The sequence below is a fragment of the Sphingomonas sp. IC081 genome (assembly GCF_006874585.1).
GTDB lineage: Bacteria > Pseudomonadota > Alphaproteobacteria > Sphingomonadales > Sphingomonadaceae > Novosphingobium.
This window is the reverse complement of record NZ_CP029762.1, coordinates 230687-288357: the sequence shown is the minus strand read 5'-3', so window position 1 is coordinate 288357 and position 57671 is coordinate 230687. Positions and strand designations below refer to the sequence as shown.

The window sequence follows — 57671 nt, the reverse complement described above, 5'->3', positions numbered from 1 at the left end:
GCCCCCAACGTCAAGCTGGACTCGGTCGGCCTCACCGGATCGCGCGGCAATCCGGGCCTGAAACCCTACCGTGCCTGGCAGTACGACCTCGGGCTCGAATACTATATTTCGCGCACGAACTACGTCTCGATCACCGGCTTCCGCAAGGACATCAAGTCGTTCATCGACACCGCCAGCCACGAGGAAGAGATCGACGGGCAGGTCTATACGATCAAGATGCCGATCAACGGCACCCAGCACGTCACCATCCAGGGCTTCGAGGCGGGCGCGCAGCTTGGGCTGGACTTCCTGCCGGGGCTGCTGGGCAATCTCGGCGTGACGGCCAACTACACCTTCAACACCGACAGCGGCTACGAAGGGAAGGACTACTTCACCGGCGCCTCGCTGCCGTTCCCGGGCGTCTCGCGCAACAGCTACAATGCCTCGGTGTTCTATGACGACGGGCACTTCGCCATTCGCGGGTCGTACAACTGGCGCAGCCGCTACCTGATCAACGCGGTCGATCGCGGCAACAACCCCTCGTTCGGCGAGGCTTTCGGCCAGTTCGACGCTTCGGCCAGCTATATCATCAACCCGCATGTCTCGGTATTCCTGGAAGGTGTGAACCTCACCGATTCCACGCGCATCGAGAACGCCAACAGCGTCTATCGCCGCAACGTGATCGAGACTTATGGCCGCCGCATCTACTTCGGCGTGCGGGCCAAGCTGTGACGTTTCCGGACCAGTCCCGACGCGCGGTGGTCGCGGGGCTGGCGGGAGCCTGTCTCCTGCCGGTCCCGGCCCTCGCACGCGGCGGTGATCGGAGGCTGTTTACCGACGACTTCCGCCACGGCCTCCGCCAGTGGCGGGTCGAGGCGGAGGCCCCGGCACAGGTTTCCGTGGCGGAGGGCGTGCTCGATATCGAGGCGCCCGCCGGGCTGACCCTGTGGTTCCTGCCCCGCCTCGAAGGCCGGATCGCCATCGACTACGAGGCGCAGGCCGTCTCCGCAGGCGGCGCGTTTGACCGGGTGAGCGACCTCAACTGCTTCTGGATGGCGCAGGATCCCGCCGCGCCCGCAGGCGATGCGCTGGCCCTCCCGCGTTCGGGCAAGTTCGAGGACTACGACGACCTCGAAACCTACTACGTCGGCCTTGGCGGCAACGGCAATTCCACCACACGCTTTCGCCGCTATGTCGGCAAGCCCGGCGTGCGGCCGCTGCTGCCGGAAAACGACCGGCGCGGCGCGGCGGACATGCTCACCGCCAACCGATGGCAGCGCATCCGCCTGACCGCCGACGGACCGCACATCGGCTTCTTCCACGACGGCGAGCCGCTGTTCGCCTTCGAAGATCCCCGCCCCCTGACCAGCGGTCACTTCGCGCTGCGCACCACCGCCAGCCATCTGCGGCTGCGCAATTTCACCGTCTCCCGCCTCGTTTGATCTGAGGAATGTCGATGCCTTGCTCTCGTCGTGCGCTGCTGCGTGCCGGTCTCCTTGGCGGCGGCGCGCTTTCCCTCCCGGCTCGCGTACTTGCGGCACCGATGCAAGGGGCGAGTGTCGATCTGCACTGGCTCGACGGTGCGCCGCCCGCATGGGACGCCGGGCAGAGCTTCGGCGTGCCCTGGCCGCGCGGCACGCTGCGTTATGCGGGGCGCCTTGCCGCGCGAACGGGGGATGGCGCGCCGCTGCCGATCCAGAGCTGGCCGCTCGCCTATTGGCCGGACGGTTCGATCAAATGGAGCGGCCATGCGCTCCCATCAGGGCGTCATGCGCCGGAGCAGGTCGAGATCACCGCAGGACGCCCCGCGAACCCGGGCGAAACGGTCTCGGTCGAGCAGCTGGCCGAAGCCGTGATCGTCACGGTCGGCCCCACCCGCTGGCGGGTGCCGAAAACCGGCAGCGCGGTGATCGCCTCTGCCGAGCGCGAGGGCCGGGTGCTGCTCCGCGACGTTGCGCTGGTCGCCCGCGCGCAGGATGCCGCCTCGGGCGAGGAGGCCGATACCCTCTCGCAGCAGCATTTCACCAGCCGCATCGATAGCGTGACCGTCGAGCAAACCGGCCCGGTCCGCGCCGTGCTCAAGGTCGGCGGCGTCCATGCCGGAGCAGCGCGGGCTTGGCTGCCTTTCAGTCTGCGCCTCTATTTTACCAGCGGCAGCGATGCCGTGCGGATCGTCCACAGCGTGATCTGGGACGGCGATGCCGAGCACGAGTTCCTTTCGGGCCTTGGCGTCACCGCACATGTACCCATGCGCGGGGGACTGCATGATCGTCATGTCCGCCTTGCTACCGAAAATAGCCTCTTTGCCGAAGCCGTGCGTCCGCTGACCGGCCTGCGCCGCGATCCCGGCGAGGCATTCCGGCAAGCGCAGATCGACGGCCGCGCCGTGTCCGATCTGGCGGCCTTGCCCGAAAAGTTCGCGCCGCTGCTGGAGAGCATTCCCGCCTGGGGCGATTTCCGGCTGTTCCAGGGCTCGTCCGAGGGTTTTGTGCTGACCAAGCGCACGCGCAAGGGCCGCGCGCCGATCCAGTCGCTCGAAGGCCACCGGGCGCGGGGGCTCGCCTATGTCGGCTCGCCGCAAGGCGGGGCGGCGATCGGCATGGCGGACTTCTGGAAACGCCATCCGGTCCAGCTCGACATAGCCGAAGCGACCAGCGACCAAGCCCAACTCACCGCATGGCTCTGGGCGCCCGATGCCCCGGCGATGGACATGCGCTCCTACCGCGACGTCTTGGGCATGACCGACTATCCGGCACAGAACCGGGGTCTCGACGTGACTTACGAGGATTACGAGCCGGGCTGGGATTCCGCCAGGGGCATCGCCCGCACCAATGAACTCTGGCTCTGGGCGCTACCCGCCACGCCCGATGCGGCGACACTGGAAAGCTACGCTGCCCATGTCGCCCGCCCGCCGCGCCTTCAGGCCAGCCCCGCTCAGATCCGCGCTGCCGGGGTGTTTGGAGACTGGGCCCTGCCCGCCGCCAGCGGCCCGGCGGCCGAGGCTGTGGAACGCCAGAACGACCTGCTGCTCGGCCACTATCAGGGCGAGATCGAACGGCGGCACTGGTACGGTTTCTGGAACCACGGCGACGTCATGCACACCTACGATGCCGACCGGCACCAGTGGCGCTACGACATCGGCGGCTATGCCTGGGACAACAGCGAACTCTCGACCGACCTCTGGCTCTGGTACAGCTACTTGCGCACCGGCCGCGCCGACCTGTTTCGCATGGCCGAGGCGATGACGCGCCATACCGGCGAAGTCGATGTCTACCACGCCGGTCCATGGGCCGGGCTCGGCACCCGCCACGGCGTCCAGCACTGGAGCGACAGCTCGAAGCAGCCGCGCGTCTCCAACGCGGCCTATCGCCGCATCTATTATTACCTCACCGGCGACGAACGCGTGGGCGACCTGATGCGCGCCCTGATCCACTCCGACCGTGCGCTCCAGAAAGTCGACATCGGCCGCAAGGTGGCGGACCGCGCCCCGGAATCGCTGCCGCCCGGCGGCATCGCGGCGGTGACCAAGCCACAGGGGCTGCCCGAAGGCGTGATCCAGCTGCAGTTCGGCACCAGTTGGGGCAACCTGGTCGCCGCCTGGTTCACCGAGTGGGAACGCACCGGCGAGCGCCACTGGCGCGACCGTATCCTGGCCGGCATGGACAGCATCGCCGCCCTGCCGCGCCAGTGGTGGGCAGGCGGCGCCAATTTCGACCTGACCAGCGGCCGCTTCGTCTCCGGCGGCGAGCAGATCAGCGTCAGCCATCTCAATGCGGTGTTCGGCGTGGTCGAGATCATGGCCGAAGTCCTGCCGCTGGTCGATGCGCCGCGCTATCGCGCCGCCTGGATTGACTACTGCGCCTGGTACAATGCGCCCGCCGCGGACTGGAAGCGGCGCTTCGGGGAACCACCGCGCGGCCACAACCTGCGGCAGGCCCATTCACGCCTCACCGCCTATGCCGCCCATGCACTGGGCGATCCGGCGTTGGCACGGCGGGCCTGGACCGAGTTTCACGCGGGCGAACTGCCGGACCGGCTTACGGCACGCTCCGTGGCCGCAGGGCAAGTCGAGATCGCCGGGCTTTCCACCAACAGCGCCGCGCAGTGGGGGCTGGCGGCGATCCAGAACCTCGCCCTGCTGCCCGCCGGCTTGGTCGAAGGATCCGGCTAGGACCGGGAGGGCGCCTCATCCCGCGCCAGCCTGGCGACCGTGGCGGTCACGGTCAGGTTGGCGCTGGCGCTGGCGACCGTGCGGGTCATGTCGAGCAGCCGGTCGAACGGCAGCACGAAGCCCACCACCAGCGCGGTCTGCTCGGCCGAGACGCCAACCGCCGCCAGCACTGCCGCCAGCATGAACAGCGAGGCCGAAGGGATCGGCGCGGTACCGAAAGCGGCCAGCGATCCGGTCAGCAGCACCAGCGCAAGCATGACCGCATCGACATGGACACCCAGCGCCTGAAGACTGAACACGCTGAGCAGGCCGACGTACATCGCGGTGCCGTCCTTGCCGATGCTGGCGCCGATCGGCAGCACGGTGGAGGCGACGCCCGGCTCGATCGCCAGGTCTTCCAGCGCGATGCGCAGCGCCACCGGCAGGGTCGCCGCCGAGGAGGCAGTGGAGAAGGCCACCACCAGCGCATCGAAGGCGGCGCGGAAAAAGCCGCGCACGGAAAGCCGCGCCGCCAGCTTGATCAGCGGCAGGTGCACCAGCACGATCTGCGCGATCACCCCCAGCACCACGCAAAGCGCCAGCATGCCGATGTTGGTGAAGACGGCCACGCCGTTTTCCGCCACCGCACCGGCAATCAGCGCCATGACGCCCAACGGCGTGACTTCCATCACCAGCGTGACGAGGTGGAACAGCACCCGCCCTGCCGCTTGCAGCAAGGCCGCGACCGGCTTGCCCGGCTCGCCCGCCAGCACCGTGCTGAAGCCGAAGGCCATGGCAAAAAAGATGATCGCCAGCATGTCGCCATCGGCGAGTGACTGGACGATGTTGACCGGGACGATGCCCATGAGCTGGTCGTGGACCGACTTGGGCGTGCCCAGCGCATGGGCCTGCGCATTGCCGATGGCCGCTCCCGCCCCCGGTTCGACCAGCAGGCCGACGATCATGCCGATGCTCACCGCGCAGGCCGTGGTCGCCGCGAAGAGCAGCACCGTGCGCGCGCCCACCGCCCCCAGCTTGCGCGGGTCGGCCAGCGCGGTCACCCCCGAGGCGATGCTGACAAAGACGATCGGCACCACCAGCATGCGGATCAGCCGCACGAACAGCTCGCCGATCCAGCCGATCCACGGCGTCGCCGCCGGCCAGAACAGCCCTATCGCTACGCCGCAGGCCAGCCCGATCATCACCCGCCGCCACAGCGGCACGCCTAACCAGCTACGAAACAGGGCTTTCATCAAGACTCCAATGCGTGACCCGCGACCCTTGGCAATTACCGAGGCGCGGCTTCAAGTCCGCCCCAGAAACCACGTTCGGGCCCCAGCAGCATGCCACGTTCGCATGTCACCCCGCCTTGGCGATCCTGCGCGAGCCAGACCGGCCCGTCCAGATCGACGAAGGCACTGTCCGCAGCTATCACCAGCGCGGGCGCAATCGACAGCGAGGAACAGACCATGCAGCCGGTCATCCGTGTGAGCCCGCGCGCTCTGGCGGCTTCGGCCAGTTCCAGCGCGGCGGTCAGCCCGCCGGCCTTGTCGAGCTTGATATTGATCACGCGGTAGCCGTCGGGAAGGGTTTCGAGGTCCTCGGCAACATGCACGGATTCGTCCGCGGCAATCGGAATGGCCGAGAAGAACCCTGCCAGTTCCCCGTCCTCGCCCACCGGCAGCGGCTGTTCGAGCAGGTCGACGCGCAGCTGCGCCATCAGCCCCTGCAGGTTCGCCACCTCGTCGATCGTCCAGCTCTCGTTGGGATCGACGATCAGGCGCGGGCGCGGCGCCATTTCCCGCACGGCGCGCAATTGCGCCGCAGGATCGCTGCGATCGACCTTGACCTTGATGAGCGGCACCCGTGCCAGTTCGCGGGCCGCCGCGCCCATGCGCTCGGGCGTGTCGAGGCCGACGGTCAGCGCCGTCGCCACCGGCGGCAACACCGCCGGCAGCCCCAGCGCGGCGCCGATGCCGGTGCCGGCCTGCTGCATCTCAAGATCCCACATCGCGCAGTCCAGCGCATTGCGGGCGGCGCCGTAAGGCAACAGTCGCAGCAGATCGGCCCGGGTCGCGCCCGCCTCCACCGCTCCGCGCAGCCCCTCGATGGCGGCACGGGTGGAATCCACGCTCTCGCCGTAACGGGGATAGGGCACGCATTCGCCGCGCCCGATCACACCGTTCTCTTCAAGCACGACAGTCACCACCTGGGCCTCGGTCTTGACCCCGCGCGAGATGCGGAACGGGCGCAGGAGCGGGAACGTCTCGGCAAGGACACTGAGGGTGCGGGCCATGGCTCTGCTCAGGCCGCGCGCGCGAACGCCGGATCCAGCACGGCATCGAGGATCGCCTCCACGCCCATGCGGTAAGGGTCGCTGCAAGGCAGGCCGGTCTCGGCCGAGACCTCGGCGCATAGCGCCAGCGCGGCCTCCTCCGCCATCGCCGAGGTGTTGAGCGCGATCCCGGCGATGCGCACGTCGGGGCTGGTCAGCCGCGCCACGGCCAGATTGGCGGCGATGCATTCGGCAAGGCCCGGCAGGGCGCGGCCGGCCAGGCCCCGCATCGAGGTCCGCGCGGGATCGTGGCACATCACCAGCACTTCGGGCTGGGCGCCGTGCAGCAGACCGGTGGAAACCCCGGCGAACGAGGGGTGGAACAACGAGCCCTGCCCCTCGATCAGGTCCCAGCCGCCGTCCTCTCGCGCCGGGGCGATCTGCTCGATCGCGCCCGAGATGAAGTCGGCCACGACGGCATCGAGCGGCACGCCGCTGCCCGCGATCAGGATGCCGGTCTGCCCGGTGGCGCGGAAGTCCGCCGCAATCCCGCGCCGTTCCATCGCCCGGGCGAGGCACAAGGTGGTGTACATCTTGCCGACCGAGCAATCCGTGCCCACGGTCAGCAGGCGGTGGCCGGCACGGGGGCGGCCATTGCCGACCGGAATGCCGGGCCGGGGATCCCGCACGTCATGCAGGCTGCGCCCGGTGCGGGCCGCGGTCTCGACCAGCCGCGGTTCGTCCTTGAGGCGGCTGTGCAGGCCCGAGGCGACGTCGAGCCCGGCTTCCATCGCCGCGATCGAGTCCGCGATCAGGTCCTCGCCCAGCGTGCCGCCGGCATTGGCGATGCCGAGCACCAGCGTGCGAGCGCCCGCGCGCACCGCCTCGGCAAAGTCCATCCGTGCGAGGCCAAGGGTGAGCGGACAATCGTCGTGGCGGAATTCCCCCACGCAAATGTCGGGCCGGAACACCGCAAGGCCCCGCGAGGTCTTGATTCCGATGTCATCGCTGGAGTGGCCAAGGTAGAGAAGATAGGGCGTTGCAATCATGTGGCTTTCGCTCTGCTTTTGCGTCTTGCCCCTCTTCTATCGAATGGCTCGCCAAGCCCCCAATATCCAACGCCACGGACCCTATAGAACCGGGTTATAGTTCTTCGATCACCTCGCTCAGCATCTGCAGGAAATCCGCCGCCGCACGCGAAGGCGGGCGGTCCTGCAGGTAGACGGCGTTGATGTCGAAGGTCAGCGCCGGTTGCAGCGGGCGGCTCGCAAGGCCGGGCTCGCTCCAGGCGGCGGCGGTGAAGTTGTCGACGATTGCCATGCCCACCCCGGCCCGCACCAGCGCCGCCGCCACATAGTAGGTGCGCGCCGAGACCACCTCGTCGAGCACGACATCGAGCCGCCCCAGTTCGCTGGCCAGCATCTGCCCGATCGGCCCGCTCTGCACCGGCGAGATGAACTTGTGGTCGCACAGTTCGTTGAGGTGCAGCCGCGAGGGGGCATTGGGAATATCCTCCTCACGGAACAGCACGACCAGTTCGCCCTCGCCGATCACCTGGTGGGCAACCGGCGCGGCCGGCGGCACCTCGAAGCTGATCGCGATGTCGGTTTCCTGCTCGTAGAGCTTGCGCACCATCTCGTCGTGGTGGAGCGTCTGCAGGTCGAACAGGATGTCCTCGTGCCCGCCCATGAACCGCGCCACCGCATCGGGCAGCGCGCCGAGCCCCAGCGAGGGCAGCGCGGAAATGCGCAGCAGGCTGCCGCGCCCCTGCCGCATGTTGTGGCAGGCGTGGCGCAGCGAGCGCACCCGTTCCTGGATCTCGGTCACTTCGTCGAACAGTGCGCGCGCTTCCTGGGTCGGGATCAGGCGGCCCTTGGCACGCTCGAACAAGGGCATGCCGATCGACTTTTCGGCATGGCGCAGGACCTTTGTGACCGAGGGCTGCGACACGCCGAGCGAACGCGCCGCCGCGCTGACCGTGCCGTGAAGGTAGACGGCGTGGAAGACTTCGATCTGGCGCAGGTTCATCAAACGGGCCTTGCAACTGGGTATGAAGAGGGCGGGGCTACGGGCGCACCGAAGCCTCGCGCAGGTCCGGCACTATAGGCAAGGCCCTGCGGGTGGACAGCCATGCATTGCGGCTATGGTCAGAAAAAGTCGAAGAACTGGACTGACTTGACGAATTGCCTGATGAGTTGAGCACGTTTCGGCGCAGTTCGCCTTGCCTCGGCGGGCGGCGCCATGAGGTCGCGTCAAACAGATTGGAACAGCCCATGCCCCCTTCCCTGCGCGCTGCGCGTCCGTGTCACCTGCTGTTCCGGCTCATGGCCACCGGTTCGCTGCTGGCCATCGGATCGGGAGCAGGAGCGGGAGCCCCCGCCGAATACGACGTCGTCATCCACGGCGGCACGATCTACGATGGCAGTGAGGCCAGGCCCTTTGTCGGCGATGTCGCGCTGGCAGGAGACAAGATCGCCTATGTCGGGCCCAAGGCGCCCGGCAAGGGAGCCCGCACCATCGACGCGAAAGGCATGATCGTCACGCCCGGCTTCATCGATGCCCACACCCATGCCGACGTCTTCATCCGCTCCGCCGATCCGGCCCAGCGCGTCAATGCCGCCTGGCTGGACCAGGGCGTCTCCACGGTGATGATCGGCGTTGACGGCGGCGGCACGCCCGATGTGGCGGAAGATGCCCGCAAGCTGGAAGCATCGGGCATAGGCACCAATGCCGTGCCGTTTGTCGGTTTCGGCGCGGTGCGCCAGCGGGTGCTGGGCGAAGATGCCCGCGCGCCCGACGGCGCCGAACTCGCGCGGATGAAGGCGCTTGTCGCCAAGGCCATGTGCGAGGGCGCGACCGGCCTTTCCGCCGGGCTGTTCTACGCCCCGCAAAGTTTTGCGAAGACCGAGGAAGTGATCGCCGTCGCCCGCGAGGCGGCCGTGCGCGGCGGCCTCTACGACACCCATCAACGCGACGAATCGAGCTATTCCATCGGCCTGCTCGGCTCGGTGGACGAAGTGCTGCGGATCGGGCGCGAGGCCGGGATGCCGGTCCACTTCGCGCATATCAAGGCGCTGGGCGTGGACGTCCAGGGCGAGGCGGCGGCCGTGATCGCGCGGATCGACAAGGCCCGCGCCGCGGGACAGGACGTCACCGCCGACCAGTATCCCTGGCTTGCCTCGGGATCGAGCCTCGATGCCTCGCTCCTGCCGCGCTGGTCGGTCGATGGCGGCGACAAGGCGCTGCTCGCCCGGCTGGACGATCCGGCGGCCGCAGCCCGCATTCGCACCGAGATGGTCGAGAACCTGCGCCGCCGCGGCGGCGCGCCCTCGCTGCTGCTGACCGCGCAGGGGTATCCCTGGACCGGCAAGACGCTGGAACAGATGGCCGCCGAATGGAAGATCGATCCGATCGAGGCCGCCCTGAAGATCATCCGCCAGAGCGCCGAAAAGGGCGGCGGCGGCACCGACGTCGCCTCGTTCAACATGGCCGAAAGCGATGTCGAACTGTTCATGAAGCAGCCGTGGATCGTGACCTCCTCGGACGGTTCCAACGGCCACCCGCGCATGTACGCGACCTTCCCCGAAAAGTACGTGAAGTATGTGAAGCAGCGCAAGACCATCGATCTGGCAACGTTCGTGCGCCAATCCACCGGGCGCGTCGCGGATATCTACAGGCTGGATCATCGCGGCTACCTGAAGGCCGGCAATTTCGCGGACGTGCTGGTGTTCTCCCCCGATCGCTTCGCGCCCCGCGCCGACTACGTCCACCCCCGCGAACTCAGCACCGGCGTCAAGGCACTGTTCGTCAACGGCAAGCTCGCGGTATCCGACAGCCAGGCCACCGGCGCCTCCGCCGGGCGCGTGCTGCTGCGCACCACGCCAAAGGACTGTCCGGCTCGGTAACGGACGCAAATGGGAAACACGCCAAAGCCGGCTCCGGACACGATGGCGTTTCGGTAATCTCGAAGCAGTCCTTACGTTCGGTGCATCAATAGAACCATACAATCCAAGTTGCAGCTAGACTTCGACACCGCTAGCTGTTGCTTATGAATAACACCGGCGGCGCTCTGAAGCAGATAATGTACGTCAGCGTATTCGCATTGGCGGCTTGCGTCTCGACGATGGCAGACGCCGCGAGAAGCAGCGCGCTGCCGGATTTGACCACAGCCCTGCGCGAAGAGCATGTGGAAAGCGCGTCGGTCGCCGTGATCCGCAAGGGGCGGATCGTCTCGACCGGGGCTTGGGGCATGGCAGGGCCGGGCCGCGCGGCGAGCGCCTCCACGCCCTACAATCTCGCGTCGCTGACCAAGCCGCTGACGGCAGAGGTCATCCTGCGGCTGGTGTCGGCCGGCAAGCTGTCGCTCGACGAACCGATGGATCGCTACTGGAGCGATCCCGACCTGTCGCGCGATCCGCGGCGGATGCAGTTGACGGTCCGCATGGCGCTGAGCCACCGCACCGGTTTGCCGAACTGGCGCGATGCAACGGGGCTGGCCTTCGATCACGATCCCGGCACGACCACCAGCTATTCGGGCGAGGGGTATCAATATGCAGCCCGCTACGCCGAGCATCGCACCGGACAGTCGTTCGAGACGCTTGCCGGCCGCTGGCTGTTTACCCCCGCCCACATGCGCGCCTCGGGCTATGTCTCGGCGCAAGGCGCCACGGAGCCGATCGCCGTGCCATACGACGACGCGGGCAAGCCGCTGCCGGTCGAGCCGGTGACGCGATACAACGCTGCCGATCTGGCGCACGCGACGGCGCGCGACTATGCGCACTTCCTCATCGATGCCCGCAACGACCGGGGGCTGGTCGCATCTGTCTCGGCACAGCGCAGCAAATCGCAGGCCGACCTTACGCCCGAGATATGTGCCGGAACGAAAGCGGCCACGTGTCCACCCTGGACCGGCTTCGGCCTCGGCTGGCAGCTCCTCGGCTTTCCCGATGGCACGACGATGCTCCACACCGGCAAGGATGCCGGAGCCTTCACATTTGCCGCGATCGACCGCGTGAGCGGTGACGGGATCGTCATCCTGACCAACAGCGATAACGGCTGGCGGATCATCCTGCCCGTCCTTGAGCGCACCGGCAGCGATCCGAAGCTCATCGCGTTCCTTCGCGGCCAGATGAACTGACGGGACCAAAAAGCATCGGCCACCACCATGGCCGTTGCCGCCGCGCGCGAGGAAGGCGAACTCCGCTTTTGTGAGCTGGCGGCAGGACGATGCGAAACGGCCTGGACCGTAACCGCATGAGCGCCAGCTATCGCCGCCCCCCGGCTTCGAGCCTGCCGGCGCCACGCATGCCGCCGCGGCGGGTCTCTACGCGCACATCAAAAAAGCACCGGCCGGCGATGCTCTCGCCGACCGGTGCTTTGCGACCCCGAAGGCTCGGGAAATCGGTGGTAAAACGGCTGCCGGGCAGAGCCTGCGCTCGGCCCGGCAGGCCCGATCACTTCAGTTCGAAACGCACGCCCAGGCGGAACGAGCGGCCCAGCATGTCGCTGTAGGTGGTGTTCGCAGCCATGCCACTTTCCGGCAGCAGCAGCGGCGAGGCATTGAACAGGTTCGTCACGTTGAGGAAGAACTCCGACTTGCCCAGCAGCGAATCCCCCAGCTTGATGGTGGCATTGGCATCCACGTAGAACGTGCCGGAGACATGGTTGTCGTCGATCGTCGAGACCAGCGTGGTCGAAGCCGGGCAGCTGGAGGTGCACTCGGTATAGCTGGCGCTGTAGCGGCCCGAACTGATGCCGCGCGCGGTGCCGGTCAGGCTGAACGTCGGCGTGTCGTAAGTGGCCGAGAAGCGGTAGATCCAGCTCGGCGGACCGTAGCCGCCGTTGGTTCCCGCGGTATCGAGCGGCGTGGTGATGCCGTCGTTGACCACGTTGTCGATATAATGCGTCGCCAGCGCCCGCAACGAGATCGCCCCGTCGCCGAGCGGGCGACGATAACCAAGCTCGAAGTCGATGCCGCGCGTGGTGATCCGGTTGAAGTTGAACGGGCTGGCCGTGAACAGGTAATCGCGCTGGCCGCTCGGGTCAGGGGTATAACCTGCACAGAAGTCGGTATGGCCCTCGATGCAGCGGTTGTAGATGTCCTGCGAGTAGTACTGGCTGATCGCGTCCTTGAGCTTGATCTGGAACCAGTCGGCCGAGAACGACAGGCCCGGCAGGAAGCGCGGCGTCAGCACGCCGCCGATCACGGTCGAATCCGCCTTTTCGGGCTTCAGGTTGGGATTGCCGGTGGTCGTCTCGAGGAAGGTGTAGACGGTGCCGGTGTTGGGATCGGTCAGCGAATTGGTGCGCGAGGTGCCCGCCGCATAGAGTTCGGACAGGTTGGGCGCACGAATATCGCGCGACTGGGTGACGCGCAGGCGGAAGTCGGGGATCGGCTGCCAGGTGGCGCCCGCCTTCCAGGTGGTCACGTAGCCCGAGGTCGAATAGTCGGTGGCGCGCACGGCGCCGTTGAATTCGAGGCCGAGGCCCAGCGGCACCACGGTTTCAAGGTAGGCTTCCTTGACGTTGTAGCTGCCGAAGGTGGGCAGGAAGTTGCCGACCGACCAGCCGCTCTGGTACTCGGTGGGAACGTAGCCGGAGACTTCCTCGCGCCGGTATTCGCCGCCGATGGCAAGGCTGACGTCGCCCGCCCAGGTGGCGAACGGGGTGACCGAGAGGTTCACGCCCGCGGTGGTCTGCTCCAGCTTCTGGTTGCGATAGGGATCGCCGAGGATATAGTCGGCCATCTCCTGCGTCATCACCCCGGTGCCCAGCCAGTTGACCGGCACGCAGCCGTTGGTCGGGTCGGTGAGCGTCGAACGGCAGACGATGTTGCCCGAGCTGTCGAACACCGCGTCCGACGCCAGCGTCGTCTTTGCGGTATTCATGATGTTGCGCATCTTCTCGTGGGTATGCGTCACGCCGTACTGGCCATAGGCGCTCCACACCGCCGACTTGCCGAACATCTCGAACTCGCCCTCGGCGCCGAGGGCGTAGCGCTGGACGTCACGCTGGTTGTTGGTGACGCGGTAGGGCAGGTCGGACGCCGTGGTGCCGAGCGATACCGAGGTCACGCCCGCCAGCGCATCGCCGCCCAGCGCATTGATCAGATAGGCATTGCTGGCCGAGAGCGTGCGCGCCGAGGAGAGCTGCGGCCCGGCATTGAACATCGAACGCGTCCAGCTGTACGAGGCCTCGCCCCAGACGGAGATCCAGTCCGCCACGTCGTAGCTGACGCGGCCGTAGACGTTGCGGCGGTCATCCTCGGCGCCAAGGCCGATGTTGCGGCCGTTGTCCGCCAGGGCCCAGTCGCCGCCGACCGATACCGACGAGGTCGACAGCGAACCGTAGTCATAGTGGTTCACCGAGCCGCCTTCACCGAAGTAGATACCGCGCAGCGAATTGGCCGTGGTGCCAGAGGACGAGTTGATGATGCCGCCCGGCAACGCGTTGTTGGTGCCGCCCGGCGAGACCGTGATGTAGCGCGGCAATCCGTTGGTGGCGGTATAGTCCGGGTTGGCGATGATGCGATCACCATGCGCGTTCCACTTGCGCGAGGTCTTGAAGATGCCGTCGGTATGGGCGTACTCGCCGCTCAGCAGGACATGGCCGCGCCCGCCGCCGAACGAGAAGCCGCCCGCGGCCTGGAACGAGTAGTTCGCGCCGTCGCCGTACTGGGTGATGCCGGTATCGGCGCTGAGCTTGAGGCCTTCGTACTTCTTGTCGAGCACGAAGTTGACGACGCCGGCCACCGCGTCCGAGCCATAGGCCGCCGAGGCGCCGCCGGTGACGACTTCCACGCTCTTCACCAGCTGCTGCGGGAAGGTGTTGATGTCGACCAGGCCAGTCACGCTCGAACCGACCGAGCGGCGACCGTCAAGCAGGACCAGGGTGCGGATCTCGCCCATGTTGCGCAAGTTGAGCGCGTTGATCCCGGCAAGGCCCGAGCTCAGCGCCAGGCGCGAGTTCGACGGACGGGTGCTGCCCGCAAGCGCCGGAAGCTGGTTGACGAAGTCCGCCAGGTTGTTCGACGGCGACTGGTTCTGGATGTCTTCCTTGGTCATCACCGTCAGCGGGGTCGGCGATTCAAAGCCCTGGCGGGCAATGCGCGAACCGGTGACGATGACGACGTTTTCCTCTTTCGCCTTCTCCGCATCCGGCGCGGCGGTGTCCTGCGCGAAAGCCGGTGCGCACCAGGCGCTTGCCGTCATGCCCAATGCCGCACCCATGGCGAGACGGGACACAGTGACCTTGTTGACTCGTATCAGATCGAACATCGAAACCCCCCTATGACGCCGGACGCCCGGCAGCATGCCAACCCACATGACGGGTCATCGCAATGCCGCTCGGTGCCGGTCAGGCCGTATTCAAACTTCATGCGCGCCGCCCGGTGCGAACGGCGCCGTTATCTTCCCAGTCCCCTCTCCGGACGACCTTGCGCGACAGTCCCTCATGGCCTGTTCGCGCGGCCTGATTGATGGGAAAACACCACCACCGCAGTGGTCGATGACATTTTCAAGTCAGGACGGTACAGGCCCGGACCTGCGGGTCAATAGCCGCGCCTTTCCATGACTTAGCAAAGGTATAGCCGGAGGGCATGGAGACTGAAATCTCCCCGCGGATACGGGCTTTCATGGAGCTGCGGCGGCGGCCGGAGGCCGAATTGGCAGGGGATAACCACAGGCTATGCCCTTCCTGCGCCAAACTATGCGCGCAAACCGGCTGGGCGGGTTAAGGTCCGGACTCCAAAGCAAAAGTCCCGGAAACCCGTGCGAATGATGCAGCGACGCGCCCTGCTGATGGCCTCCGCCGCCCTTGTGGCCCTCTCCTCGATCGGCCTTGCCCGGGCGGCCCCGCAGGTGCGCGGGACACGGCGCAAGGCGGTGCTTGCCGGCGCCCGCGCGCCCATCGACATCCGCGAGGACCGCATGGGCATCGCCCATGTCCAGGCCCGCTCCCGCCACGACGCCTTCTTCGCGCAAGGCTATCTGGTCGCCCGCGACCGCCTGTTCCAGCTCGATTTCGACAATCGGCGCGAGCTTGGGCGGCTGGCCGAAGTGTTCGGCCCGAAATTCGCGGAAGCAGACCGCGCCGCCCGCCATTTCCACTATCGCGGCGACCTTTCCGCCGAACTCGCCGCCCTGCCCGCCGAGGTCGCCGACTGCGCGCGCGGCTATGTCGCCGGGATCAACGCGCGGATCGCCGAGACCGAGGCCGACCCCGCGCTGCTGCCTCCCGAATATGCAATCACCGGAATGCGCCCCTTGCGCTGGTCTATCGAGGACATGCTGCGTACGCGCGGGGCCGGGGCGGGCGATGCCGACGACGAAGTGCGCCGCGCCATGCTGCAGGCGCGGGGACAGCTCGACCTCGACCACTACATGGACCCGCTGCGCCCGGCCTGGTCGTTCACCGTGCCCGAAGGTCTCGACTGCGCGGCGGTCTCGGTTGCCGACCTCGGCTTCCTGCGGAATGTCGGCAAGCCGCTGCCCTTCGAGCAGGCCGAACTCGCGCGCTGGGACCGGGACGTGAGCCGCAGCGACCATGCCGCGCAGGGCAGCAATGCCTGGACCATCGCCGGATCGCGCAGCGCCACCGGACGGCCGATCCTCGCCAACGATCCGCACCTCGCGATCGGCGGGGCAAGCCCGCGCCACATGATCCACCTTAGCGCGCCGGGGCTCGACGTGATCGGCGCCGGTTATCCCGGCCTGCCCGGCATCATGCAGGGCCATACCGACCGCTTCGCGTTCGGGCGCACCAACTTCCACATCGACCAGACCGACCTCTTCGTGCTGCGCACCCGGCCGGAAGATCCCGAACAGTACTGGCATGAGGGCAAATGGAAGCGCTTCGAAACCTACGAGGAGACGATCGCGGTCAAGGGCGAGCCCGCACAGACGGTGACGCTCCGCTATGCCGCGGGGCGCCCGGTGGTGGCGCAGGATCCGCAGCATGGGCGGGCCATCGCGCTCGCCACCACCGCGATGCTGCCCGGCGCCAACATGCAGTTCGCGATCATCGCCCTCAATCTCGCCACCGACTGGGACAGCTTGCGCGAAGCGGCAAGGCTGCACGTCTCACCGACCAACCTCCACTATGCCGACATCGAGGGCAACACCGGCTGGCAGGCGATCGGCTTCACGCCCAGGCGCCCGCGCCATGACGGCCTGTTCCCCGCCCCCGGCGACGGCTCGTTCGACTGGACCGGCATCCTCCCGGTCGAGGACATGCCCAGCCTCTACAATCCCGAGCAGGGCTGGATCGCCTCGGCCAATGCCATGAACCTGCCGGCGGACTATCCCTATCGCGAGCGGATCATCAGCTTTTCCTGGAGCGATCCCTTCCGCCACGACCGGATCGCCGAAGTGTTGCGCGCCGCCGGGCCCCACTCCATCGAGGAGAGCGTCGCGCTCCAGCACGACGTGCAATCGCTGCCCGCGCGGGCGCTGCGCAAGCTGCTGCCACCGCGCCCCTCCCCCGCCGCGGCGCCTGCCGCCGCGCTGCTACAGGGCTGGGACGGCAGGATCGGCGCGGAGAGCGGCGCGGCGCTGCTCTACGAACTCGTCGTGCCTGAACTGTCGGACCGCTTCCGCAAGGCCGTGATCCCCGCCGAGGCGCGCGACCTCCTCACCTCGGTCAACCTTTCGGAGATGCTCCATGCCCTCTCCCTGCCCGACCCACGCCTGGGCGCCGATCCGGCGGCGGCACGCGACGCGCTGGTCGATGCCGCGCTGGCGGCGGGCTGGGCAAAGGCCGAGCAACTGGCCGGGAGCGATCCCGCGCAGTGGCGCTGGGGCGACCTGCACCGCGTCACCCTGCGCCATCCGCTGGCCGACATTCCGGCCATCGCCGCGGCCTATCCTCCGATTTCGGGAGGCCGTTCGGGCGGCGACGGGACAACCGTGATGGCGCGCGGCTTCAATGCGAAACAGGGTTACACCGTGCGCCACGGTGCCAGCTACCTGATGGTCGCCGATGTCGGAGACTGGGACAACACGCGTTTCCTGCTGCTGCCGGGCCAGTCCGCCGATCCCGCCTCGCCGCATTACCGGGACTTCTACCAGCCATGGCTCTCGGGCGAGATGCAGAAGCTGCCCTTCTCCGCCGAAGCCGTGCGCGCCGCGACCATGAGCCGCCTGCAGATCGTTCCGGCCTAAGGGACTGCCCGACCTGAGCGGGGGGGGGAGGAGGAAAGCGCCCCCCGCCTCAGGTCGTAGACTCATAAGCGGCCTAGTAAGCCGCCGCGACCGCCAGCAGCGCCTTGTCCATCGCCGCGGTCGCCTCGCCGTCACGCTCGTCCGGTACGTCGTTGGCGATCGTCGAGAACACCAGCGTCTGCCCCCGCGCCGTGACCAGATAGCCGGACAGCGCGCGCGAGGCGTTGAGCGAGCCGGTCTTGGCAAACAGCTTGCCGCCGAGCGGCGTGTCGCGGAACCGGCCGCGCAAGGTGCCGTCGACGCCGCCCACCGGCAGCGTCTCGCGCCAGGCCATGCCCCAGGGCTGGCGCGCCGCCCAGCCGAGCAGCGTCACCGCCGCACGCGGGGAGATCCGGTTGTAACTCGACATGCCCGAGCCGTCGGCGAAAAAGTACCCCTCCTGCGGCACCCCGGCTTCGGCCATGACCTTGCGCAGCACGGCCTGCCCATCGGCGATCGAACCGCTGCCTGCCACGCGCCCGACCCGGCGCAGCATCAGTTCGGCATGGAGGTTCTGGCTGAGCTTGTTGATGATGCGCATGTCCTCGGCCAGCGGCAACGGCGGCAGCTGCGCCAGCATCGCCGGCGGCGCGGTGGCGGCGGGATCGGCCTGCGGCGCACGGTGGCGCGCCCGCACCTGCCCGCCCACCCGAACCCCGCGCGCTTCGAGCAACTGGCGGAACCGCCAGGCCGTCCAGCGCGCCGGATCGTCGATCCCCAGATGCAGCGTCACCGCTGCGGCCTCCGCCCCGATCGTGCCGGTCAGCACCAGCACGTCGCTCATCGGCAAGCGGGAAACCTCCAGCGTGTTGCCGCTGCCGGGCACCGTCTTCACGCCGTTCTCGACCCTGTAGAATGCCGCAGGACCGACCCCAGCGGCCTGCCCCGCCGCAGCCGGCGTGATGGTGACCGCCACTTCGTTGTCGTCCAGCGTCAGCGCGGAAATGCCGGTGCCGTAGCGCGAGGGGATGTTGTTCCAGCTCATCCCCGGGCTCCAGCGCTCGTCCGCAAACCAGGTATCGTCGCCGATGACGTCGTGTACCTTGCGGGTCCGGGCGGCCACGGCATCGGCCAGCGTCGCCAGGCAATCGCGCGTGCAGTCCTCCGCGCTCGAGAGCCGGGCATCGCCGCGCCCGAACAGCGCCGCATCCGGGGCACCGTGTCCCGACGATTCCAGCGCCACCCCGGTCCCTTGCGCCGCCGCATCGAGCGCGGCCAGACCGGCATAAGCGGTGATGGTGGTGAAGACCTTGGTGTTGGAGGCGGGCATGAACCGTTGGTCCGGCGCGATGGCCAGCAGTTCCCGGCCCTCCAGCGTGGTGACGAGAATGCCGTAGCGGGTTCCCGCAGGCCCTGACGCCAGCGCTTTCTCCACGGCATCGCGCACTTTGGGGTCCTGCGCGGCGACAGGCAAAGAGGACGAGCCCACCGCCGCTTGCGCCGCGACCGGCGATGTCTCGGCCGCAGCGGCGTGAACGGGGGCCGCGAGCGCGGCGAGCGGCAGGAACGGGAACAACAACGATCGCATCAGGAACCTCGGTAGAAACGAACCTGGCCCAGTTCCAGCCAGGCCGTGCCGCCCGGCGTACCGGAAAGCTGGAACCGCAAGGCGCGCAGGGCGGCCAGGTCGAGCTGCGGCGCCTGGCCCTCGGCGCCCGGCGCACCGGCAAAGGCCGAGAACGGCAGGCGCACTTCGGCCGCCCCTTCATGCGCGGAAAACGGCGCCGCGAACCAGTGCCCCGCATCGAGGCCGTAGCTTTCCAGCCGCAGGCGATAGTCCCCCGCCCCCTTCACCGTGAAGGCGATGCCGGTGAACCCGCGCGCATCGGCCAGATCGATGGCACCGCGCGTCAGCGGCAACACCAGTTCGGCAAACGGCCGGGGCGCCGCACCGAACTGCGCGGCCATGAACACCGGGCGCTCGCCCTCCGGTCCGGTTTCGGGATGGACAAAGGTGATATGGCTGTGGTCGGCTCCGGAATCGGTGGCGTCGACCGGCAGGGTGTCGAGATCGGTACGCCCGTCGGCGCGCGTGCCGGTCCAGATCGGCCCGGCCATGCGCACGGTCGGCAGCGGCGTCATGGCCGGGCTGGCGAGTTCGCCGCGCAGCTTGCCCAGCGGGGCTTCGCGCCCCGAGACCCAGACCCGCGCAACCTTCCAGATGTCCTCGATGGTCTCGTCGGGGCGGCCATCGACCAGCACCAGGTCGGCGCGCATGCCCGGCGCGATCGTGCCGTGGTCCTTGGCCTGCCCCATGATCGCCGCGCTGGTGCGGGTCGCGGCGACAAGCACTTCGGCAGGGGTGAAACCGAGGCGGGTATAGAGCACCATCTCGCGGATCGCGGCGGGGCCGTGATAGACGCCGCCGATACCCGAATCCGTGCCGATGCCGATCGGGATGCCGGCGGCGTGCATGGCCTTCAAGTTGCCCTGCAACATCGCCCAGCGCCGCGCATCGTAGGCAGCGACGGCGCCCGCGCCGTCCTCACCCGCTTCCTCGTGCTTGGGCCCGTGCTTGGGCTCGTGTTCGGCCTCGGCGCGCTGCGCGTTCTCGTGGGCCTGCTCGGGCGGAGAGAGGCTCGCCCATTCGGCAGGCGAAAAGGCACGGGTCTGCTGCGGTTCGTAGACCACCATGGTCGACACATAGGCGGTGCCGCGCGCCTTCATCCGCGCGATCAGGTCGGCATCGACCGGCGCGTCGCCGACCCCGTGAACCACGGAATCGCCCCCCGCCGCCGCGGCGATCCTGGCCCCGTCCAGCGTCACCGTATGGGTCACCACGGGAATGCCCGCCTTGTGGGCATCGCCGACGATGGCGGCGAGCGTTTCCTCGTTCATCGAATTGAGGTCGCCGCCCCGGCCATAACGCCAGCCGTCGGTGAAGACCTTGATCTCGTCCGGCCGGTAGGGCAGCGCCCTGGCCATCACCCCATGCGCGGCGCGCGGGGTGGAGGCCTTCATCGTGAAGAAGTCGCCCCAGCCATATTCGGTGCCGTGGCCGCCCGGCACGCCGGTACGGATCGCGAGGTTGAGATGGGGCGCCCAGATGCCGCCGGGCTGGCGGACCATCGCCCGGATCGGTTGCAGCATCTCAGCCGAGACCGAGTAGTCGTTGACCGTGGTGATCCCCCGCACGAGATAGCCGGCATAGGCCTTGCCGAGGTCCTCCGGCGCGGAATAGCCCGGCGAGCGCAAGTGCGTGTGGAGGTCGTGCAGGCCCGGCAGCAGCGTCTCCCCGTACGCATCGACGATGCGGCTGCCGCGCGGCGCCTTGAGGCCGGGGCCCACCGCAAGGATGCGATCCCCGCGCACCAGCACGTCGGCCTTGACCGCCGGAGCGCCGGTGCCGTCGAACACCCGCGCCCCCCGGATCAGCAGCGTGGCCTGCCCATCGGCGGCGTTCAGGGCACTGGCCCCGGAAAGGGTCGCGAGACCGGCGATCAGGGCGCAAAGGGCAGGCAGGCGGCGCATTATCGGCGCTCCTTCAGGTTGCGGTCGAAAAATCCGGCCATTGCCCGGTAGCTCGTCAACCAGTTGGCATAACGGAAGAAATCATGGCGTTCATTCGGGATCGCGAGTTCCTCGAACGGCACGCCGCGCGCGGTCAGTTCGCGGGCGAGCAGCAGTGACTGGCCGAAATCGACATTGCCGTCATCGTCGCCGTGGACGATCAGCACCGGGGAGCGCCAGCGCTCGATCGCCCCCATCGGCGAGGACTGCCACTGCAACCGCTGCTGCGCCAGCACCGCGTCGGGCGCGAAGGTCCGATCGACGGGGCGCACCATCTGGTGCACGCCGTGAAAGTCCGCCCCCGCCTTGAACAGGCCGCTGTCGCGCGCCAGCGCCAGCGCGGTGAGATAGCCGCCCCAGCTACCGCCCCAGATACCCACGCGCTCGCCATCGACGTCGGCTTGCGAGGCCAGCCACTGGCCGCCGGCCAGCACGTCGCGGTATTCCGAAGCGCCGCCCCGCGCGGTCTCGGGCGCCTCGCGGAAAGCGCGGCCATAGTTGGTGCCGCTGCGGTAATTGACCGAAAGCACCGTGTAGCCCGCCGCCGCAAAGGCCTGGTTCTGCACATAGGCGTTGTTGTAGTAGTACATCGTCGAGAAGCCCGGCAGCATCTGCCGGCGCGGCCCCCCGTGGACAAAGACCAGCGCCGGGTGCTTGCCGGCGCCCTTCGCGCGGAACAGCTGGCCATGGACCTTGACCCCGTCCGCCGCGGTGAAGACCACGACTTCGGGCCGCTGGAAACCACGGGCGGAGGCGACCGGGCCGAGCGCTTTCATGCCTTCCACCGCGACCGGATAGGCCGGGTGGGTGGCGTCCGTCACCGTCGCGGCCAGGGTATTGCCGCCGTAGACCGGGAAAAAGGCGAAGCGGTCCGGCGCCGTCAGCCGCTGCGGCTTGCCGCCGGCGATGCCCACCCGCCAGATCTGCCGCGCGTCGAGATCGCCGGGATTGGCCGAGTAGACCAGCGAGCGGCCATCGGGCGAAGGACGGAAATTCTCCACTTCGTTGGCATCGGGGGTGAGGTCGCGCGCGAGGCCGCTGCCGTCGGCCGCCACGCTGCAGACATGCAGCCAGCCGCTGCGCTCGGAAGGGAACAGCAAGTGCCCGGTCGGCGTCCAGAACAGGTTGCGCCCGCGCGTGCCGTAGAACTGGCCGCCCTCGCCCTCCGGCGCGCTCCACACCGTGCGCACCGCGCCGGTAGCGACATCGGCGATGCGGACCGACCAGAACGAGGCGCGGCTGTCGGGCAATTCGGCGGGCGGATCGCGCAGCTGGATGAAGGCCACCGAGCGCCCGTCCGGCGCAAACACCGGGTCGGCCGAGTGGCCCAGCGTCATGCCGAGATAGCGCAGGCTCCCCGCCGCAACGTCGAGCAGGCCGACCAGGCTGTGGCCGCTGCGCCATTCGCGAAACACCAGCAGGCGGCCATCGGGCGACCAGCCGAGATCGCCCACCGTCCCGCCGACCTTGGCCAGCCGGCGCGGCGATGCCCCCTGCGCCCAGAGGTTGATTTCGCCGTCGCGGGTATAGACAAGCTGCTGCCCGTCCGGGCTGAACACCGCGCCGTACCCCTCGCCGATCGCCACCGGCGCGTCGCTACCCTCGGTGCCGAGCACATAGAGCGTCTGGCGCGGGCCCTGCGGGAGCGTGCCGGTATTGGGCAGCTTGTCCTCGGGAAATTCGGCGTCGCCGCCGCGCACGAAGGCAAGGCGGGTGCCGTCCGGGCTGAACGCCAGACCCGAGATCTCGATCCCGTCATCCTCGCGGTAGGCCGTGCGCGCCCGGCCCGCCGTGCCCGGCCCGCCCAGCCAGACGTTGCGCACGCCCGCCCGGTTCTCCACCCAGGCGAAGACCGGAGCCTTGGCCGCCCCGGTCAGCCCGCTGGCCAGCGGCAGCGACAGGTTGGCCTCCAGCATGTCCGGCGCGGCCGGCGCTTCGATGGAAACGGGCGCGGAGCTGGCCGCCAGCGCCGGCAAGGCGGCGGCGAGAGCGGCAAACGGCACCAGCAGCGCGGTCCCGAAGGCAAGAGATGAACGTGTCATGCAGCATGACTAGGGCGGCCCGGCGGCCCCGCGCAAGCGCCTGATTTTGCATTCATACCCTGAGGTTATGTCCGTCCGCAGGCAGGGCATGACGGGCGGGCCCCGCCGCCGGTTCAGCCGCGCCGGTCGAAGCCGCGCACCACCGCCTCGCCGGTTTCGGGGCGCAGCACAAAGATGCCGCTGTCGAAATGGCGGGTCGGGTGGACGCGGTTGGTCAGCAGCGTCCAGGCCAGCCCGCGCTCGAAATCGACCCAGAGGCCGGTGCCGGTAAAGCCGGTGTGCCCGATCGTCAGCGGCGAGCAGGCCTGCCCGCCCGACCATCCGGCAAACGGCAGTTCCCAGCCGCAGGTGCGATGCTCGTACTGCGCGGTGCGGATCTCCTCCAGCATCGCCGGCCCCAGCACCTCGCCGCGCAGCAGCGCCTCGGCAAAGCCCAGCACCCCGTCGACGGTGCCGAACAAGCCGGCATGGCCGGGACGCCCGCCGAGGGCGGCGGCGTTCTCGTCGTGGACCTCGCCCTTGAGGATGCGCCCGCGCCACATGCAGCGCTCGGTCGCCACCGCGGGGCCCGGCGGCGGGCCATAGCAGAGCCCCTCCCCCAGCGGCCATTCGCCCTGCGGCCAACGGTCGAGCGGCACGCCGGTGATCCGCTCGATGGCGATGCCCAGAAGGATGAAGTTGATGTCGGAATAGACCGGCGGACCATGGCGCCATTCGCGCTGGAGCACAAAGGCGCGCAGCCGCGCAGGGTCGTCGCCATAGGTGTAGATCGGCTCCACCGCCGGGAAAAAGGTGCGATGCGCGAGGCAATCGCGGAACGTCAGCTGGCGTTCGGCGGCGCCGAGCGGGTCGTACTGGCGCAAGTCCGGAATGGCATCGGTGAGCGGCCGGTCGAGATCGAGCCTGCCCGCCTCGGCAAGCCTCAGGATCATCGTGGTCGTGGCGATGACCTTGGAGACCGAGGCGAGGTCGAACCAGTGCTCACGGGTGAGCGCCTCGGGCTCCGGCTCGCGCGCGGCCAGTCCGGCGAGGCGCACCGCGCGGGCGCCATCGGCGGTGACGAGCCCCAGAGCGGCGCCGGGTATCCGCCCGTCCGCGACATGGCGCGCGGCGGCGGCAAAGGCCTCCTCGCAGACGTCCTCGATCATGCCTCTTCTCCTTCTGGCACTTCGGCGCCGCGGGCACGGGCCCGCGCGATCGCCGGCAGGAAGACCACCGCCGCAAGGCTGAGGCTGCCCGACAGCATGAAGAAACCGTCGTAGCCGATCCGCGTCTGGATCGCGCCGGCGGCACCGGCCAGCAGGCGCGGCAGCAGGAATGCAAAGCCCGACAGGAACGCATATTGCGTACCGGGATAGCGCGGGCTGACCAGCATCGAGAGGTAGACCACAAAGATCGCCCCGGCAAAGCCGTGGCCGAACTGGTCGATGCCCGCCGAGATGTAGAGCACCGCCGAGGACGGCTCCTGCCACCACAGCCACACGAAGATCCAGTTGCTGATCGCCGAGGCCAGGGCCCCGATCGCCAGCGCCGCCGCCAGCCGCAGCCGCGCCGCCAGCAGTCCGCCCAGCGCCACGCCGGCCATGCTGCAGACCAGCGCCACCGCGCCGTCGGCCATGCTGATCTGTTCGAGCGAATAGCCAGCCGCATTCCACAAGGGGTGCGACAGGGTCAGCGTCAGCACGTCGCCCATGCGGTAGAACGAGACAAACGCCAGCACCGGCAGCACCGCATAGCCGTAACGCCAGAACAGCTCGACATAAGGCGCCAGCAGGCCGTTCATCGACCGGTCAGCCCCGGCCGGCAGGCGGCGGATGCGCGGCAGGAACAGCGCGAACGCCGCGAAGGGCAACATCGCAATCCCCAGCACGATCGGCGTGACGTTGGTCTTCGAGGAAAAGCCCGCGCTGGCTGCCGCCGAAAGGATCGCCCAGCCGACCGCGGCCGTGGCCAGCGCGCTCAGCGTCAGGATCGCCGCGCTCGTCGCCAGCCCGCCCGCCAGCGCCGCCGAACGCCTGCCGCGCGCCTCGGGATCGGGGCGCATCGCGGCCAGGATCGGGAACGGCAGGAAGGCGGCGATGGCGATGATCAGGTAGGCCCAGGTCCAGTCCAGCCGCGCGGCGGCAAACACCGCCCCGCTGCCCGCCGCCACCATCGCGCCCCGGTAGCCCCAGAGATTGGCGGCCACCACCGGCCCCTGTTCGGCCTGCGTCGGCGCCAGTTCGATGCGCCAGCCGTCGGCGGCGACTTCCAGCGTCGTTGTCCAGAAGGCGAGCAGGATGGCGAACAGCGCGGTCATCGGCAGGCTGGTGTCGCCGGAGGTCAGCGCCATGGCCACCATGGCCGTGAAGATGCCGAGCTGCGAAAGCATGATCCAGCCGCGCCGCCGCCCGAAAAAGCGGGAGAAACCGGGAATGTCGTAGCGGTCCAGCAGCGGCGCCCAGGCAAACTTGAAGGTCGGCAGCAGCGCCACCCAGGCAAAGAAGCCGATGACGACGATGTCCACACCGTGCCGGGCAAGGCGCAGCGTGAGGACGGCGTTGAACATGTAGAAAGGCAGGCCCGCGGAAAATCCGAGCAACAGGTAAAGCGCCAGGATCCGCCGCGCCGGACCTGCTGTTGCGGCGGGGGCCGTTGCAGCCGGGGCCGCCTGCGCCTCTTCGCCTGTACCATTCATTATTGTAACGTCCATCGTGCCTCCGCAATCCGCGGCGACACAAGGGCCTCGCCGGGCGCTTGTCAACGCCGCGAGCCGCTGTGAATGCGTTGGTTCACAGAATGATAGCCGCCGGTTATAGGTTCATGAGCGACCGGCGTTTCCCGCCGTGCCGGGGTTTTCGCCCGGGATCGCGCCTCACGCGCACATGATGCGGTCGCGACCGGCGCCTTTCGCCTCGTAGAGCGCCCGGTCGGCTTCGCTGAGGAACTGGGCCATCGTCCAGCCCTTGCGGTAGCGGGCGATCCCGCAACTGATGCTGGCGGTTACCGCCGGGCCGCCGTCCGGCAGCACGATCGGCGTGCGGCCGACCGCCGCGACCAGCCGGTTGCCGATCTCGCGCGCGGTATCCCAGCCGCAGCGCGGCATCAGCACCACGAACTCGTCGCCGCCCAGCCGTCCGACCGCATCGGTGGCCCGAACCTGCGAGGACAGCCGCGCGCCGATTTCCTGCAACACCGCATCGCCGGCCTGATGGCCGCGGTTGTCGTTGATCCGCTTGAAATGGTCCATGTCGATGAGCGCGATGCAGATATCGCCGCGCTCGTCCCCGGCAATCGCCGTGCCCAGCTTCTGGAGGAAACCGGCACGGTTGAGCAGGCCGGTCAGGTCGTCGGTCTGGGCATAGCGGACCAGCGCCAGTTCCTGCTGCTTGCGCGCGGTGATGTCGCGGATCGAGGCCAGCGTGCCGAGGAAATTGCCGCGATCGTCCACGGTGGCGCGGAACGAGGCTTCCAGATGAAGGTCCGGCTTGTTGCACGGCTGGAACTCGGCAAGGTAGACCCCCTGCCGGTCCTCCCGCGCCTGCCGCGACGCTTCGACCAGCACCGCCGGATCGGCAGTCAGGCATTCGATCCCCTGCCCGATAAAGGCCTTGGGAACATCGCCCAGCAGCGACCGTGCCGCCCCCAGTGCGTAGCGACAGACGCCGCGCTCATCGAAGCTGAGCAGCAGGTCGGGCGATTGCGAGGCCATCAGGCGCATGGCCCGCTCGCGTTCGGCAAGCGTCTGCAGCAGGCTCTGCTGCGCCGCGAGCGCGGCCCCCACCGGCAGTTCGCCCAGCAGCAGGCAGGCCAGGAAGAACTGGAAGAACAGCGCCTGGACCCGCGGATCGGACGAGGCGAGCGTGATCGGCCCGAGGTCGTGCATCGTGTAGAGCCCGCCGATGACCGCGGTGATCAGGATCGCCAGCTTGGTGCCCAGCGCCCCCACCCGGAAATTGGTGAGGGTGATCGGCATCGCCACCAGGAACAGGATCGGCAGCTGATGCGAACGGAACACGACGATGCAGGTCGCCGCCGTCAACAGCAGCACGCCGCCCATCTCCAGCCGCTGGAGGGGCGTCATTGCATAGATGCTCCTGCCGTAGTCCCCGCGAAACAGGGCATAGAGCAGCGGCGTGAAGATCAGCAGGCCCAGCGCATCGCTGGCATACCAGGTGGTCAGCGAGCGCAGGAACGGTTCATCGAACACCAGCACGGCGGTTCCCGCGCCAAGGAAGGCGCTGGCCAGCGGCGCCAGCAGCCCGGCCCAGAGGAACAGGCGAAACACGTTGGTGGGACGATGCAGGATGCCGCCTTCCTCGGTGCTGGCACGCAGGCCCAGGGCGGCGATCACCACCTCGACGATATTGGCGACCCCATAGAACAGCGGCGCCTCGATGGTGCCGCGGGTGACGAGGTTGGCCGCCGCATTGCCGATGAACCCGGCCACCAGGATCGCGCCCCAACGCCGCTTGGGCCGATCGAGCAGGAGGGCAAGCAGCACGGCATTGGCTGCCCACACGGTCGCGATGTCGCGGCCATTGCTGGTCAGGTGGATCGTGCCCGCTGCCAGCAGGAAATAACCGATGCCCGCAAGCAGACTGGTCAGCACCGTGCCCCTCACCATGCCGGACCACGATGGTGCGTGCCCATGATTCATTCCACCACTCTATTCGCACTTACGTTTGATTTATAGAGAGTTCCGCTCAGGCGGCAGTGGATCGGGGCGTTTTGCGCGGATCAGGCGTGATCGAACAGGGGAAACAGGCGCGCGGGCAGGCCGCCGCCGGTGACAAGCCAGGCATTGGCCTCCAGCAGCGGACGCAGCCGGTGCGACTGCTGGCCCGGCAGGACCTCCACCCGGCCATCGGCGCCATAACCGCTCATCCGGGCCTTGAGCACGCGCGTCGGCCCGCTCTCGATCCAGCCGTCACCGGCCTTTGAAGCCGGCAGCAGCGTGAGCGGTGCTTCCGCCTCGCGCCCCTGCAGGCCGCGCACCGCGTGGAGCAGGAAAAACCGCGCCGCGACCAGCGCCGCCACCGGATTGCCGGGCAGGCCGAAGACCAGCGGCCCCGCCGCATGGGAGGCGAACAGCACCGGCTTGCCCGGGCGCATGTGGACGCCGTGGAAGTGGACCACGCCGCCGCTGGCCTCGACCGCGCCGCGCACCAGGTCGCGCGCACCGACCGAGGCGCCGCCGGTGGTGACGATGATGTCCACCCCGCTTGCCCGGCACCCGGCGAGACATGCGCGCAAGTCCGCTTCATCGTCGGCGACATGATGGCGCTCCGTCAGGAGGCAGCCTGCCTCGGCCAGCAGGGCGGCGATCATCGGGCCGTTGGCGTCGATCACCGCGCCGCCGGCAGCCGTGCCGACCGGCGCCAGTTCCGCCCCGGTGGTGACCAGCGCGACGCGCGGCATCCGGCGCACCCGGACCTCGGCGATCCCGAAGCTGCACAGCGCGCCGACAATCGCCGGGTTCACCCGCAGCCCGGCGGGCGCGATGCATTCGCCGCAGCGGGCATCCTCGCCCCGGCTGCGGATGTTGAGGTTGTCCGCAAGCGGCTCGGCCAGCAGGAGCGAGGCGCCCGCGATCCTGGCCCGTTCCTGTACCAGTACCGCCGCCGCGCCGGGCGGGATTTCGGCGCCGGTATAGATCGGCCGCGCCTCGCCGCACGCGAGCGGCTCGGCCCGGTCGCCTGCGAACTGCGGCGCGCCAAGGCGCAGGCGGCGCTCGCCCGAGCCGCCCGCGTCCTCCCGGGCCACGGCAAAGCCATCCATGGCCGCCATGTCGAACGGCGGATGGTCACGCTGGGCGAACACCCGCTCGGCGAGGATACGTCCGCTCGCCGCGTGGCTTGCCACCGCTTCGCACCCCAGCGGCAGGACACGGGCGTAAATCGCGGCGAACGCCTCGACAAAGCCGAGCCGGGCGGGCGAACAATCCTGGATCACGCGGCAGGCGTCGCCGCCGGGATCGCCGCCCCGACGGCGGCACGGACGGCGGCCCGGGCGGCGTCACTGGCACGCGCGCCCACCGCCTCGCCGATCAGCAGCAGGGTGGGGTCGTCGTCGCTGATGGTGGCGACCAGGAACGCCAGCGCCGAGAGCTTGCCCCGGATCAGCCGCTCGTTCGCCATCGAGACATTGACCGCGACCATCACCGGCGTATCGGGATGCCGCCCCGCGGCGATCAGCCCGCGGGCGATCTCGCCCGCCGCCGCCCGGCCCATGTAGACGCCCAGCGTGCCGCCGGGGCTGGCCAGCGCCGCCCAGTCGAGCTGCAGCGGCTCGCCGGCCTTGAGGTGGGCCGTGACCAGCGTGATCCCGCGTGCCACGCCGCGCAAGGTGAGCGAGGCCTGCGCGCTGGCCGCCGCCGCGCTCGCGGTGGTGACGCCGGGGCAGATGCGCACCGCTACGCCGCCTGCGGCAAGGTGATCCATCTCCTCGGCCGAACGTCCGAACACCGAGGGGTCGCCGCCCTTCAGCCGCACCACGCGCTTGCCCGCAAGCGCCGCTTCCAGCAGCAGGTCGTTGATCGAGCCCTGCGCCTTGCTGTGGCGGCCCGAGCGCTTGCCGACGCTGACCCGCTCGGTCCCGGCCGGGATCAGCTCCAGCACGCCAGCGCCGACCAGGGCATCGAAAAAGACCACGTCGGCCGCGCCGATCAGGCGTTCGGCCTTGCGGGTGAGCAGGTCGGGATCGCCCGGCCCGGCACCCACCAGCCAGACTTCGCCCGGTTGGATCAGGTCATTCGGCTGCATCGAGAACCTCCTCGTTCGTCTGGACCAGGATCTTGGCAAGCGCGGGGCGGCAGGAGCCGCAATTGGTGCCCGCGCCCAGCGCCTTGCCGATGGCGGGCACGTCGACCAGCGCCTGCTCGCGGATGGCGGCAACGATCTGGTTGAGCCCGATGTCGAAGCAGACGCAGATCGTGGCCCCCTTGTCCGGCTGGCTACCGGGGCCGCGCGCGGCGAGCACGGCCGCCCCTACGCCCTCGGCCGCCAGCTGACCGATCAGCCAGTCGCGCGATGGCAGCAGGCCGGTGCGGGTCAGGAACAGCACGCCCGCAAGCCGCCCCTCGACGATGACGGCCACGCGGCGGCTGCCGCGCGCCTGGTCGATCGCCTCGACACGCTCGCCCCTGGGCAGGCAGGCCTCGATCCGGGCGGGATCGCCGTTGCCCGCGATCTCGTAGAGCGCGCCGCCGGGAACCGCGACTTTTGTCGCCCACAGGCAGGGCACCTTCACGGGGTGCTCACCGCGCAGGATGAGGAAGCCCTTCCATTCGGTCGCGACCTTGGCGAGCCGCGCGGGCGTCGACTTGAAGCCCGGCTGGCCCGAGTGCGGATCGACCAGCGGGCGCGGCAAGAGGCCGGTGCGCCCGCCGGTGGAGGTCTGGTCGGTCCAGTGGATCGGCGTGAAGATCTCGCCCGGACGCTGGCCGTCCGACAGCGCCACGCGGAACAGGCTGTCCCCCTGCGGCGTGGCAACCCGCGCGAGATCGCCGCTCCTGAGGCCCATCACTTCGGCATCGCCGGGGTTGACCTCGACCAGCGGTTCCTCGCGGTGGCGGGCGAGCTTGGGCGCAAGGCCGGTGCGTGTCATCGTGTGCCACTGGTCGCGGTAGCGCCCGGTGTTGAGCGTGAGCGGCCAGTCGCGCAGCGGGTCCTGCAGTTCCATCTGCACCACGGGGAGCATACGCGCCTTGCCCGAAGGGGTGGAGAAGCGCCCGTCGGCAAAAGGTGTCCCGCCCCAGCGGAACGGCGCCATGTCCTCGTAGGCCTGGTTGCCGATCGCGGCCTTGTCGGCGAGGTTCAGGACGCGGCCGCCACTGGCGGGGCCGTCGTTCTGATAAGCGGTGAGGCGCGCGTGTTCGCGCCAGATGTCGGCTGGGTGGTCATAGGCAAACTCGCCCTTCCAGCCCATGCGGCGGCCCACTTCCTTGATGATCCACCAATCGGGCATGGCCTCTCCCGGAAGCGCCATGAAGCGGCGTTGGCGGCTCACCACACGCTCGGAATTGGTGACGGTGCCGTCCTTTTCGCCCCATGCGGCGGCGGGCAGGCGGACATGGGCATGGGCGCCGGTGTCGGTCTCGGCCATGACGTCGGAGACCACCACGAAGGGGCACTTGGCCAGCGCCTCGCGCACGCGGGCAGCATCGGGAAGCGAGACCGCCGGGTTCGTCGCCATGATCCAGACCGCCTTGATGCGGCCCTCGCCCATCGCGCGGAACAGGTCGACCGCCTTGAGGCCGGGCCTGGTGGCCATATTGGGTGCGGCCCAGAAGCGGCCGACGCGGGCGACGTTCTCGGGCGCGAAATCCATGTGCGAGGCCAGCGTCGAGGCGAGCCCGCCGACCTCGCGCCCGCCCATGGCATTGGGCTGGCCGGTGATCGAGAAAGGCGCCGCACCCGGCTTGCCGATGCGGCCGGTGGCAAGGTGCAGGTTGAGGATCGCGTTGACCTGGTCGGTGCCGCGGATCGACTGGTTGATGCCCTGGCTGAACACCGTGACGGTGCGCGGATTGTCGCGGAACAGTTCGAAAAAGCGCAGCAGCGCCTGCGGATCGAGGTCGCAGGTCTTCGCGGTGGTCCAGAGGTCGGATGTCGCCTCCAGTTCTTCCCAGAAGCCACCGGGAACCTCGACATGCGCGGCGAGATAGTCGCGGTCGAGCGCGTCCTCGGCCGCGAGCCAGGCGAGCAGGCCCTTCATGAGGGCAACGTCGCTGCCCGGGCGCAGCGCGAGGTGGAGGTCGGCGCCCTCGCAGGTCTCGGTGCGGCGCGGGTCGATGACGACGAGCTTGCTGCCGCGCGCGGCGCGGGCCGCCTGGATGCGCTGGTAGACGATCGGATGGCACCACGCGGTGTTCGAGCCGACCAGCACCACGAGGTCCGCCGCTTCGAGGTCGTCGTAGCGCGCGGGCACCACGTCCTCGCCGAAGGCGCGCATGTGGCCGGCGACCGCGCTCGACATGCAGAGGCGCGAATTTGTGTCGATGTTGGCAGAGCCGATGAACCCCTTCATCAGCTTGTTGGCGACGTAGTAGTCCTCGGTGAGGAGCTGACCCGATACGTAGAAGGCAACGCTGTCGGGCCCGTGGCGGGCGATGGTCTCGGCAAAGCGCCTGGCCACGAGGTCGAGCGCCTTGTCCCAGGAGGCGCGCCTGTCGCCGATCATCGGGGTGAGGAGACGGCCGGTGAGGGCGACCGTCTCCCCCAGGTGCGTGCCCTTGGAGCACAGGCGCCCGGCATTGGCGGGGTGCGCCTCGTCCCCCCGGATCTCGACCGAGCGTTCGCCGGCCCCGTTCGGATTCGGCGTCGCTGCGATGCCGCAGCCGACGCCGCAGTAGGCGCAAGTCGTGCGGACCGCAGCGCGCATCAGGCTGCCTCCTCCACCAGTTCCGGACGGGCGATGAGCACGCGCTCACCCTCGAGCCTGACCGCGATGGTGGGGGTGCAGCCCTTGTCCTCGCCCTGCGCCTCGCCGGTGCGCAGCGCGATGTTCCAGTTGTGCAGCGGGCAGGCGACCGAGTGGCCATGGACGATGCCCTGGCTGAGCGGCCCCTTCTTGTGCGGGCATTCGTTGACGAGCGCGAAGACCTCGCCGTCGCCGGTGCGGAACACCGCGATTTCCTTCTCGCCCTCAAGCTGGACAGTGCGGGCGCCGCGAAGCGGGATGTCGGACAGCAAGCCGATTTCGATCCACTGGGTCATGTCTGTCACTCCGCGGCAATTGCGATGGGTTCGAGCGGCTGGTGCAGGTCGGCGCGGTCGCCGGCGGCACGCTCGGCCCAGGGATCTTCCTGGGAGAAGCTCTGCGAATGGTGGAAGCGCGCGGCATACGTCGCGATCGCATCGGCAGGCGCGCCGTCGCTTTCGAGCAGCTTGCCCTTCACGTAGCCAAGGCCGACACGCTCGATCCACGGCGCGGTGCGTTCGAGATAGCGGGCTTCCTCGCGGTAGAGCTGGATGAAGGCGGCGCAGACCTCCATCGCCTCCTGCTCGGTCGCGACCTTGCAGAGGAGGTCGGTGGCGCGGACGTGGATGCCGCCATTGCCGCCGACGTGGAGTTCGTAGCCCGAGTCGACGCAGACCACGCCAAAGTCCTTGATCGTGGCTTCGGCGCAGTTGCGCGGGCAGCCCGAGACGGCGATCTTGAACTTGTGCGGCATCCACGAGCCCCAGGTCATCCGCTCGATCTGGACACCGAGGCCGGTCGAATCCTGCGTGCCGAAGCGGCACCATTCGGACCCAACGCAAGTCTTCACGGTGCGCAAGCTCTTGCCGTAGGCGTGGCCCGAGACCATGCCGGCGGCGTTGAGGTCGGCCCAGACCGCGGGCAGGTCCTCCTTCCTGATCCCGAAGATGTCGAGCCGCTGGCCGCCGGTCACCTTGACCATCGGCGCATTGAACTTCTCGACGACATCGGCGATCGCGCGCAGTTCCTTCGGATTGGTAAGGCCGCCCCACATGCGCGGGACCACCGAGTAGGTGCCGTCCTTCTGGATGTTGGCGTGCATACGCTCGTTGACGAAGCGGCTGGCCTGGTCGTCGACGTATTCGCCCGGAAGCGCGCAGAGCAGATAGTAGTTGAGCGCCGGGCGGCACGAGGCGCAGCCGTCGGGTGTCGACCAGTGGAGCTTGTGCATCACCTCGGGGATCGACTTCATCTCCTGCGCCACGATCTCGCGGCGCACGTCGTCGTGGGTGAAGCTGGTGCACTTGCACAGGGTCTTGGGGCCGTTCTGTACCTCTTCTCCCAGCGTCAGTGCCAGCAGCGTCTCGACGAGGCCGGTGCACGAACCGCAGCTGGCCGAGGCCTTGCAGGTGGCGCGCACGGCATCGAGACTGCAGGCGCCGCCCTCGATCGAAGCCACGACCTGTCCCTTGGAGACGCCGTTGCAGCCGCAGATTTCGGCATCTGCGGGGAGCGCCGCAACGGCGGCCTTAGGGTCCAGCCCGGCTCCTCCGGCGGCAAAGGCCTGCCCGAAGATCAGGAGGTCGCGGATTTCCGAAACGTCCTCGCCCTTCTTGAGCAGGTCGAAGTACCAGCCGCCATCGGCAGTGTCGCCATAGAGCACCGCGCCGACGACCTTGTCCGCCTTGACCACGACGCGCTTGTAGACCCCGCGCGCGGCATCGCGCAGGACGATGTCCTCGCAGCCTTCGCCGCCCGAGAAGTCCCCGGCCGAGAACACGTCGAGGCCCGCGACCTTGAGCTTGGTGGAAGTGACCGAACCCTTGTAGCCGCTGTGCTGGTCGGTCAGGCCGTCGGCCAGGCTGCGGCACATGTCCCAGAGCGGCGCCACGAGGCCGTAGACATTGCCGTCATGCTCGACGCATTCGCCCACCGCGAGCACGGCGGGATCGCTCGTCACCATGTGATCGTCGACCTTGATGCCGCGGCCCACCTCAAGCCCCGCCTCGCGTGCCAGAGCCACCGCAGGCCGGATGCCGACCGCCATGACCACCAGGCTCGCGGGAATCTCGCGCCCGTCCTTGAGGCGCACGCCCTCGACCTTGCCCTCGCCGTAGATCTCCGCGGTGTCGGCGCCGGTAAGGATCGTCTGGCCGCGCCCTTCCAGCGCCGTCTTGAGCAGCCAGCCTGCCGCTTCGTCGAGCTGGCGCTCCATCAGCGTCGGCATCAGGTGGATAACAGTGACCTTCATGCCGCGCAGCGTCAGCCCGTGCGCGGCTTCAAGGCCGAGCAGGCCGCCGCCGATGACCACCGCGCTGGCCGCTGCCTCGCTGGCGCCATCGACCTTGCCCGCCTCGGCCGCGGCCAGCATCGTGTCCACGTCCTTCATGTCGCGGAACGAGATGACGCCCGGCAGGTCCTTGCCGGGGACCGGGATGATGAAGGGATCGGAGCCGGTGGCGATCAGCAACCGGTCGTAGTGGACCTTGCGGCCCGACTTCGAAGTGACGGTCTTGCCCGCCCGGTCGATCGCGGTGACGGGATCGGCGGTGATGAGGGCGATGTCGTTCTCGTCGTACCATTCGCGGCTGTTGATGACGATCTCGTCGAAGGTCTTCTCGCCCGCCAGCACCGGCGAGAGCATGATGCGGTTGTAGTTCACGTGCGGCTCGGCGCCGAAGATGGTGACGCGGTAACGCGAAGCGTCGCGCGCCAGCAGTTCCTCCACCGCGCGGCAGCCCGCCATGCCGTTACCGACCACAACGAGGTGCTCACGCACATCGGCCGAAGGCACGATCAGCCTGTCCTCGTAATCCGCCGAAGCGTCGATCCCGTCCTGAAATTCCATCCCCGCATCTCCTGAAATTCGAGGGAGAAAAAGAAAAAGGCCGCCATCCGGACCCTCGGTTTGAAACCGAAAGTCTGGATGGCGGCCTTGCCATCGTATGGGCCTCCGCGACCCGCCGGTGGGTCGCTTCGGTGATGTAGGAAGGACACCGTCGTCCTTTGCATTGCACAATAAACGGAATCGCCCGAAGGCTCAAGCGATTCCGTCAAAAGCGGCGATCAGATCGCCCAGTCGAATTGAATCCAGTACTTATCGGTGTCCACCGCCATCTGGCGGGCGTCGTAATGGGCATAACGCAGCGCAACGGTCGTCTTGCTGACCTTCGCACTCGCGATAAGATCAAGCTCGTTGCCATAGTGCTGGTCCAGCCGGTCGCCGTCGAACCGGTGCCAGGTGCCCTGCAGGGCGACCGCCGAAAGCGGGCCCAGCTGCTTCATCCCGTAGCCACCACCGAAGTAGAGATCCCGCACGCCGTTGGCCGGCGTGGTCAGGAACTTGTCGGCCCAGCCCTGGAACTTGAAATTGGTGCCGAGCGGGACCTGGAAACTGGTCAGCGCCGCGCCGCTGCTGGCGCCGAGCACTTCATAGCCGCCATTGAGCTTCCAGCCCTTCACGTCGAGCAGGGCGTCGGCCAGCCAGTAATCGGCGTGGTAGTTATTGGGATTATGGTGCCAGTCGTACTGGCGGGCATAGCTGGCCTGCCACGAGAGCTTGGCATCCTTGCCGAAGGCATGGCTGCCGGCCAGACGGGTCCCGTAAGTCTGGCTCGACAGGCGGTAGCCCTGCACGGCCGCCTCGTCCTGGTCGACCAGATAGGCAAAGCCCGAAAGGGTGCCCACCGGCGTCACGTAGGAAAGGTTGGCAAAGACATTGTCGCCGCTCACCGCCTGCTGGCGTGCGCCGTGGCCGTCGATGCCCCAGATGGTGCGGGCACTCCAGGCATAGGAAACGTCGAGCTTCAGCCCCTTGAGCGGGGTCAGTTCGGCACGCACGGCATCGAAGGTCTGCGCATTGTCACGAAAACCGGCATTGCCGACAAATCGCTCGTCGTCGAGGGCGATCCTCTGGCGGCCTGCCGTCAGCGTCACGCCCTTGGTCTTGTACTGAAGCTGGGCGAGGTAGAGCGCGATGTCCTGGGGATCGGCCACCAAGGGCCGGTTGGCCACACCGTTCAGGCCGTCATAATAGTGATCCACCGCGGCCAGCGTGCCCTGGCCGACGACGGTGGCGCTGAAAGCGCCGGTCGTCGCGGTGGCACCGGCGCGCAGGCGCAAGGTCAGGGCATCGGCGGCCTTGTCGATGTCGTCCTGGTCGACATGTTCGTAGCGCGCCCGCGCTTCGACAATGGGTTTGAGGTCCACTTCTTCGGCATGAGCGGACCCGGCGGCGGCCAGCGCGGCCACCGTTCCAAGCATGTATCGCATTCGGCTGATCTCCTGGGGGCAAGGGATGGCGGCGCCCCGACCGTCAGGCCGGAACGCCGCGCTGCTCTCCCATTATATGCGGGCGACGGTCTTCCAGGTCGCGCGCCAGCGGCTCTTGACCAGCGCCACCGAAGCGAGCGCCACCACGGCAAGCCCTGCGAAGATCAGGAACCCGGGGGCGAAGCTGCCGGTCAGCTGCTTGGCCAGCCCCAGCGAGCTGGCGAGGTAGAAGCCGCCAATGCCGCCGGCCATGCCGACCAGACCGGTCATCACCCCGATCTCGGCCTGGAAGCGCTGCGGCACGAGCTGGAAAACGGAACCGTTGCCGGTGCCCAGCGCCAGCATGGCGATCACGAACATGCCCAGCGCCGCGGGCAGGGAGTGGGCCTGCGCCACCCCGGCAAGGGCGATCGCGGCGACCGTGTAGACCATCATCAGCGCCTTCACGCCGCCGATCCTGTCAGCCAGGGCGCCGCCCATCGGGCGCACCAGCGAACCGGCAAAGACGCAGGCAGCGGTGCAGTAACCGGCGGTGATCGTGGTCAGGCCGAACTGGTCGGTGAAATAGATCGGCAGCGAGGCGGCAAGACCGACAAAACCACCAAACGTCACCGAATAGAAGCCCATCAGCCACCAGGCATCGGCGTGCTTGAGCGGTTCGAAATAGTCGACCAGCTTGCGCGGGGCGGGCTGGTTAGGCGAATCCTTGGCCATCAGCATGTAGGCGACAAAAACGACGCTCAGCGGGATGCAGGCAAGGCCCAGCACCGCGTTCCAGCCGAACATCTTGGCCAGCACCGGTGCAAAGAGCGAAGCGAGCACCGTGCCCGAATTGCCCATGCCGGCAAGGCCCATCGCCTTGCCCTGATGCTCGGCCGGATACCAGCGGCTGGCGAGCGGCAAGGCGATCGCGAAGCTGGCCCCGGCAAAACCGAGGATCACGCCCAGCGCCAGGGTTCCGGCAAAGCTGCTCACCCCCATGAACCAGGCGAAGAACAGTCCGGCAATGACGATGACCTGGCTGATCGCGCCCGAACGCTTGGGGCCGATGCGGTCCACCAGCAGGCCGTTGACGACGCGCAGCAGCGCGCCGGCGAGCGTCGGCACGGCCACCATCAGGCCCTTTTCAGCGGGCGTCAGGCCCAGCGTCTTGGAAATTTCGGGCGCCAGCGGCCCCAGCAGGACCCAGACCATGAAGGCGAGGTCGAAGTAAAGAAAGGCGGCGATCAGCGTCGGCGTATGACCGGCTTTCCAGAAGCTGGTCGCCGCTGCGCTCATCGGTGCATTTTCGGCCGGATCGGCCTTTCCATCACGTTCCCAGTATGCGGATGCCATCGAACGTCCCCCATAAAACGGACACGAAAAAAGCCGCAGGCCGGACGTCACCCTTGCGGTGAGCCCGGTCAGCGGCTTTGCTGCGAATATCGGTGAGGATGGCGTCCCGCCCTTGGAACGGCCTATCCGGTATGGTCGTGCTTCATCGCACGGTGTTCATATAATTCCGTGATTCGCCCGATGTTGCAAGGCACAAAATTCGCAATCTTTTCAGCGCAACTGCAAAAAGCCTTCCAGATAGTCGTCGATCCGCTCAGGATCGAAGACACGGCCATCGAAGAAGCGGTCCGGCCCCAGCGTAAGGTCGCCCCCGCGCGAGCCGACCGCACGCGGGCTTGCCAGCGCACCTTCCAGTTTCATGCTGGCCCCGGGCATCGGCACGTCGCTGCCGGCCAGCGCCCGGCGGAACACGTCGGGACGAAACACCGCAGCGGCCTGCGCGGCGGCTTGCGGCGAGGCCTCGACCATGCCCCAGCGCACCAACTGCGAATAGATCCACAGCGCCTGACTGCGCCAGGGAAACGGCGTCGCCTCGCGCGAGAACAGCACGAAATTGGGGCAATCGAGCGGCGCATCTCCGGCGCGCGGCGCGATCCGGCCGCCCAGCGCGCCCAGGATCAGGTCCGCCGGCTGGTCTACATAGTCAGCACGCGACAGGATCTCGGCGAGCCCTTCGCGGTTGTCCGGCTCGTCGCACCAGGCCGCGGCCCGCGCCAGCGCACGCAGCAAGCGGTCGACCGTATCGGGGTTTTCCTCAAGCCAGGGCTCGCGGAAGGCCAGCACTTTCTCCACCCCGCGCTGCCAGATGCGTTCGCCGATGGCGACCGCCTCGGCCCGGCCCGAGGCAATCGCGGCACCGCCCCAGGGCTCCCCGGCGATGAACCCGTCGATCTCCCCGGCATGGATCGCCTCGACCGTCAGCGAGGGCGGCAGCACCCGCAGCACCACGTCGCGGTCGGGATCGATACCCGCGCTCGCCAACCAGTAGCGCAGCATGAGGGCGTGGCTGGAAAACCGATGGACAACGCCGATCACCGGCTTGCGCCGCCAGAGCCCGATGGCTGCGGCAAAATCGTGCGCGGTGCCCAGCGGATCGGCCAGGCGCCGCGCCGGATCGGGATCGAGCGCTGCGGCAAAATCGCGGGCCATGACCAGCATGTTGCCATTGACGCCGAGCTTGTAGGGCGCGGCCAGCGCCGCCGGTTGCTGGCTGAGGCCCAGCGTCACCGCAACCGCCAGCGGCGCCAGCATGTGCGCGGCCTGAACCTGCCCGTAGACCAGCCGGTCGCGCAAGGTCGCCCAACTCGTCGTGCGCACGAGGTCGAGCGCGATTCCTTCGTCTTCGGCGAAACCGCGTTCACGGGCTGCCGCCAGCACTGCCACGTCGTTGAGCGGCAGGAAGGCGATACGCAGGCTTGTTGTCATAATCCGCCTCCCAGAAGGTCGCTGGCGGTAATCAGCGCCTGCGCCACATCCACGATCTTCTTGCCCTGGTTCATCGCGCTGGTGCGCAAGAGGTTGTAGGCATCCTGCTCCGACAGCCCGCGCTGGTTCATCAGGATCGACTTGGCCCGGTCGACCACCTTGCGATCGGCCAGCGCGGTGCGCGCTTCCTCCAGTTCGCTCTGCATGCGCGAGAACGTGTTGAACCGGCGCACCGCCAGTTCCAGCACCGGCTTGACCCGCTCCTTGCGCAGCCCGTCGACGACATAGGCGGAGACCCCGGCATCGATGGCGGCGCCGATCATCGCCTCGTCGGACTGGTCGACAAACATCGCGATGGGCCGTGCCAGCGCGCGGCTGACGGTGAGCATTTCCTCAAGGGTGTCGCGGCTCGGACTGCCCAGGTCCATCAGCACGACATCGGGGGCCATGCGTTCCAGCCGCGCCACGAAAGCGCCGCGCGGCGGGACGATATGGATATCGTCGTAGCCCGCCTCGCGCAGCCCCTCTTCGAGCACCGTCGCGCGCAAGCCGCTGTCGTCGATGATGACGATTCTCATTTCACCCCGCTGGGCCGTCTGGCCGACCGGCCGCTCGACCGGCAGCCCCTGTCGCACATCGCCCAGCACGGCCACCGCGTCAACGCCGCTTGTGCAGTGCAGCGTCCGGGAGGGCCCCTCGACAGGTCAGTCGGCCTCCTGCCAGACCCGGAAGCCCGCGCCCTGCCCGTGCGCCAGCAGCGCCTGCGGCTCGTCCGTACGCAAGGTCGGCAGCGCCGCCGCGACCGGGCGGCACAGGCTGACGGTGCGGATGCGGTCGGTACGGACCTGAACGGTCGGCCCGGCATCGAAGATGTCGCAGTAACCCTCGTGCGCGAAGCCCTCGGCCTGAAGCAACCGCAGGGCGGGCACCGAGCTTTCGTGCGGCCTGCCAATGGCGGTACGCGCAGCTTCGGGCAACATGCTGGTATAGATCGGATAACGCGGCATCAGGTCAGCGATGAACTGGTTGCCGTGGACCGCGTTGTGAAGGTCCGCCTCGAGGAAGCCGCTGCCGAAGAACGGCCCTGCCACCGCGTCCCAGAACGGGCTGGTGCCGTTCTCCACCCAGCCGCGCAAGTCCGCGATCACCACTTCGCCGAAGCGCTGGCGATGCTGGGCGATGAACATGTAGCGGCTGCGCGCCAGCAGCGCGCCCAGCCCGCCAGAGCGCGCCGCGGGATGGAGAAACAGCCCCCCCACTTCCGATGCCCCGTCGAAGTCGTTGACGAGGTGAAGGATGCGGGTCGAGAACGTGCGCTCCAGATCGCGCGAGACGTGGGTGACACGGCTGACCTTGTAACTGTAGAATGGCCACTTCGCACCCAGCCGCGAGAACAGGCTGGCAGTGCCCACGACCTGCCCTTGCCCGGATTCCAGCACCAGCAGGTAGAATTCATCCTGCGGCGCGGTGATCTCCGCGCCGAGCGCCGTCTCGCTGCGGGCGATCTTCTCGGCCAGCGTCGCGCGGTCGGGCGGCAGGTTGGTCATGCCGCCGCCGGTCAGGCCCGCGAGGTCTAGCAGGGAATCGAGATCGTCTTCGCGCACAGGGCGGACAAAGGGCCGACCCGCAGGCAATGCACTCACAGTTCGCCCGCCGCAAAGCCGAGGGCACCGAGCAGTGCCGCACGCGCGGTGCGACACTGGTGCCAGAGGTCCGGCTCGCCAAGGTCGTCAGGAGCGATCCGTTCGGGCCATGTCCGCTCGACCACTTCGGCGATGCGGTCGCACTTGCCGTCGTCGAGCAGGAAACGGTGGTCGATCGCGGCATGGGCCTCCTCGCTCACCGCCACGCGCAGGCGCAAGCAAGCCGGGCCGCCGCCGTTGCGCATCGATTCGCGCACATCGACCACCTCGAGGTGCCGGATCGGATTGTCGCCGGCCCGCACGTCCTCCAGCCAGGCCCAGACCTCTGGCGTCTCGCGGGCTTCCTGCGGCAGCACCAGCGCCATGCCGCCATCGGGCAAGGTGACGAGCTGCGAATTGAACAAGTAGGAGCGCACCGCCGCATCGAGGCTGACCCGCGCCGCAGGAGCCTCGACAATTACCGCGCCGGGAAGGCTTTCGCGGATGCGGCGATAGAGCCCGTCGCGGTCGGCAAAGGCCTGTTCGTGGGTGAACAGGACATGCTCGTTGGCGACCGCGACGACATCGTTGTGGAAAGCCCCGGCAGCGATGGCGGCATCGCTCTGGCGAACAAGGGCAAAGTCGCGCAGCCCGTGGCGGCGCGCGATCGCCGCGCTCGCCGCACGGTGCTGGCGGGCCGGGAAGGGAGAGGCGGCATTACGCTCGCCGTAGACAAGGAGTTCGAGGCCGGGGCTGGCGTGACGGGCGCCCAGACGCATGAAATTGGCCGCACCCTCGTCGCCGAGGCCGGCGGGAAGGGCAGCGTGGACGGCAAAGTGGCGCTCGTCGGCAAAGGCCAGCCGCAGCTGGCGCAAGGTCTCGGCGTGCTCGACGCTGCGGTGGAGCATCGTCGAGAGATTGGCGACCGAGAAATGACAGCGTCCATCGGCGGTATCGGGCGCAGGGGAAACGGTCGCGGCATTGGCGGTCCACATCGCCGAGGCCGAGAAGGCATTGCGCAGAAGCGCCGGTTCCTGCGCCCAGGCGGCGCGGCACACGGCATCGTCGTCGCCTGCAAAGCCGAGCGTGCGCAGCCAGTCCGCATCGGGACGGCCATGCGGCAGCAGCAGGCCTTGCGGCAGGCCCAGCGCCAGCATCCGCCGCATCTTGGCAATGCCCTGCAGGGCCGCCATGCGCGGGGCGGAAACCCCGCCGGCATTGGTGGCCGAAGCGATGTTGCCCAGCGAAAGCCCTGCGTAGTTGTGGCTCGGTCCGATCAGGCCATCGAAGTTGATCTCACGCATCCTGGTTCACCCCGCTTTCCTTCCGGGCGGGCATCAGCCCGCGAATCTCGCCGCTCACGTCAACGACCGCCCCTGCCTCGAAACTGGCGACCGGATAGGCGCAGTAATCAGCGGCATAGTATGCGCTCGGCCGGTGATTGCCAGAGGCGCCGAGGCCGCCGAACGGCATCGCCCCGCTGGCGCCGGTGGTCGGGCGGTTCCAGTTGACCACGCCCGAGCGCACCCGCACGGCAAAGCGCCGCCAGAGCGCCGGATCCTCAGAAACCAGCCCCGCAGAAAGGCCGTAAACCGTGTCGTTCGCCGCGGCGATCGCGGCGTCGAAATCGGCCACCCTGCGGATCTGCAGCACCGGCGCGAAGATCTCCCGGTCCGGAACCGCGATCCCGGTCACGTCCAGCATGACCGGCGCCATGAAGGCAGGCGGCAGGCCTGCAGGATCACGCAGCGGCAACACCTCCCGCGCGCCAAGGGCGATGAGCGCGCGCACATCCTCGCGCGCCCGCTCGGCCGCGGCGACCGAGACGAGCGGACCGAATGTCGGCTCCGGCACCGCGTCCCACGCGCCGATCCGCATCCGCGCCGCGATCGCGGCCACCGCCTTGACGATACGCTCGCCCACGGCCCCATCCGGCACGATCAGCCTGCGTGCGCAGGAGCAGCGCTGGCCCGCGGTGACGAAGGCCGACTGTGCGACGATGGACGCCGCCGCCTCGGCATCACCGTCCCAGGCGACGATCGGATTGTTGCCGCCGAGTTCGAGCGCCAGGATCACATGCGGCCGATCGGCGGTGGCCTGGCGCAGCAGGGTGCCGGTCGCAGCGGAGCCGGTGAACAGCAGCCCGTCGATATCGCCCGCGATCAGCGCCGCGCCCGTCCCGCGCCCACCCTGGACCAGGTTGAGGACACATTCAGGCAGACCCGCGGCCTGCAGCAACGCGGCCATCATCGCTCCGGTCCCCGGGGTCTCCTCCGAGGGTTTGAACACCACGACATTGCCGGCCAGCAGGGCCGGTACGATATGTCCGTTCGGGAGATGACCCGGGAAATTATAGGGCCCCAGCACCGCCATGACGCCATGCGGACGGTGCCGCAGCACTGCCTGCCCGAAGCCTTGCGGCTCCTCGCGATAGCCCGCGCGCTCGGCCTGGGCGCGGATCGAGATCTCCACCTTGCCGATCATCGAGGCGACTTCCTGACGCCTCCCACAAGGGTTTCCCGGTCTCGCGCGCGATCATCCGCGCCAGATCGCCAGCCGCTTCCTCGAGCTTGCCGGCGTAGCGGCGCATACAGGCGATGCGGTGTTCGAAGTCCGTCTGCGACCAGTCCTCGAATGCACGTCGCGCAGCGCCGATCGCCCGGTCTACCGCATCGGCATCATCGCTGCGGCCTCCCCAGACTAGCGTGCCGGTGGCGGGGCAGGTTGAGGTAAGCATCAGCCGGCCACCAGCGCCGCGTCGGCGCCTGCGCGCTCGACCGAGCGGCAGGTCGCCTCGAACCGGCGGATCACTTCATCCACTTCCTCGGCAGTGATGACCAGCGCCGGGAGCAGGCGCACGCAATTGTCGCCGCCGCCCGCCAGCAGCAAGCGATGTTCGCGCGCCGCGACGATGAACGCCTTGTTCGGTGTCGCCAGCCGCACGCCGATCAGCAGCCCCTTGCCGCGAATGGCCTCGATTACGCCGGGATGACGCTGGCGCAGCCCCTCCAGCCCTTCGCGCAGGCGCGCCGACATCGCCTCCACGTGCGCCATCAGCTGCGGCTGGGCGATCTCGTCGAACGCGGCCTGGGCCACCGCCATGGCCAGCGGATTGCCGCCGAACGTGCTGCCATGCGAACCGAACACCATGCCGCGCGCGGCTTCTGCCGTGGCAAGGCAGGCGCCGACCGGGAAGCCGCCGCCCAGCGCCTTGGCCAGCGCCATGATGTCGGGCTCGGCGCCCTCGACCCACTGATGGGCAAACAGGCGCCCGGTGCGGCCCATGCCACATTGCACTTCGTCATGGATCAGCAGCACGCCGTGACGGCGGGTGAGTTCGCGCAGTCGTAGAAGCTCTTCCGGCAAAAGCGCGCGCGCACCGCCCTCGCCCTGCACCGGCTCGACGATGACCGCCGCCGTTCCGGGACGCGCGACGGCTTCGGCAAAGGCCGCATGATCGTCGAGCGAAAGCTGCAGGTAGCCCGGCAGACGCGGCCCGAACCCGTCGAGCAGCGCCGTGCTGCCGCTGGCGTTGATGCCGGCGTACGTGCGCCCGTGGAAACTGCCGGCAAAGCCGATCACGTCGATCCGCTGCGCCTCGCCGCCCACCGCGTGATAGCGGCGGGCGATCTTGATGGCCGCCTCGATCGATTCGGCGCCGCTATTGGTGAAGAACGCATAATCGGCGAACGAGGCCGCAGTCAGCCGCTCCGCCAGCGCCACTTGCCCCGGTATCGCCAGGGCATTCGACACGTGCCAGAGCTTGCCCGCCTGCTCGGCGAGCGCCGCGACCAGACGCGGATGGCAGTGCCCCAGCGCATTGGTGGCAATGCCCGCGACGCAATCGAGCCAGTCAGCCTCCTGCTCGTCGAACAACCAGACGCCGCGGCCGCGCTCCAGCTTCATCGGCGCGGGATTGTAGACAGGCAGGACGGAATTGGTCACGGGCATCTCCTCATGCATATTTCACATGATTTCCGATCCGGAACGCATTAAATAGCCCGATAATACGCATGTCTTCATGAGTTTTTGGAATGAACTACGATGACCGGCGCCGCTTGCCGCCAATGGCCATGCTCCACTGCTTCGAGGCGTCGGCCCGGCTCGGCTCGTTCTCCCGCGCAGGTGCGGCCCTCAACCTCACGCAAAGCGCCGTCAGCCGCCATGTCGCCAATCTCGAGCAATGGCTGGGCACCGCGCTGTTCGACCGCCATGGGCGCCGTGTCGTCCTCAACGACAAGGGGCAGGACTATCTCGACGACCTTGCCCCCGCCCTTGCCGCGATCCGCCGGGCCACCGGGCGCTTCCTCGAGCCCGCGCCCGAACATGTCATCGAACTCGCCGTCCTGCCCGGTTTCGGCATGCGCTGGCTGGCCCCGCGCCTGCCTCGACTGACGCAGAAGCACCCGGATCTGGTGATCAACATCGCCTCGCGCGTCGACCTGTTCGACTTCGCGCGCGAACCGTTCCACGCCGCCATCCACGTGGGCGATCCGGACTGGCCGGACGCCGAGCACGATCTGCTGTTCCGCGAGCATGTCGTGCCGGTCATCTCCCCCGCGCTGGCCGATCAACAGGAAGTCCGCCGCCCGAAGGACCTGCTGCGCGTTCCGCTGCTCGTCCAGTCCCAGCGCAAGGACGCCTGGTCGCGCTGGCTGCGGCCTTTCGGTCTCGATGCCCCCGAAGCCGGCGCGATGCCCAGCATCAGCCACTTCCTGATGCTGGCACAGGCCGTGAAGGCGGGCGGCGGCGCCGCGCTGATCCCCAGCTTCCTGATCGAGCCCGAACTGGCCTCGGGCGAACTGGTGATCCCGTTCGACACTCCGTCACCCGAGACCCCGCCCGGCGATGCACGCAGCTACTGGCTGGCATTCCCGCAAGGCAGCCCCAAGACGAAGGCCTTCGCCGCCTTCCGCGACTGGATGCGGGAGGAGTGCACCCGGCAGCCATGACCCTGTCCTCTGCGCATTTCATGCCGCGCGCGCCATCCACTTTGCACTTGACCCGGCGGCCCCTTCCCGGTGCATAGGGCAGGTCGTATCGACAGGAATCGGACGGGGCATGGCCACGACTGCAGTTGCAACCAGCCGGCATGCGGCCATCGGGCACTCCGCCCGAACCGCCGCAGCCACCGGCCCGAGATGACCGGACGGTGATGATCGGGCTCAGCCGCTTGCCGAACTGGCGCCGGGGCATGCTGCTGCTTGCCCTGCTTCTGGCTGCGCTGACGACCAGCGGCACTCTCCATGCCCGCGAATACGCCGGGAACGTGGAACTCGAATGCTCCGGCCACACCGACGCCGCCACAGCCAGTAGCGACGATCGCTCGGGCAGCGACGACGGCCAGCCCATCCAGCACCACGCCACCTGCCACGTCGCCGCCGCCTTCCTGCCGGAAGCGGAGCGGACATCGCTTCATGTCATCATCGCCGGATCGGTGAACCGTCCCTCCAACACCGCCTTCCTCGGCCTGCCCCGGATCGCACCCGACCTGCGCCCCCCGATCGCCTGATTGCACCTGACCGCTGCTGCCCTCGGGGCAGTGCGTAGCCTCGAACGCGGGGCCTCAATCGGGAATTCGACATGTTCAGATATCTTGCGGCCTTCGCGGCCGTATCGTTCTGCGTCCCGGCGGCGCAGGCACAGGTTCAAGACGAACCTGTCCTCACGCTGGAGCGCGCCATCGCGCTGGCCGGAGGCGGCGCCCCTGCCGCAGACGCCGCCCGCGCCGGGGTTGAAGCCGCCCGGGCCGCCCGCACGGCGGCGGGCCTCAGGCCCAATCCCAGCTTCGAAAGCCAGGTGGAAAACGTCATGGGTTCCGGCCCATACGGGCGTTTCGACCAGGCCGAGACAACCGCCGGGCTCAGCATTCCGATCGAACTGGGCGGCAAACGTTCGGCGCGGATCGCCGTCGCCGATGCGCAGACGTCGCGCGCACAGCTGCTGTCCGCGATCGCCGAGGCCGACATCCGCCTTCAGGTCACGCAATTCTACGTCGAGGCGGTCGCCGCCGAACGGCGGCGCGCGACCGCGCAAGACCAGCTGCGCATTGCGCGCGAGGCGCTGAACGGTGCGCAGATCCGGGTCAAGGTTGGACGCGCCTCGCCGCTCGAGGAGCAGCGCGCCGATGTCAGCCGCGTCAACGCCGAAGCCGCACTGGAACGCGCGCAGCGACTGGTGGAAACGGCACGCGGCAATCTCGCCCGCCGGATCGGGCAGAGGCTGACGGGGCCGCTCGACCCGGCAGCGCTCGAAAGCCTGCCTTCCCGGACTGCCGGCCCCGCCGACACATCCGGCGCCGGCACGCTGGTGATGGCCGCTGCCGAGGCCGATCTGGCCATTGCCGAGGCCGGAGTGCAACTGTCCCGCTCGCAGCGCGTACCCGACCTCACGCTGGGCCCGGCTGTGCGGCGGCTGGAAGCCACCAACGCGACCGCGGCGGTCTTCAGCCTCTCCATGCCGATTCCGCTGTTCAACTCGGGCCGTGCCGCTCTCGCCCAGGCCAATGCCGAGCGGGACCGGGCCGAAGCCCAGCGCCGCATGACCGCGCTCGATGCCGAGCAGGCCATCGCCGAAGCCGCGACCGAAGCCGACAATGCCGCCACCACCGCACGCACGGCGTCCGGCCCGGCACTGGCCGCCGCCCAGGAAGCCGCCCGGATCGCCCGGATCGGCTACCGCGAGGGCAAGTTCGGCCAGCTCGACCTGCTCGATGCCGAGCGCACGCTTGCCGAAACGCGCCTCGCCGCGATCGACGCGCTGGCCGCCTACCAGAATGCCCGGGCCCGGTTGGAGCGCCTCACCGCTCCCGCGCCCGAACAGGGACACTGAAACATGAAGACGATCACCACCATAGCCGGCCCGCTTGCGCTTGCGGTCACCCTTGTGCTGGCCGCTTGCGGCGGCAAGGATGTCCCGCCTTCGCAGCACGAAACCGAAACCGGCGAAAAGGACACACATGCCGGAGAAGGCGTCGTTGCCCTCACCGCGCAGCAGATCACCAGCGCCGGGATCGAGGTGGTTTCCCCCACCATCGGCGGCAATACCGGCGCCATCGAATTGCCCGCCACGATCGCCGGCGACCCCGAAGCCACGCAAGTGGTCTCGGCGGCGATCGGCGGGCGGCTGGTTTCGCTTTCGCGCAATCTCGGCCAGTCGGTCCGGCGCGGCGAGCCGCTTGCGGTGATCGAAAGCCGTGAAGCCGCCCAGCTCGGCGGCGAGATCGAGGCGGCACAGGCCCGTCTTGCGCTGGCCGAGACCACCTACGCGCGCGAAAGGCGCCTCTTTGCCCAGCGCGTATCGCCCGAGCAGGACCTGATCGCCGCGCGCACCGCCGCCAGTGAAGCGCGCATCGCATTACGGCTCGCCCGCCAGCAACTGGCGGCGGCCGGCGTGCCCGGCTCGGGCGGGAATCTCAACCGCATTGCCATCACCGCGCCGATCTCGGGCCAGGTGATCCAGCGTTCAGCCACGCTCGGCCAGACCGTGACGGCGGATGCGGAGCTCTACCGGATCGCCGATCTTGGCGAAGTGGCGCTGGAGCTCGCCCTCCAGCCCGCCGATGCCGGACAGGTTCGCCCCGGCGCAACGGTCATCGTCAGTGCGGGGGGAAGGACCGCCAATGCCCGCGTTTCCTTTGTTTCCCCGGCACTGGATCCGGAAACGCGGCTGGTCCCCGCGCTTGCCCGCCTCGACAACCGCGCCGGGCTCTGGCGCATCGGCGAACCGGTGACCGCCTCGGTCCAGCTTGGCGACAGCAATGCCGGCGACGGGGCAATCCGGGTGCCGACCACGGCGGTGCAGACGGTCGAAGGCAAGACCGTGGTCTTTGTGCGCACGGCATCGGGATTCCGGGCCGCTCCGGTCACGCTCGGGCGGCAGGACGGCAACATGGTGATCGTCGCCAGCGGCCTTGCGGGGCGTGAGCGGATCGCCGCGCAGAACAGCTTCACGCTGAAATCGGCGCTCGGCGCCGCCGAAGCCGGGCATGAGGACTGAGCCATGATCGAACCCATCGTCACATGGGCGGTCGCGCGGCGCTGGCTGGTCCTGCTGCTGACCACCGTCGCCGCGATCGTCGGCGCGGTAAGCCTGTCGCGCCTGCCGATCGACGCGGTGCCCGACATCACCAACAACCAGGTGCAGGTCAACGTGCTTGCCCCAGCGCTTTCGCCGGAACTGATCGAGAAGCAGGTCGCCTTCCCGATCGAGACCGCGCTCGCCGGGATCAAGGGACTGGAAAGCACCCGCTCGCTCAGCCGCAACGGTTTTGCCCAGGTCACCGCGGTCTTCACCGATGCCACCGATATCTACTTCGCCCGCCAGCAAGTGCAGGAACGCCTGACCGCCGCGCAGGAGAGCCTTCCCGCAGGCGCCCGGCCGGAAATGGGCCCGATCGCCACCGGCCTTGGCGAAGTTTATATCTGGACGCTGCGCTATTCCGAAAGAGCGCATGAGCAGCACCGCCCCGGTGAACCCGGCCTCCAGCCCGACGGCAGCTACATCACCCCGGAAGGCGACCGGCTGGTCGGCGAGGCCGACAAGGCGACCTACCTGCACACCGTGCAGGACTGGATCGTCGCCCCGCAGATCAAGGCCGTGGACGGTGTTGCCGGGATCGATTCCCTCGGCGGTTTCGAGAAGGAATACCGCGTCGCGCCGGACCTCCAGAAACTGGCGGCGCTGCGGCTCAGCCTTGCCGACCTTGCGACGGCGCTGGAGCGCAACAATGTCGCCACCGGCGGCGGTACGGTTGACCGCAACGGCGAAGGGCTGGCCGTTCGCGCCGATGCCCGCGTGCTCAGCCTTGCGCAATTGCGCGACCGCGTGATCGCCTCGCGCGAAGGCACGCCGATCACGCTCGGCCAGGTCGCGCAAGTGCGGCTGGGACAGGCCGTGCGCATGGGTGCAGCCTCGGAAAACGGCCGCGAGGTCGTGACCGGGACCGCAATCATGCGCATCGGCGAGAACAGCCGTACGGTCTCCTCCGGGGTCGACGCCAAGCTCAAGGCCATCGCCCCCGCGCTCCCGCGCGACATCGTGATCGAGCCGGTGCTCGACCGTACCAAGCTCGTCGATGCGACGATCTCCACCGTCGCGCGCAATCTGGCCGAGGGGGCGCTTCTGGTCATTGCCGTGCTGTTCCTGCTGCTCGGCAATTTCCGCGCCGCGCTGATTGCCGCCATGGTCATCCCGATCACCATGCTGCTGACCGGTTTCGGCATGGCGCGCGTGGGCGTCTCGGCCAATCTCATGAGCCTGGGCGCACTCGATTTCGGACTCATCGTCGACGGCGCGGTCATCATCGTCGAAAATGCGCTGCGCCGGATTGGCGAGCGCCAACACGCCGAAGGCCGCCCGCTCTCGGCATCGCAGCGCCTCGATACCATTGCCGCGGCGACCCGCGAGATGATCCGGCCCTCGGTCTACGGGCAGGCAATCGTCATGCTGGTCTACGTCCCCTTGCTGACGCTGAGCGGCGTGGAGGGTCGCACGTTCGAACCGATGGCGCTGACGGTCATCATCGCGCTGGCCTTCGCCTTTGTGCTGTCGCTCACTTTTGTTCCGGCGGCCATCGCGGTCTGGCTGTCGAGGCCGGTGGAGGAAAAGGAAAACCGCCTGGTCGGCTGGCTGCGCAGGCATTACGAACCCCGCCTTGACCGCGCGCTGAAAAAGCCCAAGGCCACGCTTGGCGTGGCACTGGGCGCACTCGCGCTCGGCGCCGCGGCGTTTTGGGGGCTCGGTCAGGAATTCCTGCCGCAACTCGACGAGGGCGACATTCTCGTCTCCGCCTTCCGGGTGCCGGGCACCTCGGTCGAGCAGAGCCAGAAGATGCAATCGCAGATCGAGCGCTCGCTCGCCGGCATGCCGGAAATCCGCACCGTGTTCTCGCGCACGGGCACGGCGGAAGTTGCCGCCGATCCGATGCCGCCCAATGCCACCGATACCTTCATCATGCTCAAGGACCGCAAGGACTGGCCGGACCCGTCCGAGGACAAGGCCGCGCTGATTGCCCGCATCGAGGATCGCCTCGCCGCCGTGCCGGGCAATGGCTACGAAGTGACCCAGCCGATCCAGATGCGCTTCAACGAACTGATCGCGGGCGTGCGCTCCGATGTCGCGATCAAGGTCTTCGGCGAGGACTTTGCCGAGATGAACGCCGCGGCAACCCGCATCGCCGCGGTACTGCGCCGGATTCCGGGCGCCGAGGACGTCAAGGTCGAGCAGACCGAGGGCCTGCCCATGCTCGACATCGCCTATGACCAGGACCGCGCCGGCCGGATCGGCGTATCCGCGCAGGACGTCGCCGATACGGTGGCGACGGCAGTGGGCGGGCGCGAGGCGGGACGCATCAGCGAGGGCGACCGCAGCTTCCCGGTGGTGATCCGCCTCGACGATGCCCGCCGCTCCGATCTCGAGGCGCTCGGACAAACCCCCGTGCCCACGCCCTCCGGCGCTTTTGTGCCACTGGCCAGCGTCGCGCAGATCAAGGTGGTGGACGGCCCCAACCAGATCAGCCGCGAGAACGGCAAGCGCCGCGTCGTGGTGCAGGCCAACGTGCGCGGGCGCGACGTCTCGAGCGTCGTCGCCGAGGCCCGCCGCGCCATCGCCCGCGAGGTGGAACTGCCCGCGGGCATCTGGCTGACCTGGGGCGGCCAGTTCGAGAACCTCGCCTCCGCGCGCGACCGGCTGATGGTGGTGGTGCCCGCCTGCTTCGCGCTCATCATGCTGCTGCTCTACGGTGCCTTGCGCAGCCTGCGCGATGCCGCCATCGTCTTCACCGGAGTGCCGCTGGCGCTCGTCGGCGGAGCGCTGGCACTGTTCCTGCGCGGCATGCCGTTCTCGATCTCGGCGGCAGTGGGTTTCATCGCGCTATCGGGCATCGCCGTGCTGAACGGCCTCGTCATGCTGACCTCGATCCAGAAGCGGATGGAGGAGGGCGAGCCCCCGCGTGAGGCTGCCCGCGAAGGTGCCGTCGCGCGCCTGCGGCCGGTGGCGATGACCGCGCTGGTCGCCAGCCTCGGCTTCCTGCCGATGGCGCTTGGCCACGGTGCCGGAGCCGAAGTGCAGAAACCGCTGGCGACCGTCGTCATCGGCGGGCTGATCTCGGCCACGCTGCTGACGCTGTTCGTGCTGCCGACACTCTATGCCCGCTTCGGCAAGCGCGCCGGATAAGCGGGCGCGCGGCAAGGGCCGTGGCCGGTTGGACAAATCGTCCGCTGGTCACGGTCCCCACGGCCCGCTAACCGCCCGGGCATGGCCGCGAACAGAACCCTGCCCACGATCACCCCTGCCGTTATCACCCCTGCCGTGATCACCCTCGTCGCGCTGTGCCTGACCGCCACACTCGCCGGGTGCAAGGACGACCGCCGCGAGGAACGCCTGCGCGCGGCGGGTCCTCGCCCGACCCTCGCAAGCCTGCTGGCCGTCGCCGACGCCGATCTCGGCGCACGCAAGTTCGGGCAATGCGCCGCCTGCCACCGCACCACACCCGGCGCCCCCGACCTGGGCGGCCCCAACCTTTACGGCGTCTACGGCCAGCCAATGGGCCAGACCAGCCAGCGCTTTGGCTACACCGCCGCCTTGCGCAGTGCCGGCGGCCGATGGGACGCGCCCACCCTCGAGCGCTGGATGAAGAACCCGCAAGCGGTCGTTCCCGGCACTGCCATGCAGTTTTCCGGGGTGCCCGACGCGCTCGACCGGGCCGACATCATCGCCTATCTGCAAAGCCAGTCGCCTGCCGCCAAGCGATAGACGGCTTCGCCACGGATAGTGATGGACTTCCGCCGTCGTCGCAGCCCCTGTCCCTGACAAACACAAGGCAGGGTTCAGCCTCCAGAAAGCGTCCCGCGCACAACGGCAACCTGCGGGTGCGCGCAAACGCCTAAGGAGAAACATTCATGTTCCGCAAAATCGTTGCTGCTGCCGCCATTGCCAGCCTCATGGGCGTAACGCCGGCCATGGCTGCCAGCACGTGTCGCAATGCGCAGGGCAAGTTCATCAAGTGCCAGACCGCTCCGGTGAAAAAGAAGGCCACCCCGGCCAATGTCACCAAGGGCAAGGACGGCAAGTGCCGCTTCTCGTCCGGTCCCAAGAAGGGCCAGTTCACCAAGTGCTCGTGAGCTGATACCCCCCAGCGACCAGACCCGGGCCTCGCGCTCGGGTCTGGATCCCGCTATCCGTCACGCCCGACGGATCAGCGCTCCCAGTATTGCGGATCGCCAAAGCTGCGGCGCAGGCTGTCCGCCAACGCCCGGATCTTGGCCGAGGCGCCGTGATCGCGCGGATAGGCCAGGAACAGTTCGGCACCCTCGGCCTCGAGCCCGACGTCGATCTCCACCAGCGTCCCTTGCGCCAGCGCCTCGTGCACGAAAAACGAGGGCAGCAGGGCGATGCCGAGCCCGGCCACGGCCACGTCCCTCATGACGATCCCGTTGTTCACCCGTAGCGCGGCGACCGGCCGCACGACCGACCATCCCCCCGGCGCCGCGAAGCGCCAGTCGCCCGACCGGTTCGCATAGAGAATGCCGCGATGGCGCTCGAGATCGGCCAGCGATGCCGGAACCCCAGCGCTTGCCAGATAGGCTGGCGCGGCCACCAGCAGGCGGCGGCTTTTTGTCAGCCGCCGCGCGATCAGCCTGCCATCCCCCACCGCGCCGTGCCGCAGGACGGCGTCGAAACCGCCCGACGTCGCATCGACAAAGCCGTCGTCGAGTTCCAGAGAAACCTCGATCTGCGGATGACCCTCAAGGAACCGTGCCAGCGCCGCGCCGAGATGGAGGATGCCGAAGCCGACCGGAGCGGAAAGCCGCAGCGGCCCCGCCAGCGTGCCGCTGCGCGCGGCGAGTTCCGCCGCCGCCTCTTCCGCCTCGCGCAGGATGCGCTGCGCCCGCGGCAGGAAGGTCTGCCCACCGTTGGTGAGCGACAATTGCCGCGTGGAACGCTGAAGCAGCGTGGCCCCCAGCGTGCGCTCCAGTTCGGCCAGCCGCTCGCTCACCACCGACTTGGCAAGGCCAAGGCGCCGCGAAGCCGCACTGATCGAGCCTGCTTCCACCGTGGTGACAAAGGCAACCACGCCATCGAGCTTCATCATCGTTCGGAAATCCCGTCGACAAGGTTCCAATTCTTCCGGCTAGTGCGAACGATGCCCGCATAGCATCTTCCCGTCCAGAGGCTCCCGACCGAACGGGTGCCAACAGCAACCCACGCAACACCTTATCGAGAACGGAGATCTGACATGGACGAATTCACCGCAAAGAACGTACTGGTCCTGGGCGGCAGCCGGGGCATCGGCGCCGCCATCGTGCGCCGCTTCGCACAGGGCGGCGCCAGCGTCGCCTTCACCTATGCCGGGTCGCGCGATGCCGCCGAGGCCCTTGCCGCCGAAACCGGCGCCGAGGCGATCCAGGCCGACAGCGCCGCGCGTGATGCGCTGGTCGCCACGGTCGCGGCCCGCGGCGCGCTCGATGTCCTGGTCATCAACGCCGGTACGCTGGTGCTGGGCGATCCGCTGACGCTCGACGCCGACGCGGTCGACCACATGATCGACGTCAACGTGCGCGCGCCCTATCACGCCGCCGTCGAGGCCGGTCGCACGATGAACGACAACGGCCGCATCATCGTCATCGGCTCGGTCAACGGCGACCGCATGCCATTTGCCGGCGGCGCCGCCTACGCGCTCACCAAGTCGGCCGTGCAGGGCATGGTGCGCGGCCTCGCCCGCGATTTCGGCGACCGCGGCATTACCGTCAACAGCATCCAGCCGGGACCAACCGACAGCGACATGAACCCGGCCGAGGGCCCGATGGCGGCGACCATGCACAGCTTCATGGCGATCAAGCGCCACGCGCGCCCGCAGGAAATCGCCGAACTTGCCGCCTATCTCGCCGGCCCCCATGCCGGGATGATCACCGGATCGATGCAGACCATCGACGGTGGCTTCGGGGCCTGAACACGGCGTCTGGTCATGCGGCGCTCTCTCGGATAGGGGGAGCGCCGCAGTCACAGACAATTCCGGCAGACCCATGGCCCGCAAGCATTCCAAGCGCGATTCCTTCGAAGACCTGCATGACGACGAGGAAGCGGCGCCCCCGCCCGTCCCCTGCTGGCTCTGCGGGCGCCCTACCGGCACCACCATCGTGTGGCATCATCCGGTGCCCAAGAGCCGGGGCGGGCGTGACGTGGTGCCGATGCACTCGATCTGCCAGCAGACGCTGATCGCCAATTTCACCAATTCCGAACTCCAGCGCCACGGCACCAACGTCGAAGGGCTGCTGGACAATCCGGCCGTGCGCAAGTTCGTCGATTGGGTGGCCAACAAGGATCCCGACTTCACCGCGCCGATCACCAAGAAGAAGCGCTGAGGACTCGCCGCTGAGATCATTGCACCGTATGGAAGCCTAGAGATAGCCGATACAAGCGACGCTGCATGCTCAACCTGACGACCCTCAAGCTGTTCATCCGCGTGGCGGAACTGGGCAGCCTGTCGCGCGCGGCGGACGATGCCAACCTCGCCATCGGCGCGATCAGCCGCCGTCTCTCGCAACTGGAGCACGAACTCGGCGTCCCGTTGCTGGTCCGCAACGGGCGCGGCGTGGCGCTGACCCCGGCCGGTGATGCGCTGCTGGTCCATGCCCACCGGATCATGCGCGAAGTCGGCCTCGCGGTCTCCGACCTGTCGGACTACGCCAAGGGGCTGAAGGGCAGCGTCGACATCCTCGCCTGCACCTCGGCGATCACCCAGTTCCTGCCCGCCGACCTTGCCGCCTTCGGCCAGGACAATGGCAAGATCCGCCTCAACATCCAGGAAGTCTATTCCTCCGAAATCGTCGGCCGCCTGCGCGCGGGCGAGGCGCAAGTGGGCGTCATCATGGAAGAGCCCGGCACGCTCGGGCTCGACACCTGGAAATACCGCTGCGACCGCCTCGCCGTCGTCGCCCCGCCGCACGTGCTGTTCGGCACCCATTCGGTGCGTTTCCAGGACCTGGCCGAGCACGAATTCGTGCAGATGGGTTATGACACCGCCAATACCCGCCTGCTCGCCCGCTCCGCCGACGAACAGGGCTGGCCCTTCCGCCTGCGCGCGGCGGTCGACAGCTACGACGCCGTGTGCCGGATGATCCAGGCGGGCTTCGGCATCGGCATCCTGCCGAGCGAGGCGGCCAAGAACTTCATCGTGCCGATGGGCCTCAAGCTGGTCGAACTCGACGAGCCCTGGGCGCTGCGGCAGATGCTGCTCGCCGCCGACGCCGCCAGCCTGAGCGGCCCGGCTCGCCTGCTGGTGGAATTCCTGGCCGCCCGCGCCCCACTTGGCTGAACGCCCGCAGACTTCAGGTATCGGCCGAGCGCAGACCCTGACGAGCGCCTTGCTGGCGCAGCTTGCAGGGCAACCGTGCGATGCGGAATTTGTCCAGGCCGCCCAAGGATGCGCATACATTTTGCCCCATCCAAACATCATGCGATAGAGCAAGCCGGACTATCCCCGGCACTGTGCAGCCAGTATAGAGCCTCGATATAGAGCGAGGTAGCACCGCAATGCAGCCGACGATCCCGGCCCCGGACGACAAGAAACAGACTGCACGGTCGTACCCCCATCCTTTTCAGGGGGCGGGCCATACGGAGGCGCGGCAGGTTCCGGTCCTGCTGCACCGGGCGCGCGATGCAATGGCCACGCGCATGCGCTTGATCTTCGATCCTTACAATCTGACCGATCCGCAATGGCGCGTCCTGCGCCTGCTGAGCATCGAAGACGAAATCGACGCGGCAGACCTTGCCGCCCGTGCCTTCCTGCTGGGCCCGAGCCTTTCACGGATTGTCCGCCATTTGTCCGAGCGCGGCCTGATCCTGCGACGTGCCAGCAAGGAGGACGCGCGTCGCTACCTCCACGCGATCACGCCGGCCGGCATGAAACTGGTACGCGAAATCGTGCCGCAGTTCGATCCGCTTTACGAACGGATCGAGCGCGAACTGGGCATCAAGGACCTCCAGCGCCTGAACGCCACGATGGAGCGCTTGGCGGAAATCCTGTCCGAAACGCCCTGACGTTTCAGGGCCTGACGGCACCTGCGTAGAAGCCGTCGAGATCGCGCTTCATGGCCGACAGGGCGCTGGCATCGACATAGGCCATATGGCCTGTCTCATAGTACCCGAACCGCACGTTATCGCGCAGGCCGGCGGCCAGTTGCATATGCGCATCGACATCACCCTTGGTGGGGAGGATCGAAATACCCTCGGGACTGTCACAAGCAGCGAGGAAGAACAGGAATGCGAGGGGGAAATATGACTTCACGAATTGAAGATCACACACACAGTTGATGTCCGCAATGGGGCGTGTGCCGAAATTCCGCCACGCGCCCAAGTTGGTCGTTCAGAGGCCAATTTGACGCGCCGAGCTGCGGTCGGTCTGGTTTCCTTTTCGACTAGGTTCGTCAACAGCCGGATTGACTGGCTTTCAGCCAGGCA

The 57671-nt window shown here is 68.4% G+C and carries 43 protein-coding genes and 1 pseudogene (2 of these 44 running past the window's edge); 18 read left to right on the top strand and 26 right to left on the bottom strand.

Translation table 11 applies throughout. The features are described from left to right. The 3 genes in view from DM450_RS19680 to DM450_RS19670 are tightly spaced (at most 14 nt apart) and all read left to right on the top strand, a layout consistent with a single transcriptional unit that may run on beyond the window. Positions 1-711, top strand: the final stretch of a protein-coding gene (locus DM450_RS19680; RefSeq protein ID WP_409529374.1) for a TonB-dependent receptor. 2082 nt of this gene lie to the left of the window's left edge; the window shows 711 of its 2793 coding nt (coding positions 2083-2793); its start codon lies beyond the left edge, outside the window; it ends in the stop codon at positions 709-711. Further along, positions 708-1421 carry a DUF6250 domain-containing protein gene (locus DM450_RS19675; protein WP_142638409.1) on the top strand — a complete coding sequence of 238 codons (714 nt, stop codon included), beginning with the start codon at positions 708-710 and terminating at the stop codon, positions 1419-1421. Before DM450_RS19680 ends, DM450_RS19675 begins: the two co-directional genes overlap by 4 nt. A 14-nt stretch (positions 1422-1435) precedes the next feature. Further along, positions 1436-4150, top strand: coding sequence for a Tat pathway signal sequence domain protein (locus tag DM450_RS19670; RefSeq protein ID WP_260610595.1), 2715 nt, complete (start codon positions 1436-1438; stop codon positions 4148-4150). Here DM450_RS19670 and DM450_RS19665 read toward each other — a convergent pair. The 4 genes from DM450_RS19665 to DM450_RS19650 all read right to left on the bottom strand — a co-directional run bounded on the left by DM450_RS19665 (position 4147) and on the right by DM450_RS19650 (position 8432). Beyond that, positions 4147-5382 carry a dicarboxylate/amino acid:cation symporter gene (locus DM450_RS19665; RefSeq protein WP_142638404.1) on the bottom strand — a complete coding sequence of 412 codons (1236 nt, stop codon included), beginning with the start codon at positions 5380-5382 and terminating at the stop codon, positions 4147-4149. The genes DM450_RS19670 and DM450_RS19665 overlap by 4 nt on opposite strands. A 35-nt stretch (positions 5383-5417) precedes the next feature. Then, on the bottom strand, positions 5418-6425 hold the full coding sequence (gene dgcA / locus DM450_RS19660; protein ID WP_142638402.1) for an N-acetyl-D-Glu racemase DgcA: 1008 nt from the start codon (positions 6423-6425) through the stop codon (positions 5418-5420). An 8-nt stretch (positions 6426-6433) separates the two neighbouring features. Further along, the gene (gene dgcN / locus DM450_RS19655) at positions 6434-7453 is read right to left on the bottom strand and encodes an N-acetyltransferase DgcN (RefSeq protein WP_142638400.1); all 1020 of its coding nucleotides are present in this window, start codon (positions 7451-7453) and stop codon (positions 6434-6436) included. A gap of 94 nt (positions 7454-7547) precedes the next feature. Then, positions 7548-8432, bottom strand: a complete 885-nt coding sequence (locus tag DM450_RS19650) for a LysR family transcriptional regulator (protein WP_142638398.1) — start codon at positions 8430-8432, stop codon at positions 7548-7550. A gap of 296 nt (positions 8433-8728) precedes the next feature. On the opposite strand from DM450_RS19650, the gene DM450_RS19645 reads away from it, so the two are divergent. Both DM450_RS19645 and DM450_RS19640 read left to right on the top strand, forming a co-directional pair. Next, positions 8729-10309 carry an amidohydrolase family protein gene (locus tag DM450_RS19645; RefSeq protein WP_142639380.1) on the top strand — a complete coding sequence of 527 codons (1581 nt, stop codon included), beginning with the start codon at positions 8729-8731 and terminating at the stop codon, positions 10307-10309. Between the two features lie 176 nt (positions 10310-10485). After that, positions 10486-11541, top strand: a complete 1056-nt coding sequence (locus DM450_RS19640; protein WP_260610593.1) for a serine hydrolase domain-containing protein — start codon at positions 10486-10488, stop codon at positions 11539-11541. 316 nt (positions 11542-11857) lie between these two features. Here DM450_RS19640 and DM450_RS19635 read toward each other — a convergent pair whose 3' ends face one another. Beyond that, positions 11858-14680, bottom strand: coding sequence for a TonB-dependent siderophore receptor (locus tag DM450_RS19635; protein ID WP_260610591.1), 2823 nt, complete (start codon positions 14678-14680; stop codon positions 11858-11860). Between the two features lie 498 nt (positions 14681-15178). Here DM450_RS19635 and DM450_RS19630 point away from each other — a divergent pair, with 498 nt between their 5' ends. Further along, positions 15179-17563 carry a penicillin acylase family protein gene (locus tag DM450_RS19630; protein WP_142638397.1) on the top strand — a complete coding sequence of 795 codons (2385 nt, stop codon included), beginning with the start codon at positions 15179-15181 and terminating at the stop codon, positions 17561-17563. 73 nt (positions 17564-17636) lie between these two features. Here DM450_RS19630 and dacB read toward each other — a convergent pair whose 3' ends face one another. The 19 genes and pseudogenes from dacB to DM450_RS19535 form a co-directional block, all read right to left on the bottom strand. Further along, positions 17637-19130 carry a D-alanyl-D-alanine carboxypeptidase/D-alanyl-D-alanine-endopeptidase gene (gene dacB, locus DM450_RS19625; protein WP_142638395.1) on the bottom strand — a complete coding sequence of 498 codons (1494 nt, stop codon included), beginning with the start codon at positions 19128-19130 and terminating at the stop codon, positions 17637-17639. Beyond that, entirely contained in the window at positions 19130-21073 is a 1944-nt protein-coding gene (locus DM450_RS19620) for an amidohydrolase family protein (protein ID WP_142638393.1), read from the bottom strand. The genes dacB and DM450_RS19620 overlap by 1 nt, the downstream gene beginning before the upstream one ends. Then, positions 21073-23154, bottom strand: coding sequence for a S9 family peptidase (locus DM450_RS19615; RefSeq protein ID WP_260610590.1), 2082 nt, complete (start codon positions 23152-23154; stop codon positions 21073-21075). The genes DM450_RS19620 and DM450_RS19615 overlap by 1 nt, the downstream gene beginning before the upstream one ends. A gap of 113 nt (positions 23155-23267) precedes the next feature. Beyond that, the gene (locus DM450_RS19610) at positions 23268-24302 is read right to left on the bottom strand and encodes a serine hydrolase domain-containing protein (protein WP_142638391.1); all 1035 of its coding nucleotides are present in this window, start codon (positions 24300-24302) and stop codon (positions 23268-23270) included. Further along, on the bottom strand, positions 24299-25831 hold the full coding sequence (locus DM450_RS19605) for a permease (RefSeq protein WP_260610589.1): 1533 nt from the start codon (positions 25829-25831) through the stop codon (positions 24299-24301). The genes DM450_RS19610 and DM450_RS19605 overlap by 4 nt, the downstream gene beginning before the upstream one ends. Before the next feature lie 177 nt (positions 25832-26008). Then, on the bottom strand, positions 26009-27793 hold the full coding sequence (locus DM450_RS19600) for a sensor domain-containing diguanylate cyclase (protein ID WP_142638389.1): 1785 nt from the start codon (positions 27791-27793) through the stop codon (positions 26009-26011). 80 nt (positions 27794-27873) lie between these two features. Next, the gene (locus DM450_RS19595) at positions 27874-29088 is read right to left on the bottom strand and encodes a molybdopterin molybdotransferase MoeA (protein ID WP_142638387.1); all 1215 of its coding nucleotides are present in this window, start codon (positions 29086-29088) and stop codon (positions 27874-27876) included. Further along, a complete protein-coding gene (gene cobA / locus DM450_RS19590) occupies positions 29085-29897 on the bottom strand; it encodes a uroporphyrinogen-III C-methyltransferase (RefSeq protein WP_142638385.1) in 813 nt (270 codons plus the stop codon). Before cobA ends, DM450_RS19595 begins: the two co-directional genes overlap by 4 nt. Then, the gene (locus tag DM450_RS19585) at positions 29884-32517 is read right to left on the bottom strand and encodes a nitrate reductase (protein ID WP_142638383.1); all 2634 of its coding nucleotides are present in this window, start codon (positions 32515-32517) and stop codon (positions 29884-29886) included. The genes cobA and DM450_RS19585 overlap by 14 nt, the downstream gene beginning before the upstream one ends. Further along, complete coding sequence (gene nirD, locus DM450_RS19580; protein ID WP_142638381.1) at positions 32517-32852, bottom strand: nitrite reductase small subunit NirD; 336 nt, start codon at positions 32850-32852, stop codon at positions 32517-32519. The genes DM450_RS19585 and nirD overlap by 1 nt, the downstream gene beginning before the upstream one ends. A 5-nt stretch (positions 32853-32857) precedes the next feature. Continuing rightward, the gene (nirB, locus tag DM450_RS19575) at positions 32858-35404 is read right to left on the bottom strand and encodes a nitrite reductase large subunit NirB (protein WP_142638379.1); all 2547 of its coding nucleotides are present in this window, start codon (positions 35402-35404) and stop codon (positions 32858-32860) included. A gap of 218 nt (positions 35405-35622) precedes the next feature. Next, positions 35623-36828, bottom strand: a complete 1206-nt coding sequence (locus DM450_RS19570; RefSeq protein WP_142638377.1) for an alginate export family protein — start codon at positions 36826-36828, stop codon at positions 35623-35625. A 72-nt stretch (positions 36829-36900) separates the two neighbouring features. Beyond that, complete coding sequence (locus DM450_RS19565; RefSeq protein WP_142638375.1) at positions 36901-38163, bottom strand: nitrate/nitrite transporter; 1263 nt, start codon at positions 38161-38163, stop codon at positions 36901-36903. A 210-nt stretch (positions 38164-38373) separates the two neighbouring features. After that, positions 38374-39588 (bottom strand): CmpA/NrtA family ABC transporter substrate-binding protein, encoded by a 1215-nt coding sequence (locus tag DM450_RS19560; protein ID WP_142638372.1) that lies wholly within the window; start codon positions 39586-39588, stop codon positions 38374-38376. Further along, positions 39585-40166, bottom strand: coding sequence for an ANTAR domain-containing response regulator (locus DM450_RS19555; RefSeq protein ID WP_142639370.1), 582 nt, complete (start codon positions 40164-40166; stop codon positions 39585-39587). The genes DM450_RS19560 and DM450_RS19555 overlap by 4 nt, the downstream gene beginning before the upstream one ends. A 126-nt stretch (positions 40167-40292) precedes the next feature. Then, positions 40293-41231, bottom strand: a complete 939-nt coding sequence (locus DM450_RS19550) for an arginine N-succinyltransferase (protein ID WP_260610585.1) — start codon at positions 41229-41231, stop codon at positions 40293-40295. Beyond that, positions 41228-42514, bottom strand: coding sequence for an N-succinylarginine dihydrolase (locus DM450_RS19545; RefSeq protein ID WP_142638370.1), 1287 nt, complete (start codon positions 42512-42514; stop codon positions 41228-41230). The genes DM450_RS19550 and DM450_RS19545 overlap by 4 nt, the downstream gene beginning before the upstream one ends. Beyond that, positions 42507-43947 (bottom strand): annotated as a pseudogene (gene astD, locus DM450_RS19540) (succinylglutamate-semialdehyde dehydrogenase). The gene DM450_RS19545 and the pseudogene astD overlap by 8 nt, the downstream one beginning before the upstream one ends. Further along, a complete protein-coding gene (locus DM450_RS19535; RefSeq protein ID WP_142638368.1) occupies positions 43947-45161 on the bottom strand; it encodes an aspartate aminotransferase family protein in 1215 nt (404 codons plus the stop codon). The pseudogene astD and the gene DM450_RS19535 overlap by 1 nt, the downstream one beginning before the upstream one ends. Positions 45162-45244: 83 nt before the next feature. Between DM450_RS19535 and DM450_RS19530 the strand changes: the two genes are divergently transcribed. The 7 genes from DM450_RS19530 to DM450_RS19500 all read left to right on the top strand — a co-directional run bounded on the left by DM450_RS19530 (position 45245) and on the right by DM450_RS19500 (position 53332). Beyond that, positions 45245-46162, top strand: a complete 918-nt coding sequence (locus DM450_RS19530; RefSeq protein ID WP_142638366.1) for a LysR substrate-binding domain-containing protein — start codon at positions 45245-45247, stop codon at positions 46160-46162. A 203-nt stretch (positions 46163-46365) separates the two neighbouring features. Then, positions 46366-46722, top strand: a complete 357-nt coding sequence (locus tag DM450_RS19525) for a hypothetical protein (protein WP_142638364.1) — start codon at positions 46366-46368, stop codon at positions 46720-46722. 71 nt (positions 46723-46793) lie between these two features. Next, complete coding sequence (locus DM450_RS19520; protein ID WP_142638362.1) at positions 46794-48041, top strand: TolC family protein; 1248 nt, start codon at positions 46794-46796, stop codon at positions 48039-48041. A 3-nt stretch (positions 48042-48044) separates the two neighbouring features. Further along, positions 48045-49208: an efflux RND transporter periplasmic adaptor subunit gene (locus DM450_RS19515; protein ID WP_142638360.1), complete on the top strand. Its 1164-nt coding sequence runs from the start codon at positions 48045-48047 to the stop codon at positions 49206-49208. Between the two features lie 3 nt (positions 49209-49211). Next, entirely contained in the window at positions 49212-52385 is a 3174-nt protein-coding gene (locus DM450_RS19510; RefSeq protein ID WP_142638357.1) for an efflux RND transporter permease subunit, read from the top strand. A gap of 81 nt (positions 52386-52466) precedes the next feature. Continuing rightward, entirely contained in the window at positions 52467-52964 is a 498-nt protein-coding gene (locus tag DM450_RS19505; RefSeq protein WP_142638355.1) for a c-type cytochrome, read from the top strand. A 146-nt stretch (positions 52965-53110) separates the two neighbouring features. Further along, entirely contained in the window at positions 53111-53332 is a 222-nt protein-coding gene (locus DM450_RS19500) for a hypothetical protein (protein ID WP_142638353.1), read from the top strand. A 74-nt stretch (positions 53333-53406) separates the two neighbouring features. Here the strand turns inward: DM450_RS19500 and DM450_RS19495 are convergent, their stop codons facing one another. Beyond that, complete coding sequence (locus DM450_RS19495; RefSeq protein ID WP_142638351.1) at positions 53407-54303, bottom strand: LysR family transcriptional regulator; 897 nt, start codon at positions 54301-54303, stop codon at positions 53407-53409. Between the two features lie 144 nt (positions 54304-54447). On the opposite strand from DM450_RS19495, the gene bdcA reads away from it, so the two are divergent. The 4 genes from bdcA to DM450_RS19475 all read left to right on the top strand — a co-directional run bounded on the left by bdcA (position 54448) and on the right by DM450_RS19475 (position 57251). Then, on the top strand, positions 54448-55161 hold the full coding sequence (bdcA, locus tag DM450_RS19490; RefSeq protein WP_142638349.1) for an SDR family oxidoreductase: 714 nt from the start codon (positions 54448-54450) through the stop codon (positions 55159-55161). A 73-nt stretch (positions 55162-55234) separates the two neighbouring features. Further along, positions 55235-55573 carry a hypothetical protein gene (locus DM450_RS19485; protein ID WP_142638347.1) on the top strand — a complete coding sequence of 113 codons (339 nt, stop codon included), beginning with the start codon at positions 55235-55237 and terminating at the stop codon, positions 55571-55573. Positions 55574-55638: 65 nt separating this feature from the next. Then, a complete protein-coding gene (locus tag DM450_RS19480; protein WP_142638345.1) occupies positions 55639-56526 on the top strand; it encodes a LysR family transcriptional regulator in 888 nt (295 codons plus the stop codon). Between the two features lie 359 nt (positions 56527-56885). Next, positions 56886-57251 carry a MarR family transcriptional regulator gene (locus DM450_RS19475; RefSeq protein WP_221889503.1) on the top strand — a complete coding sequence of 122 codons (366 nt, stop codon included), beginning with the start codon at positions 56886-56888 and terminating at the stop codon, positions 57249-57251. Between the two features lie 4 nt (positions 57252-57255). Here DM450_RS19475 and DM450_RS19470 read toward each other — a convergent pair whose 3' ends face one another. Further along, positions 57256-57498, bottom strand: a complete 243-nt coding sequence (locus DM450_RS19470; RefSeq protein ID WP_142638341.1) for a hypothetical protein — start codon at positions 57496-57498, stop codon at positions 57256-57258. Between the two features lie 151 nt (positions 57499-57649). On the opposite strand from DM450_RS19470, the gene DM450_RS19465 reads away from it, so the two are divergent. Beyond that, positions 57650-57671 carry the 5' portion of a hypothetical protein gene (locus DM450_RS19465; protein WP_142638339.1) on the top strand. It continues 299 nt past the right edge of the window, so 22 of the gene's 321 nt are visible here — the first part of the coding sequence; its start codon is at positions 57650-57652; its stop codon lies beyond the right edge, outside the window.

Coding starts and splice junctions, on each gene's coding strand:
- DM450_RS19670 (WP_260610595.1), top strand. CDS start 1,436: ATGCCTTGCTCTCGTCGTGCGCTGCTGCGTGCCGGTCTCCTTGGCGGC.
- DM450_RS19665 (WP_142638404.1), bottom strand. CDS start 5,382: ATGAAAGCCCTGTTTCGTAGCTGGTTAGGCGTGCCGCTGTGGCGGCGG.
- dgcA (WP_142638402.1), bottom strand. CDS start 6,425: ATGGCCCGCACCCTCAGTGTCCTTGCCGAGACGTTCCCGCTCCTGCGC.
- dgcN (WP_142638400.1), bottom strand. CDS start 7,453: ATGATTGCAACGCCCTATCTTCTCTACCTTGGCCACTCCAGCGATGAC.
- DM450_RS19650 (WP_142638398.1), bottom strand. CDS start 8,432: ATGAACCTGCGCCAGATCGAAGTCTTCCACGCCGTCTACCTTCACGGC.
- DM450_RS19645 (WP_142639380.1), top strand. CDS start 8,729: ATGGCCACCGGTTCGCTGCTGGCCATCGGATCGGGAGCAGGAGCGGGA.
- DM450_RS19640 (WP_260610593.1), top strand. CDS start 10,486: ATGTACGTCAGCGTATTCGCATTGGCGGCTTGCGTCTCGACGATGGCA.
- DM450_RS19635 (WP_260610591.1), bottom strand. CDS start 14,680: ATGTTCGATCTGATACGAGTCAACAAGGTCACTGTGTCCCGTCTCGCC.
- DM450_RS19630 (WP_142638397.1), top strand. CDS start 15,179: ATGATGCAGCGACGCGCCCTGCTGATGGCCTCCGCCGCCCTTGTGGCC.
- dacB (WP_142638395.1), bottom strand. CDS start 19,130: ATGCGATCGTTGTTGTTCCCGTTCCTGCCGCTCGCCGCGCTCGCGGCC.
- DM450_RS19620 (WP_142638393.1), bottom strand. CDS start 21,073: ATGCGCCGCCTGCCTGCCCTTTGCGCCCTGATCGCCGGTCTCGCGACC.
- DM450_RS19615 (WP_260610590.1), bottom strand. CDS start 23,154: ATGACACGTTCATCTCTTGCCTTCGGGACCGCGCTGCTGGTGCCGTTT.
- DM450_RS19610 (WP_142638391.1), bottom strand. CDS start 24,302: ATGATCGAGGACGTCTGCGAGGAGGCCTTTGCCGCCGCCGCGCGCCAT.
- DM450_RS19605 (WP_260610589.1), bottom strand. CDS start 25,831: ATGAATGGTACAGGCGAAGAGGCGCAGGCGGCCCCGGCTGCAACGGCC.
- DM450_RS19600 (WP_142638389.1), bottom strand. CDS start 27,793: ATGAATCATGGGCACGCACCATCGTGGTCCGGCATGGTGAGGGGCACG.
- cobA (WP_142638385.1), bottom strand. CDS start 29,897: ATGCAGCCGAATGACCTGATCCAACCGGGCGAAGTCTGGCTGGTGGGT.
- DM450_RS19585 (WP_142638383.1), bottom strand. CDS start 32,517: ATGCGCGCTGCGGTCCGCACGACTTGCGCCTACTGCGGCGTCGGCTGC.
- nirD (WP_142638381.1), bottom strand. CDS start 32,852: ATGACCCAGTGGATCGAAATCGGCTTGCTGTCCGACATCCCGCTTCGC.
- nirB (WP_142638379.1), bottom strand. CDS start 35,404: ATGGAATTTCAGGACGGGATCGACGCTTCGGCGGATTACGAGGACAGG.
- DM450_RS19570 (WP_142638377.1), bottom strand. CDS start 36,828: ATGCGATACATGCTTGGAACGGTGGCCGCGCTGGCCGCCGCCGGGTCC.
- DM450_RS19565 (WP_142638375.1), bottom strand. CDS start 38,163: ATGGCATCCGCATACTGGGAACGTGATGGAAAGGCCGATCCGGCCGAA.
- DM450_RS19560 (WP_142638372.1), bottom strand. CDS start 39,588: ATGACAACAAGCCTGCGTATCGCCTTCCTGCCGCTCAACGACGTGGCA.
- DM450_RS19555 (WP_142639370.1), bottom strand. CDS start 40,166: ATGAGAATCGTCATCATCGACGACAGCGGCTTGCGCGCGACGGTGCTC.
- DM450_RS19545 (WP_142638370.1), bottom strand. CDS start 42,514: ATGCGTGAGATCAACTTCGATGGCCTGATCGGACCGAGCCACAACTAC.
- DM450_RS19535 (WP_142638368.1), bottom strand. CDS start 45,161: ATGCCCGTGACCAATTCCGTCCTGCCTGTCTACAATCCCGCGCCGATG.
- DM450_RS19530 (WP_142638366.1), top strand. CDS start 45,245: ATGAACTACGATGACCGGCGCCGCTTGCCGCCAATGGCCATGCTCCAC.
- DM450_RS19525 (WP_142638364.1), top strand. CDS start 46,366: ATGATCGGGCTCAGCCGCTTGCCGAACTGGCGCCGGGGCATGCTGCTG.
- DM450_RS19520 (WP_142638362.1), top strand. CDS start 46,794: ATGTTCAGATATCTTGCGGCCTTCGCGGCCGTATCGTTCTGCGTCCCG.
- DM450_RS19515 (WP_142638360.1), top strand. CDS start 48,045: ATGAAGACGATCACCACCATAGCCGGCCCGCTTGCGCTTGCGGTCACC.
- DM450_RS19510 (WP_142638357.1), top strand. CDS start 49,212: ATGATCGAACCCATCGTCACATGGGCGGTCGCGCGGCGCTGGCTGGTC.
- DM450_RS19505 (WP_142638355.1), top strand. CDS start 52,467: ATGGCCGCGAACAGAACCCTGCCCACGATCACCCCTGCCGTTATCACC.
- DM450_RS19500 (WP_142638353.1), top strand. CDS start 53,111: ATGTTCCGCAAAATCGTTGCTGCTGCCGCCATTGCCAGCCTCATGGGC.
- DM450_RS19495 (WP_142638351.1), bottom strand. CDS start 54,303: ATGATGAAGCTCGATGGCGTGGTTGCCTTTGTCACCACGGTGGAAGCA.
- bdcA (WP_142638349.1), top strand. CDS start 54,448: ATGGACGAATTCACCGCAAAGAACGTACTGGTCCTGGGCGGCAGCCGG.
- DM450_RS19485 (WP_142638347.1), top strand. CDS start 55,235: ATGGCCCGCAAGCATTCCAAGCGCGATTCCTTCGAAGACCTGCATGAC.
- DM450_RS19480 (WP_142638345.1), top strand. CDS start 55,639: ATGCTCAACCTGACGACCCTCAAGCTGTTCATCCGCGTGGCGGAACTG.
- DM450_RS19475 (WP_221889503.1), top strand. CDS start 56,886: ATGCGCTTGATCTTCGATCCTTACAATCTGACCGATCCGCAATGGCGC.